The 56156-nt window shown below is 61.1% G+C and carries 54 protein-coding genes, 4 tRNA genes and 1 pseudogene (2 of these 59 cut by a window edge); 18 read left to right on the forward strand and 41 right to left on the reverse strand.

The window, feature by feature from the left end:
* Positions 1-2288, forward strand: the 3' portion of a protein-coding gene (locus TU79_RS04690; protein ID WP_057007063.1) for a PepSY domain-containing protein. Its footprint begins 238 nt before the window's first position; the window shows 2288 of its 2526 coding nt (coding positions 239-2526); its start codon lies off the left edge, out of view; the stop codon is at positions 2286-2288.
* A gap of 165 nt (positions 2289-2453) precedes the next feature.
* Here the strand turns inward: TU79_RS04690 and TU79_RS04695 are convergent, their stop codons facing one another.
* From TU79_RS04695 to ptsP, 4 genes are all read right to left on the reverse strand, one after another.
* A complete protein-coding gene (locus TU79_RS04695; protein ID WP_057006932.1) occupies positions 2454-3995 on the reverse strand; it encodes an alkaline phosphatase D family protein in 1542 nt (513 codons plus the stop codon).
* A 126-nt stretch (positions 3996-4121) separates the two neighbouring features.
* Complete coding sequence (locus TU79_RS04700; protein WP_057006933.1) at positions 4122-5828, reverse strand: PTS fructose-like transporter subunit IIB; 1707 nt, start codon at positions 5826-5828, stop codon at positions 4122-4124.
* A gap of 11 nt (positions 5829-5839) precedes the next feature.
* A complete protein-coding gene (gene pfkB, locus TU79_RS04705; protein ID WP_057006934.1) occupies positions 5840-6760 on the reverse strand; it encodes a 1-phosphofructokinase in 921 nt (306 codons plus the stop codon).
* Positions 6761-9619 (reverse strand): phosphoenolpyruvate--protein phosphotransferase, encoded by a 2859-nt coding sequence (gene ptsP, locus TU79_RS04710; RefSeq protein WP_057006935.1) that lies wholly within the window; start codon positions 9617-9619, stop codon positions 6761-6763.
* Between the two features lie 295 nt (positions 9620-9914).
* Here ptsP and cra point away from each other — a divergent pair, with 295 nt between their 5' ends.
* Both cra and TU79_RS04720 read left to right on the forward strand, forming a co-directional pair.
* Positions 9915-10910, forward strand: a complete 996-nt coding sequence (gene cra / locus TU79_RS04715) for a catabolite repressor/activator (protein WP_057006936.1) — start codon at positions 9915-9917, stop codon at positions 10908-10910.
* 2 nt (positions 10911-10912) lie between these two features.
* Entirely contained in the window at positions 10913-11689 is a 777-nt protein-coding gene (locus TU79_RS04720; protein ID WP_057006937.1) for a TatD family hydrolase, read from the forward strand.
* On the opposite strand, the gene TU79_RS04725 is transcribed toward TU79_RS04720, so the two are convergent.
* From TU79_RS04725 to TU79_RS04740, 4 genes are all read right to left on the reverse strand, one after another.
* Entirely contained in the window at positions 11636-12073 is a 438-nt protein-coding gene (locus tag TU79_RS04725; RefSeq protein ID WP_057006938.1) for a hypothetical protein, read from the reverse strand. The two genes, TU79_RS04720 and TU79_RS04725, sit on opposite strands and share 54 nt — an antisense overlap.
* A 233-nt stretch (positions 12074-12306) precedes the next feature.
* A complete protein-coding gene (ampE, locus tag TU79_RS04730) occupies positions 12307-13143 on the reverse strand; it encodes a regulatory signaling modulator protein AmpE (protein WP_057006939.1) in 837 nt (278 codons plus the stop codon).
* The gene (gene ampD, locus TU79_RS04735) at positions 13140-13703 is read right to left on the reverse strand and encodes a 1,6-anhydro-N-acetylmuramyl-L-alanine amidase AmpD (RefSeq protein ID WP_057006940.1); all 564 of its coding nucleotides are present in this window, start codon (positions 13701-13703) and stop codon (positions 13140-13142) included. The genes ampE and ampD overlap by 4 nt, the downstream gene beginning before the upstream one ends.
* A gap of 75 nt (positions 13704-13778) precedes the next feature.
* Positions 13779-15917: a DUF1631 domain-containing protein gene (locus tag TU79_RS04740; protein WP_057006941.1), complete on the reverse strand. Its 2139-nt coding sequence runs from the start codon at positions 15915-15917 to the stop codon at positions 13779-13781.
* A gap of 224 nt (positions 15918-16141) precedes the next feature.
* Here TU79_RS04740 and nadC point away from each other — a divergent pair, with 224 nt between their 5' ends.
* On the forward strand, positions 16142-16990 hold the full coding sequence (nadC, locus tag TU79_RS04745) for a carboxylating nicotinate-nucleotide diphosphorylase (protein ID WP_057006942.1): 849 nt from the start codon (positions 16142-16144) through the stop codon (positions 16988-16990).
* Between the two features lie 51 nt (positions 16991-17041).
* On the opposite strand, the gene TU79_RS04750 is transcribed toward nadC, so the two are convergent.
* Entirely contained in the window at positions 17042-17347 is a 306-nt protein-coding gene (locus TU79_RS04750) for a DUF6388 family protein (protein WP_057006943.1), read from the reverse strand.
* A gap of 261 nt (positions 17348-17608) precedes the next feature.
* On the opposite strand from TU79_RS04750, the gene TU79_RS04755 reads away from it, so the two are divergent.
* A complete protein-coding gene (locus tag TU79_RS04755; protein WP_169793779.1) occupies positions 17609-18604 on the forward strand; it encodes a hypothetical protein in 996 nt (331 codons plus the stop codon).
* 10 nt (positions 18605-18614) lie between these two features.
* Entirely contained in the window at positions 18615-19166 is a 552-nt protein-coding gene (locus tag TU79_RS04760) for an LbetaH domain-containing protein (RefSeq protein WP_057006944.1), read from the forward strand.
* Here the strand turns inward: TU79_RS04760 and TU79_RS04765 are convergent.
* Entirely contained in the window at positions 19163-20587 is a 1425-nt protein-coding gene (locus TU79_RS04765; protein ID WP_057006945.1) for an O-antigen ligase family protein, read from the reverse strand. The genes TU79_RS04760 and TU79_RS04765 overlap by 4 nt on opposite strands.
* A gap of 2 nt (positions 20588-20589) precedes the next feature.
* The gene (locus tag TU79_RS04770; RefSeq protein WP_057007065.1) at positions 20590-21003 is read right to left on the reverse strand and encodes a pilin; all 414 of its coding nucleotides are present in this window, start codon (positions 21001-21003) and stop codon (positions 20590-20592) included.
* Positions 21004-21202: 199 nt separating this feature from the next.
* Here TU79_RS04770 and TU79_RS04775 point away from each other — a divergent pair, with 199 nt between their 5' ends.
* The 7 genes from TU79_RS04775 to pdxR all read left to right on the forward strand — a co-directional run bounded on the left by TU79_RS04775 (position 21203) and on the right by pdxR (position 27913).
* Positions 21203-22411, forward strand: coding sequence for a type II secretion system F family protein (locus TU79_RS04775; protein WP_057006946.1), 1209 nt, complete (start codon positions 21203-21205; stop codon positions 22409-22411).
* Complete coding sequence (locus TU79_RS04780) at positions 22408-23274, forward strand: prepilin peptidase (RefSeq protein ID WP_057006947.1); 867 nt, start codon at positions 22408-22410, stop codon at positions 23272-23274. The genes TU79_RS04775 and TU79_RS04780 overlap by 4 nt, the downstream gene beginning before the upstream one ends.
* Positions 23271-23894 (forward strand): dephospho-CoA kinase, encoded by a 624-nt coding sequence (gene coaE / locus TU79_RS04785; RefSeq protein ID WP_057006948.1) that lies wholly within the window; start codon positions 23271-23273, stop codon positions 23892-23894. Before TU79_RS04780 ends, coaE begins: the two co-directional genes overlap by 4 nt.
* Positions 23891-24091 (forward strand): DNA gyrase inhibitor YacG, encoded by a 201-nt coding sequence (gene yacG / locus TU79_RS04790; protein WP_057006949.1) that lies wholly within the window; start codon positions 23891-23893, stop codon positions 24089-24091. The genes coaE and yacG overlap by 4 nt, the downstream gene beginning before the upstream one ends.
* A 55-nt stretch (positions 24092-24146) precedes the next feature.
* Positions 24147-24776 (forward strand): DUF1780 domain-containing protein, encoded by a 630-nt coding sequence (locus TU79_RS04795; RefSeq protein ID WP_057006950.1) that lies wholly within the window; start codon positions 24147-24149, stop codon positions 24774-24776.
* Between the two features lie 140 nt (positions 24777-24916).
* On the forward strand, positions 24917-26215 hold the full coding sequence (locus TU79_RS04800) for an NAD(P)/FAD-dependent oxidoreductase (RefSeq protein ID WP_057006951.1): 1299 nt from the start codon (positions 24917-24919) through the stop codon (positions 26213-26215).
* Between the two features lie 282 nt (positions 26216-26497).
* Complete coding sequence (gene pdxR, locus TU79_RS04805) at positions 26498-27913, forward strand: MocR-like pyridoxine biosynthesis transcription factor PdxR (RefSeq protein WP_069665386.1); 1416 nt, start codon at positions 26498-26500, stop codon at positions 27911-27913.
* Between the two features lie 9 nt (positions 27914-27922).
* Here pdxR and TU79_RS04810 read toward each other — a convergent pair whose 3' ends face one another.
* The 14 genes and pseudogenes from TU79_RS04810 to TU79_RS04880 form a co-directional block, all read right to left on the reverse strand.
* A complete protein-coding gene (locus TU79_RS04810) occupies positions 27923-28312 on the reverse strand; it encodes a RidA family protein (protein ID WP_057006952.1) in 390 nt (129 codons plus the stop codon).
* Positions 28309-28743 carry an acyl-CoA thioesterase gene (locus TU79_RS04815; protein WP_057006953.1) on the reverse strand — a complete coding sequence of 145 codons (435 nt, stop codon included), beginning with the start codon at positions 28741-28743 and terminating at the stop codon, positions 28309-28311. The genes TU79_RS04810 and TU79_RS04815 overlap by 4 nt, the downstream gene beginning before the upstream one ends.
* Positions 28744-28764: 21 nt before the next feature.
* Positions 28765-29370: an anthranilate synthase component II gene (locus TU79_RS04820; protein ID WP_057006954.1), complete on the reverse strand. Its 606-nt coding sequence runs from the start codon at positions 29368-29370 to the stop codon at positions 28765-28767.
* Positions 29351-30874 carry an anthranilate synthase component I family protein gene (locus TU79_RS04825; RefSeq protein ID WP_057006955.1) on the reverse strand — a complete coding sequence of 508 codons (1524 nt, stop codon included), beginning with the start codon at positions 30872-30874 and terminating at the stop codon, positions 29351-29353. The genes TU79_RS04820 and TU79_RS04825 overlap by 20 nt, the downstream gene beginning before the upstream one ends.
* The gene (locus TU79_RS04830; RefSeq protein WP_082638353.1) at positions 30868-32493 is read right to left on the reverse strand and encodes an AMP-binding protein; all 1626 of its coding nucleotides are present in this window, start codon (positions 32491-32493) and stop codon (positions 30868-30870) included. Before TU79_RS04830 ends, TU79_RS04825 begins: the two co-directional genes overlap by 7 nt.
* 73 nt (positions 32494-32566) lie before the next feature.
* Complete coding sequence (locus TU79_RS26410; protein WP_197675635.1) at positions 32567-33775, reverse strand: iron-containing redox enzyme family protein; 1209 nt, start codon at positions 33773-33775, stop codon at positions 32567-32569.
* A gap of 79 nt (positions 33776-33854) precedes the next feature.
* Positions 33855-35066, reverse strand: coding sequence for an MFS transporter (locus tag TU79_RS04845; protein WP_057006956.1), 1212 nt, complete (start codon positions 35064-35066; stop codon positions 33855-33857).
* Between the two features lie 33 nt (positions 35067-35099).
* Complete coding sequence (locus tag TU79_RS04850; RefSeq protein ID WP_069665390.1) at positions 35100-36158, reverse strand: 2Fe-2S iron-sulfur cluster-binding protein; 1059 nt, start codon at positions 36156-36158, stop codon at positions 35100-35102.
* A 17-nt stretch (positions 36159-36175) separates the two neighbouring features.
* Entirely contained in the window at positions 36176-36706 is a 531-nt protein-coding gene (gene paaD / locus TU79_RS04855) for a 1,2-phenylacetyl-CoA epoxidase subunit PaaD (protein ID WP_057006958.1), read from the reverse strand.
* Positions 36700-37470: a 1,2-phenylacetyl-CoA epoxidase subunit PaaC gene (paaC, locus tag TU79_RS04860; RefSeq protein ID WP_057006959.1), complete on the reverse strand. Its 771-nt coding sequence runs from the start codon at positions 37468-37470 to the stop codon at positions 36700-36702. Before paaC ends, paaD begins: the two co-directional genes overlap by 7 nt.
* Positions 37467-37751 (reverse strand): 1,2-phenylacetyl-CoA epoxidase subunit PaaB, encoded by a 285-nt coding sequence (gene paaB / locus TU79_RS04865; protein ID WP_139136803.1) that lies wholly within the window; start codon positions 37749-37751, stop codon positions 37467-37469. Before paaB ends, paaC begins: the two co-directional genes overlap by 4 nt.
* A pseudogene (gene paaA / locus TU79_RS04870) lies at positions 37741-38718 on the reverse strand (1,2-phenylacetyl-CoA epoxidase subunit PaaA). The gene paaB and the pseudogene paaA overlap by 11 nt, the downstream one beginning before the upstream one ends.
* A complete protein-coding gene (locus tag TU79_RS04875) occupies positions 38715-40451 on the reverse strand; it encodes a class I adenylate-forming enzyme family protein (protein ID WP_057006961.1) in 1737 nt (578 codons plus the stop codon). Before TU79_RS04875 ends, paaA begins: the two are co-directional and overlap by 4 nt.
* Before the next feature lie 30 nt (positions 40452-40481).
* The gene (locus TU79_RS04880; RefSeq protein WP_057006962.1) at positions 40482-40937 is read right to left on the reverse strand and encodes a hypothetical protein; all 456 of its coding nucleotides are present in this window, start codon (positions 40935-40937) and stop codon (positions 40482-40484) included.
* Positions 40938-41237: 300 nt separating this feature from the next.
* On the opposite strand from TU79_RS04880, the gene TU79_RS04885 reads away from it, so the two are divergent.
* On the forward strand, positions 41238-41966 hold the full coding sequence (locus TU79_RS04885) for an NAD-dependent epimerase/dehydratase family protein (RefSeq protein WP_057006963.1): 729 nt from the start codon (positions 41238-41240) through the stop codon (positions 41964-41966).
* A 92-nt stretch (positions 41967-42058) separates the two neighbouring features.
* Positions 42059-42859, forward strand: coding sequence for an isocitrate lyase/PEP mutase family protein (locus tag TU79_RS04890; protein ID WP_057006964.1), 801 nt, complete (start codon positions 42059-42061; stop codon positions 42857-42859).
* Positions 42860-42941: 82 nt separating this feature from the next.
* On the opposite strand, the gene TU79_RS04895 is transcribed toward TU79_RS04890, so the two are convergent.
* The 7 genes from TU79_RS04895 to rluD all read right to left on the reverse strand — a co-directional run bounded on the left by TU79_RS04895 (position 42942) and on the right by rluD (position 48032).
* Positions 42942-43018 (reverse strand) — tRNA-Pro (locus tag TU79_RS04895).
* Between the two features lie 94 nt (positions 43019-43112).
* Positions 43113-43188, reverse strand: a tRNA-Lys gene (locus tag TU79_RS04900).
* A 5-nt stretch (positions 43189-43193) separates the two neighbouring features.
* Positions 43194-43270: transfer RNA gene (locus TU79_RS04905), tRNA-Pro, on the reverse strand.
* 9 nt (positions 43271-43279) lie between these two features.
* Positions 43280-43355, reverse strand: a tRNA-Asn gene (locus TU79_RS04910).
* 296 nt (positions 43356-43651) lie between these two features.
* Positions 43652-46216, reverse strand: coding sequence for an ATP-dependent chaperone ClpB (clpB, locus tag TU79_RS04915; RefSeq protein ID WP_057006965.1), 2565 nt, complete (start codon positions 46214-46216; stop codon positions 43652-43654).
* A gap of 131 nt (positions 46217-46347) precedes the next feature.
* Positions 46348-47073 carry a peptidoglycan editing factor PgeF gene (gene pgeF, locus TU79_RS04920; protein ID WP_057006966.1) on the reverse strand — a complete coding sequence of 242 codons (726 nt, stop codon included), beginning with the start codon at positions 47071-47073 and terminating at the stop codon, positions 46348-46350.
* Positions 47070-48032 (reverse strand): 23S rRNA pseudouridine(1911/1915/1917) synthase RluD, encoded by a 963-nt coding sequence (gene rluD, locus TU79_RS04925; RefSeq protein ID WP_015371141.1) that lies wholly within the window; start codon positions 48030-48032, stop codon positions 47070-47072. Before rluD ends, pgeF begins: the two co-directional genes overlap by 4 nt.
* A gap of 149 nt (positions 48033-48181) precedes the next feature.
* Here rluD and TU79_RS04930 point away from each other — a divergent pair, with 149 nt between their 5' ends.
* Both TU79_RS04930 and TU79_RS04935 read left to right on the forward strand, forming a co-directional pair.
* Entirely contained in the window at positions 48182-49207 is a 1026-nt protein-coding gene (locus TU79_RS04930; protein ID WP_004372374.1) for an outer membrane protein assembly factor BamD, read from the forward strand.
* 126 nt (positions 49208-49333) lie between these two features.
* Positions 49334-49567 carry a PP0621 family protein gene (locus TU79_RS04935; RefSeq protein ID WP_057006967.1) on the forward strand — a complete coding sequence of 78 codons (234 nt, stop codon included), beginning with the start codon at positions 49334-49336 and terminating at the stop codon, positions 49565-49567.
* On the opposite strand, the gene thiO is transcribed toward TU79_RS04935, so the two are convergent.
* The 5 genes from thiO to pilV form a co-directional block, all read right to left on the reverse strand.
* Positions 49554-50663 carry a glycine oxidase ThiO gene (gene thiO / locus TU79_RS04940; protein WP_057006968.1) on the reverse strand — a complete coding sequence of 370 codons (1110 nt, stop codon included), beginning with the start codon at positions 50661-50663 and terminating at the stop codon, positions 49554-49556. The two genes, TU79_RS04935 and thiO, sit on opposite strands and share 14 nt — an antisense overlap.
* 62 nt (positions 50664-50725) lie before the next feature.
* Positions 50726-51127 carry a type IV pilin protein gene (locus tag TU79_RS04945; RefSeq protein ID WP_057006969.1) on the reverse strand — a complete coding sequence of 134 codons (402 nt, stop codon included), beginning with the start codon at positions 51125-51127 and terminating at the stop codon, positions 50726-50728.
* A 12-nt stretch (positions 51128-51139) separates the two neighbouring features.
* On the reverse strand, positions 51140-51661 hold the full coding sequence (locus tag TU79_RS04950; RefSeq protein ID WP_057006970.1) for a PilX N-terminal domain-containing pilus assembly protein: 522 nt from the start codon (positions 51659-51661) through the stop codon (positions 51140-51142).
* Positions 51662-51668: 7 nt separating this feature from the next.
* The gene (locus tag TU79_RS04955; protein ID WP_057006971.1) at positions 51669-52376 is read right to left on the reverse strand and encodes a PilW family protein; all 708 of its coding nucleotides are present in this window, start codon (positions 52374-52376) and stop codon (positions 51669-51671) included.
* Positions 52373-52846, reverse strand: a complete 474-nt coding sequence (gene pilV / locus TU79_RS04960; protein ID WP_173670265.1) for a type IV pilus modification protein PilV — start codon at positions 52844-52846, stop codon at positions 52373-52375. Before pilV ends, TU79_RS04955 begins: the two co-directional genes overlap by 4 nt.
* 205 nt (positions 52847-53051) lie before the next feature.
* Between pilV and TU79_RS04965 the strand changes: the two genes are divergently transcribed.
* Positions 53052-53633 carry a GspH/FimT family pseudopilin gene (locus TU79_RS04965; protein WP_057006973.1) on the forward strand — a complete coding sequence of 194 codons (582 nt, stop codon included), beginning with the start codon at positions 53052-53054 and terminating at the stop codon, positions 53631-53633.
* On the opposite strand, the gene ispH is transcribed toward TU79_RS04965, so the two are convergent.
* The 4 genes from ispH to ileS form a co-directional block, all read right to left on the reverse strand.
* Positions 53587-54534, reverse strand: a complete 948-nt coding sequence (gene ispH, locus TU79_RS04970; RefSeq protein ID WP_057006974.1) for a 4-hydroxy-3-methylbut-2-enyl diphosphate reductase — start codon at positions 54532-54534, stop codon at positions 53587-53589. The two genes, TU79_RS04965 and ispH, sit on opposite strands and share 47 nt — an antisense overlap.
* Before the next feature lie 165 nt (positions 54535-54699).
* Positions 54700-55137: an FKBP-type peptidyl-prolyl cis-trans isomerase gene (gene fkpB / locus TU79_RS04975; RefSeq protein ID WP_004372392.1), complete on the reverse strand. Its 438-nt coding sequence runs from the start codon at positions 55135-55137 to the stop codon at positions 54700-54702.
* Between the two features lie 7 nt (positions 55138-55144).
* A complete protein-coding gene (gene lspA, locus TU79_RS04980) occupies positions 55145-55657 on the reverse strand; it encodes a signal peptidase II (protein WP_057006976.1) in 513 nt (170 codons plus the stop codon).
* Positions 55650-56156: the 3' portion of an isoleucine--tRNA ligase gene (ileS, locus tag TU79_RS04985; protein ID WP_057006977.1), read on the reverse strand. 2325 nt of this gene lie beyond the right edge of the window; 507 of the gene's 2832 nt are visible here — the last part of the coding sequence; the start codon falls outside the window, past its right edge — the gene reads right to left on this strand; its stop codon occupies positions 55650-55652. The genes lspA and ileS overlap by 8 nt, the downstream gene beginning before the upstream one ends.

A 56156-nucleotide genomic window follows, 5' to 3' on the forward strand; every position in this document is an offset into this window, starting at 1 on the left:
GCGACAGCGGCAACGCGGCACGGGTGTTCTTCAGCGCGCCACCGGGTGAGCGACGTGGCCAGATGCGCTACTTCGACCCTTACACCGGCGACTACATGGGCGACGCGGTGGGCCAGGAGCTGTTCGGCTTTATCCTGCAAGTGCACCGCTTCCTCGCCATGGGTGAGACCGGGCGGCAGATCACCGGCGCCTGCACGCTGATCCTGCTGTTCTTCTGCCTGTCCGGCCTGTACCTGCGCTGGCCGCGCCAGGTGACGAACTGGCGCGCCTGGCTGACCCTGGACTGGCGCAAAAAGGGCCGCAGCTTCAACTGGGACCTGCACTCGGTGTTCGGCACCTGGTGCCTGCTGTTCTATCTGTTGTCGGCGCTCACCGGCCTCTACTGGTCCTACGACTGGTACAACAAGGGCCTGACCCAACTGCTGTCCGACGCGCCACAGAACGAACGGGTACGCACGCGTAACCCGGCGCCTGCCGAAGCCCTGCCTATGGCCGATTACGACGCGATCTGGAGCAGCATCTACAGCAACGCCGGCCCCGGCTTGAGCGCCTACAACATCCGCATGCCGACTGTCGCCGGGCAGCCGGCCATCGTGTATTACCTGCTGCGCAACGCGTCCCATGACCGCGCACTGAACCAGATCAATCTCGACCCGGCCACCGGCGAGGTCAAATCCCATGACCGCTACGCCGGCAAAAGCCTCAAATCGCAGCTGCTGACCAGCATTTATGCGCTGCACACCGGCAGCTACTTCGGCATCGTGGGGCGGGTCATCCTCACTGTCAGCGCGCTGTGCATGCCGCTGTTCTTTATTACCGGCTGGCTGCTGTACCTCGACCGCCGCCGCAAAAAACGCCAGGTGCGCGAGGCCCGCAGCGGCCTGGCAACCCACCAAAGCCAGGCACCGGCCTGGCTGGTCGGCTTCGCCAGTCAGAGCGGCTTTGCCGAACAACTGGCCTGGCAAACCGCGGGGCAACTGCAGGCAGCCGGCCTGCCGGTGAAGGTGCAACCACTGGGCAGTGTCAGCCGGGATGCGTTGAGCCAGGCGCAAAACGCGCTGTTCGTGGTCAGCACCTTCGGCGACGGTGAAGCCCCCGACAATGCTCGTGGTTTCGAGCGCGGCGTGCTGGGCCAGGACGTGTCCCTCACGGGCTTGAACTACGCGGTGCTGGCCCTGGGTGATCGCCAGTACCCACACTTCTGCGGCTTTGCGCGGCGCCTGCAGTTCTGGCTGACTCAACAGGGCGGCAACCCGCTGTTCGCCCCGGTGGAAGTCGACAGCGGCGACACTGCCGCCCTGCTCGACTGGCAACAACAACTGGGCCAACTCACCGGGCAGGCGCCACCAGCGGCCTGGCCGGTGGCGCAGTATGAACAGTGGACGCTGAGCCAGCGCACGCTGCTGAACCGCGACAGTGCGAGCGCGCCGGTGTATCTGCTGGGTTTGACTTCAGCGTCACCCCAAGGCTGGCTGGCCGGTGACCTGGTGGAAATCCTGCCGTGCAATGGCCAGGCCTCCATCGAACAATTCCTCCAGGGCCTGGGCCTGAACGGCAGCGAAGACGTGCTGATCGACGGCCTGCCGCAACCACTCGCCCAAGCGCTGACCACACGCCAGTTGCCAGCCAAACTTGCGCACATGGTCGGCCTGCACGCCCAGGCACTGGTGGATGCACTGGTGCCGCTGGGCATGCGCGAGTATTCCATCGCCTCGATTGCCAGCGACGGCGTGCTGGAACTGATCGTGCGCCAGGAACGCCACCCCGACGGCAGCCTGGGCCTGGGTTCCGGCTGGCTCACCGAACACGCCGCCATCGGCTCGGCAATCCGCCTGCGTCTGCGCCGCAACAGCGGCTTCCACCTGCCCGACGTACCGGTGCCGCTGATCCTGCTGGGCAACGGCACCGGCCTCGCCGGCCTGCGCAGCTTGCTCAAAGCGCGCATCGCCGAGGGCCAACAGCGCAACTGGCTGCTGTTTGGCGAGCGCACGCGCCAGCATGACTTCCTCTGCCAGGATGAGCTGCAAGGCTGGCTGACCAGTGGTGACCTGGCGCTACTGGAGCTGGCGTTTTCCCGCGACCAGGCAGACAAAATCTACGTACAGGACCGCCTGCGCGAATCGGCCGACGTGCTGCGCAAATGGCTGGCCGAAGGCGCGGCGATCTATGTGTGCGGGAGTTTGCGAGGGATGGCGACGGGCGTGGATCAGGCGCTGGCGGACATACTGGGCAGTGAGGCCGTGGAGCGCTTGATTGAGCAAGGACGTTATCGGCGGGATGTGTATTGATGTGCCGAACGCTGTGCAAAGTGTGGGAGGGGGCTTGCTCCCGATGGCAGTGGGTCAGCTACCCATAAGCTGACTGACACTCAGCCATCGGGAGCAAGCCCCCTCCCACATTTGGATCTGCATTGGTCTGATGGATATCACACTGCTTTTGATTCTGCCCCTGCATCAAACAGGCTGCAACCTCTGCTCAAACACAGAAGCCCCATCCAGATCCCGCAAAACCACCGTCAACTCCGCCGTCTGCCCATCAATTTGCACCTCACCAAAAAACTGAAACCCGGCAAACGGTGAGGTGTTCTGCGCTGGCGGCGCCTTCTCGAACACCACCTCGGGGCCAAAGGTCTTGTCCAGTGGATTAGGTCCAAAACTTCCCGCATTCAAGGGCCCGGCGACAAACTCCCAGAACGGTTCAAAATCCTGAAACGCCGCGCGGTCCGGGTGGTAATGATGCGCGGCGCAATAATGCACATCCGCCGTCAGCCACACATGGTTGCGCACCTGCTGCGCCCGCAGAAACCCGAGCAGTTCGGCGATTTCCAGTTCGCGGCCCTGCGCCGGGCCAGGGTCGTTGTTGGCGATGGCTTCCCAGCGTGGCACGCCGGGGCTGACTTCACCATCGGGCACGCCGAGGCCGATGGGCATGTCGGCGGCAATGACTTTCCATTGGGCCGTCGAGGCCTTGAGTTCGCGCTTGAGCCAGTCCAGTTGTTCACGCCCCAGAAACGGTTTGTCGCCACCCAGGTTGTCATCGTTGGGGCCGCGATAGCTGCGCATGTCGAGCACGAATACATCCAGCAACGGCCCGTAACCGAGCTTGCGATAGATCCGCCCGCCGCCGTCGGCGCTTTGCCTGCGCATCGGCGAATATTCCAGCCAAGCCTGACGCGCGCGGCCGACCAGGGTGTTGATGTCCTTGACCTTGTAACGCTCGTCGAGCTGCTTGCCGGGCGACCAGTTGTTCACCACTTCGTGGTCGTCCCACTGCCAGATCTGCGGCACCTCGGCGTTAAAGCGCCGCACGTTTTCGTCCAGCAGGTTGTAGCGATAATTGCCGCGATAGTCGTCGAGGGTTTCAGCGACCTTGCTCTTGGACTCGGTGGTGAGGTTGCGCCAGATGCGGCCGCCTTCGGTGGGTAGTTGCGCCGGCACCGGGCCGTCGGCGTAGATGGTGTCGCCGCTGTGGATAAAGAAGTCCGGCAGGCGCAGGCGCATGGCTTCGTAGATGCGCATGCCGCCGATGTCCGGGTTGATGCCGAAGCCTTGGCCGACGGTGTCGCCGCTCCACACAAAGCGAATGTCGCGGCGTTGCTGCGGCACGCTGCGCAGGTGGCCAAACCACGGTTCGCTGGCGACGCCGCTCTGGGCGTCCTCGAAATGCACGCGGTAGAAAATCGCCTGGTCGACCGGCAGGCCGGTGAGTTCGACGCGGGCGGTGAAGTCGCTGCGGCTGTCGGCCAGCGGCGAGACAAACCGGCGCGGGTTGCTGAACACGCTGCGGGTGTCCCACTCCACCACCATGCGCGCGCGGCGGTCGCTGCGGCTCCAGATCATCGCGCGGTCGCCCAGCAGGTCGCCGGACTGCACACCATCGGTGAGCTGCGGCCGGTCCTTGACCGACGCGATCACCGCGGGCGCCAGGCCGGGCAGCAACAGGCCGGCGCCGACGACTTGCATCACGCGGCGACGGCCGAGATCGAAGTGGCTCATGCGGGTGCCCTCTGGGTATCAAAGAGGCCACTAAACCATGCCGATATGACACCGACCTTACAGCCAATAAAGCGCTGAATGTGGGAGCAAGCCCCCCTCCCACATAAAGCTTCCCTGCCGTATCTTCTAGGCGGGCGCGACTGCCAGCTCGACCGCCTCCGGGCGTTTGATCAGCGCATACACGACACCGGTCACCACACTGCCGGCCACAATCGCCAGCAAATACAGCAGCGCGTGATTCATCGCATTCGGAATGATCAGCACGAACAACCCACCATGGGGCGCGGCCAGTTTGCAGCCGAAGTACATCGACAGCGCGCCGGTCAACGCGCCGCCAGCAATGCTGGCCGGGATCACCCGCAGCGGGTCCTTGGCCGCAAAGGGAATCGCGCCTTCAGAGATGAAGCACATGCCCAGAATCATCGCCGCCTTGCCGGCCTCGCGTTCGGTCTGGGCAAACTTGCGCCGCGCCAGGAAGGTGGCGATGCCCATGCCGATTGGCGGCACCATGCCGGCGGCCATCGTCGCGGCCATCGGTGCGCCGCTGGAAGCCGCCAGCAGACCGACCGAGAACGCATACGCGGCCTTGTTGATCGGACCGCCCAGGTCGACGCACATCATGCCGCCGAGCAGGATGCCGAGCAGCACGGCGTTGGTGGTGCCCATGGTGCTGAGAAAGTCCGTGAGGCCGGTCAGCAGCCGCGCCACGGGCGGGCCCACGAGGTAAATCATCGCCAGACCAGTGAACAGGCTGGCCAGCAGCGGAATGATCAGGATCGGCTTGAGCGCTTCCAGGCTCTGGGGCAACTTCACCGCGCGGGTGATCAGCTTGACGCAGTAACCGGCGAGGAAACCGGCGAAAATCCCGCCGATGAATCCCGCCCCCAGGGTGCCGGCCAACAGGCCGCCGATCATGCCGGGCGCGATGCCGGGACGGTCGGCAATCGAGTAGGCGATATAGCCTGCGAGCAACGGCACCATCAGCATGAAAGCCTGGTCGCCGACGCTCTTGAGCGCCGCCGCCAGGGTGCCCTTTTCTTCGAAGGCATGGATGCCGAATACGAAGGACAAGGCGATCAGCAAGCCGCCCGCCACCACCATCGGCAACATGAACGACACGCCGGTGAGCAGGTGCTTGTAGACCCCGGTTTTTTCCTGTTTGGCCACCGCGCCGCTGGCGGCGCTTTCCACCACGCCTTCGGCCAGCGCCTTGTTGAGGGTCGCTTCCGATTGCTTGAGGGCGATGCCGGTGCCGCAGCGGTAGATCTTCTTGCCGGCGAAGCGCTCGGTGGCGACTTCGATATCGGCCGCCAACAACACTACGTCGGCCTCGGCGATGGCCTGCGGGCTCAAGGGTGTGCGTGCGCCGACCGAGCCCTGAGTCTCGACCTGCAGGTCGTAACCCAGGCGCTTGGCCGTCTGTTGCAAGGCTTCAGCAGCCATGAAGGTGTGCGCCACGCCCGTTGGGCAGGCAGTGATCGCGACGATACGCGGCGCCTGAGTGGCCGCGTCCTGCGTGGCGACGTACACCTGAGCCTCTTCGGCCCCACGGCGCAACACCGCTTCGACATCGGCCAGCGCCTGGGCTGGCGTGCTCTGGAACACGCGCTTGCCGATGAACCGTTGCATGTCCACCGGCGTGCTGCTGACCAGCAACACCCACTCGGCATCGTTGAGGGTCGCTTCGGACAACTGACGTTCAGGGTGTTGCACATCGATCACTTCGACGCTGGTGCTCCACCCCTGGCGCTGCGCGGCGGCGTCCAGCAAGCGAGCGCACAGCACACTGGTGACCATGCCGTTCGGGCAGGCGGTAACAATGGCTAATTTCATGACAAACCCTCTTATTGTTCTGTCAGCGCGCGCACTTGGACGCCGCTCTGCAAAATGTCCAGCTGTGCGTGGTCGCCGATGCCGAAACCGACCTGCGTCACCGCCATCGCGGCAATCGCCGTGGCGCGGCCCAGGGTCTGTTCCGGCGTATCGCCACTGAGCAGGCCGTGGAGCATTCCGGCCAGCAGCGAGTCGCCGGCGCCCACGGTACTGGCCACGGTTACGCTGGGCGGCGTGGCGTGCAGGGTTGCACCGGAGCTGTACCAGCTCACGCCCGCAGCCCCGTCGGAAACCACCACATGTTCTACCCCCATCTGGTGCAAACGGCTGATGGCATCCGGGGCATTGCCCAAGGCTTCGGCCAGCTCTTCGGTATTGGGCTTGACCAGCCATGGGCCCGCCTGGAGGCCTGCACGCAGGGCTTCGCCGCTGGTGTCCAGAGCGACTTTCACACCTTGCGCCCTGAGCATCTCCAGCAACGCCTGAAACCACTGCGGGCTGACGCCGCGCGGCAAGCTGCCGGCAACCACTACCGCGTCGAACCGGGGGCCGATCTCTGCCAGCAGCTTGAGCAGTTGCGTTTGCGCCTGCTCACTCACCAGCGGGCCCGGGGCATTGATGTCAGTCACGCGGCCGTTGTGTTCGGCAATCTTGATATTGCTGCGGGTTTCGCCCGGCACGCGCACGAATGCGTCGCCGAACCCACGGTGGGCGATCAGCGCATCGAAGGCCTGGGGGTTGGCGTCGCCGAGAAAGCCGCTCACGCTCAGTTGATGGCCCAGATCGGCGAGCACCTGGGCGACGTTCACGCCCTTGCCCGCCGCGTGGGTGAGCATGTTTTCGCTGCGGTTGACCTCCCCCGCTTCCAGGCGCGGCAGGCGCACCGTGAGGTCCAACGCCGGGTTCAGCGTCAGGGTCAGAATCTTCGCCATTTACACGGCCTCCACTAAGGCTCGCACTTCGGCGGGTGAACCCACCGCCAATGATTTTTGCGCCAGGCTTTGGGCCTCGCTCAGGCTGAATTCGCGTACCCGCGCTTTCACTTCGGGAATGCTGCGGGCCGACACGCTCAACTCGTCCACCCCCAGGCCCACCAGTACCGGCACGGCCAACGGGTCGGCGGCCAGCTCGCCGCACACCCCCACCCATTTGCCATGGGCATGGGCCGCGCGCACGGTGATGTCGATCAATTGCAAAACGGCGGGGTGCAGGCCATCGGCCTGGGCGGACAACGTCGGGTGGCCACGGTCGATGGCCAGGGTGTACTGGGTGAGGTCGTTGGTGCCGACGCTGAAGAAGTCGACTTCCTTGGCGAGCACCGGCGCCAGCAGCGCGGCCGACGGCACTTCGATCATGATGCCCAACTGCAAGTCGGCCACCGGGATTTCCAGGCGCAGGCGCTCGGTCATGTCGCGGGCCGCGCGCCACTCATCGACGCTGCCGACCATGGGGAACATGATGCGCAGCGGACGGTTATCCGCCGAACGCAACAGCGCGCGCAGCTGCGCTTCCATGATCTGCGGGCGTTGCAGGGTCAGACGGATGCCGCGCACGCCAAGGAAGGGGTTTTCTTCCTCGGCAATCGGCCAATAAGGCAGCGGTTTGTCGCCGCCCACATCCAGGGTGCGTACCACCAGTGGGCGACCGTCGAGTCCATCCAGCACGCGACGGTATTCGGCTTCCTGAGTGGCTTCGTCCGGCGCCTGGGAGTGGGCCATGAAAATCAGCTCGGTGCGTAGCAGGCCGATACCTTCGGCGCCCTGCTCCACCGCGCTGGCCACGCCGGCGCTTTCGCCGATATTGGCGAACACTTCCACCGCATGTCCGTCGCGGGTGCAGGCCGGCTCGTGGCGCTGGGCCGAGGCGGCTTGCAGGCGTTGCTCGCGGGTGTCGCGCTCCACGGTGGCACGCTGCAGCGTGGCGGCATCGGGGTCGACATGCAGGCGACCGCGCTGACCATCAAGCAGCAACGGCGTGCCGGCAGCCAGCAGCAACACGGCCGGCCCGGCGCCGACCAACGCGGGAATCCCGAGGGCACGGGCGACGATGGCGCTGTGGGCCGTAGCGCCACCGCGGGCGGTGAGGATGCCGGCCACGCGGGCCGGGTCCAGGCGCGCGACGTCCGAAGGGCCGACCTCGTCCATCACCAGAATGTAAGGCTCGCTCGGCTCCTGGGCGCTCTCGACGCCGCACAGTTGCGCCAGCACACGGCGGCCGATGTCACGCAGGTCGGCGGCGCGCTCGGCGAGCAAGGCGTCCTGCAGCGACTCCTGCTGTTTGGCGGCGCTCTCGATCACGCTCATCCACGCCGCCTGCGCACTCTCGCCCTGCTTGAGGCGGGTGTCGACGTCATCGGTGAGTTCCGGGTCGTCGAGCATTTCCTGGTGGGTGATGAAAATCTCGCGGATCGCCTTGGCCTGACTGCGCTCGATCAGGCCCTGAATTTCACCGCGCACATCGGCCAGCGCGTCCTGCAGACGCTGGCGCTCAATGGCACAGGATTCGCCGCGCAGCGGGTAATCAAACACCTGCTGCACTTGAATATGCGCAGGCCCGATGGCGATGCCCGGCGCGGCGGCGATCGCCTGGCTCTGGCTGCCGGCAAGCGGCGCACTGATGATGGGTTCGATCTCGACAGGCGCGGGCTGTTCGCTCACGGTCGGCAGCGGTTCGATCTCTTCGCCAAGGCCCTGCTCGACGGCGGCCAACAGGGCGGGCAAGGCGTCGCCAGCAATGGTCGGTTCGGCGACAAACTCCAGCACCTGGCCGCGACGCGCGCCGAGGCTGAGCAGCTTGCTCAGGCTTTTTGCCGACACGGCGCCCACCGGCCCATCGACGATGCGCAGGCGAATATCGCCGTCAAAGCTTTTCGCCAATTGCGCCAGGATCTTCGCCGGGCGCGCGTGCAGGCCGTGGGCGTTGGCCAGGGTGACCCGCGCGCTGGGCCAGTCTGGCGGCAGTTCGCCGCCGAGCACTTCGAGCACCGCGCGGCTGCTGGTGGCGCGCCCCAATTCCTGGCCGCGTCCTTCGATCAACAAGGCGCACAGGCGTTCGAGCAAGGCCTGATGCGCTTCGCCCAGACTCGCCAGGCAGAACAGGCCATTGAGCGGCTGGCCGAGGTAGCGCATGGGTTTGTCCGGGGTGACGAACGCCAGGCCCGGGCGCTTCACCGTTTGCTCGCTGTGCAGCCACCACAGGCCATCGCCCAGGGGGAGCGCGTCGACCTGCTGCAGCACGGCAGCGAAACCATTGCTCACACAGTCAGCTTGACGCAGCAGACGTGCGCCGCGCCATACCAGTTCTTCAAAATCATCGGCGGACACGCCCAGGCTGATCATCTGGGCGTCCAGCGCCAGTTCCTGCGGCGCGCCTTGCAACAGTTTCAACAGCGCTTCGGCGCTCTCGGCACGGCGCAGCGCCTGGCCCAGGTCGGTTTCACCGAGGGCGCGGGTCAAGAGCTGCAGCAGGCGCAGGTGTTCATCGGACTTGGCGGCAATGCCGATCGCCAGGTAGACGATCTGGCCGTCGCCCCAGTCCACCCCTTCGGGGAACTGCAGCAGACGCACGCCGGTGGAAAATACCTGGTCGCGGGTTTCCGGGGTGCCGTGGGGGATGGCGATGCCCTGGCCGAGAAAGGTCGAGCCTTGGGCTTCACGGGCTTGCAGGCCACTGAGGTAGCCCTCGGCGACCAGGCCGTCGGTCACCAGTGTGTCAGCGAGCAGTTGCAAGGCAGCAGATTTATCCACGGCCAATTGGCCCATGGATATCTGCTCTACAGTGAGCTCAAGCATGCCGATCTCCTAGTTAGTGCGCGCAACGCACTAGGTATTGTTTTGAATAAAACAGTGTAAGCGTGTTTCAGGAACTAAACGGCTGATGGTCAATTGGCAGTAGCCAGTCAGTCGCGAACGTCGTAAAAATACGCTGGCTGAAACGTTTAATCTAGAATTTATGGCAGATTACGCGTTAATTGCGCAAGCTTGAAGGACCATTGGGCACTTGAGCTTGGACATTGGTCGCATGCAGGAATCGGTTACGATTGGACAAAATGTCGGGGCAAGCTCCAAAAAACAAGGAAATCCCGCTTTGAAACTCAGCGATATCGCACGTTTGGCCGGTGTGTCCGTGACCACCGCCAGCTATGTCATCAACGGCAAGGCCGAACAACAACGCATCAGCAGTGCAACGGTCGAGCGGGTGCGTGCCGTGGTGCAAGCCCATGGTTTTACCCCCAACCCACAGGCCGCCGGGCTGCGCAGTCGGCATACGCGCACCCTGGGCTTTATCCTGCCGGACCTGGAAAACCCCAGTTACGCACGCATCGCCAAGCTACTGGAACAAGGTGCGCGGGCGCGTGGCTATCAATTGTTGATCGCCAGCTCCGACGATGACGCCGACAGCGAGCGTCAGTTGCTGCAACTGTTTCGTGCGCGGCGCTGCGACGCGCTGTTCGTTGCCAGTTGCCTGCCGGCCAGCGATGACAGTTACCGCGAGCTGCAAGCCAAGGGCCTGCCGGTGATTGCCATCGACCGGGTCATGGAGGCCGGGCAGTTCTGTTCGGTGGTCAGCGACGACCGTCAGGCGTGCCAGCAACTGACCAGCAGCCTGCTGCAACCGCTGCCCGGTCAGATCGCGCTGATTGGCGCGCGGCCCGAACTGAGCATCAGCCAGGAGCGCGCCGCAGGCTTTCACCAGGCGCTGCGGGATTTTACCGGCGACGTGATCATCGAACAGGGCGAAGCCTTCAGCCGTGAATGCGGCCGACAGTTGATGGAGCAATTACTGCAGCGATTGGGGCATTTGCCTGACGCGCTGGTGACAACCTCCTACGTATTGTTGCAAGGCGTGTTCGATGCGCTGCACGATTACCCGCTCAAGTCGCAACCGCTGCGTCTGGGCACCTTTGGTGACACGCAACTGCTGGACTTCCTGCCGCTGCCGGTCAATGCCATGGCCCAGCAACATCAGCTGATTGCCGACGCGGCGCTGCGCCTGGCCCTGGCCGCCATCGAAGAAGAACATTACCAGCCCGGCGTGCACGCCATTGGCCGCACTTTCAAGCAGCGCATTCACGAGGTCTGAGCGTGGAGCTGATCGACACCCACACCCACCTCGACTTCCCGGACTTCGACAGCGACCGCCGTGAGGTCCTCGCCCATAGCCGACAGCTTGGCGTGCAACGCATGGTGGTGCTCGGGGTGTATCGGCAGAACTGGCAGCGCGTGTGGGAGCTGGTGCAGACAGATGAAGGCCTGTTCGCCGCCTTCGGCCTGCACCCTGTGTACCTCGAGCAACATCGCCCTGCCGACCTGACTGAACTCGGCGACTGGCTGACGCGCCTGCACGGCCATCGGCAACTGTGCGCCGTGGGTGAGATTGGCCTGGATTACTTTCTCCAGATGCTGGACCGTGAGCGCCAGCAACCGCTGTTCGAAGGCCAGTTGAAGTTGGCCGAAGACTTCAAGTTGCCGGCGCTGGTGCATGTGCGCCGCAGCCATGCCTGCGTTATCGCCACGCTCAAGCGCATACGCCTGTCACGGGGCGGTATCATCCACGCGTTTGCCGGCAGCCTGGAAGAAGCCCGCGAATACATCAAGCTGGGCTTCAAACTCGGCCTGGGGGGTGCCGCCACCTGGCCCCAGGCCCTGCGCATGCACAGGGTGCTTGCTCAACTGCCACTGGAGGCGGTGGTACTGGAGACAGATTCGCCGGATATGGCGCCGGCCATGTACCCAGGCCAGCGCAACAGCCCACAGCACTTGCCCGCCATCTGCACGGCACTGGCCGAACGCATGGGCATCAGCCCTCTAGTGCTGGCTGAGACGAGCACACGCAATGCGCGCGAGCTGTTCAATTGGTAGCACCTGGGCCGGGCTGACCACTTGCAGCGCCAGAATCATCCGCTGCCGGTGACGGACATAACGCAACACCAGAAAATGCACCAGCACCACGGCCAATGACAGGTTCAGTTGCTCGATGAGGCCGATGAACCCGACCCATTGCGCCACCAGCGCCGCGATCAGCGTGGCGCAGGTCAACACAATCATGCCCGGCCGTACCAGCGCCCAGTGATCCAGAGCCTTGAACCGGCGCAACTGCCTGGGGCAACTCAGATGCAGGATGCGCTGGCAGTAGGGGCAGTCGAAGGGCTCCTGGATGGCGATGGCGTTCATTTGCCAAGGCTTGAGCTCAAAGGTGATGTCGCAATGAGCGCAGTGCCCCTTGATGCCGATTGCAGCGGTCATCGCCGTGCCTCCATTGGAACGTGAGTGAATGATATGAATTCTCACTCATCCACGTCAGCAAAAGCGCCACGCGAGGAAATCAGGATATGCACCACAACCGCGAACGAAACACCTTACAACCTTCTCTCACATACAAAATATGGAAAGCACCGCCAAGCCTTCGACCTGGCGTTGTCACGCAGCAAACAGAGCCCCCGTGGCAAGCGCGCTTGCCACAGCAATGAGGCCATTGATCAAGGCAATACGGTCCAGATGGCAAAGCCGGCATACCACAGCACGGCGGCGCGCAGCAGCAATTCCCACAGTCGGTCCAGGCTGTTGATGCCTTCTGCCCCCACGGCCGGCGGTGGGATTTCGGCGGCAACCAAGCCGACCTTTTCCACCAGCTGTGCAGCGCTGATGTCCCAGCTCAGCAGCTCGTGAAGCATCACCCGGCCAACCGCGACGAAGTTGCCCACCAAGGCAAAACTTGCTGCCAGCAGGCGCACTGGCACCCAGTCAAACGCATGCCGCAGTTGCCCGGCACGCTCGGCCACCTGGGGGTTCTGGCTGTGCTCACTGGCCAGGGCCAGCAGGCGATAGGCCAGGGCTGCGACGGGCCCCAAAAGGAAGTACCAGAAAATTACTGCAAAAAAGCTCTGGTAGGCCTGCCACAGCAGGTGGCCCTGAACCCGTTCCAGCAGTTGCTCGCCATTGTCGGCGCCGACGTTCAGATCGCGCTCGGCCACATGTTCGGCGGCCTGCAAATCGCCGCGCCGCCAGGCGTCACGAAACGGCCCGAGCGCCGCGAGCAGATCGCCACGCCCGAGGCTGTAAATCAGCACCAGCAAGTGCACCGGCAATGCCAGCAAACCATAGGCTACCGGTTCCAGTACCAGCAACAACAACGCCAGCAACGCGACCGGCACCAGCACCAGCACCGCCAGCACCAGCCAGGGCTGCTTGCCCATGCGCGGACTCGCTTCCAGCCTGGCCAGCTCACGCAGCCAACCACCATCGCGCTGCAACCGCTGGCGCAAGGCCGAGAACTTCTCGATCCATACCGCCAGTACCAACACCAGGAAACTCATTGTGTATGCCCTCCTTCCTGCAGAGCGCTGCGAAAGCGCGCCCAATCAAAAGCCGGACCGGGGTCGGTCTTGCGTCCCGGCGCGATATCACTGTGACCACGGATGCGTTGAGGCGTGATACCCGTGTAAGCCGCCAGCAACTGATGTGTCAGCTTGATCAGCGACGCGTACTGGGCATCGGTGTACACCAGGTCGTCTGTGCCTTCCAGCTCGATACCCAGGGAAAAGTCATTGCACGTCTCACGCCCCTCGAATCGGGAAACGCCAGCATGCCAGGCCCGGTCGAGACAAGACACAAACTGCGTGACTGCGCCGTCGCGCTCAATCAGAAAGTGCGCGGACACCCGTAGGTCGGCAATCCCCTCAAAGTAGGGATGTTCCGTGACATCCAGGCAATTCTGAAAAAATTCCTGCACCTTGCCGGTGCCGAACTGCCCCGGCGGCAAACTGATGTTATGCACCACCAACAGTGAGATTTCGCCTGAGGGGCGCTCGTTGAAGTTGGGCGAAGGGCAGTGACGAATGCCCTTGCACCAACCACTGGCGGGGTCCAGTTGCATGCAGGATCCTTGAACGTGACGAAGTGAACGTGACTGAGTGTGACCAGTATGCCGCGTTCCACCCCGGCGTTGCGATCACTTGCCGCGATTGAGTTGGCGCAGCTTGCCGGTCACCGCAGTCAACGCACGCTCAAACAGCGGGCCATCATCCAGCAGGCGCAGCGCGTCATGCTTGAACGCCAACGCCAGTTGGCCGACGCTTTTCTCCATGACCTTGAGCCCCGAGCGGTTGACGAACACGTAGCTGCCGACAGGTGCCATGATCGCCAGCAGCTTGCAGCGCAGGGGGGCTGGCCGCTCATCCTGCAACTCGATCCAGCCACCGATTCGCAACTGCAACGCCTTGAGCAGATCAGGGTCGTCCGCCGGAAGGCCTTCGGTGGCATCGACTGCACCGGGGCCGAGTGCAAAGGGCTCGCGCACCTCAATCAGCGCCTCGGCACCCGCGGCCGGTTGCAGATGCAGCGTCTGCAGGCGCACAAAGAAATCACGCGTGCTGAACGGATCGAACGATGCGCTGGTCAAGCCGTCACGCAATGCCTTGAGCAACCCCGGCAGTTGCTCCAGCAGATGCCGACCGGCCTCGGTGTCGTGCTGCAGGCTGACGCTCCAGATCAACTCGTCCATGGTGCGCAGCCCCGCCTGCCACTGCACCGACTGTTCACCATGCTTGAGGCTGACCAATAACAACACCTGGCTCCAGGCCTGTTGCAGAAACTGCACCACGGCCAGCGGCAACACCTTGCCCAGCAGCCGGCGGTTGAGCACGTCAGCCACACGCTGACGTGCTGCATCGGCACGCATGCGCCCGTCTTCAGCGTCACGGGTGTGTTGCTCAATCAACTCGCTGCGCCGCTGCTCCTCAACGCACGATGCGCTGAACGGCATCAACAACCGGGAGAAAATCGCCGGGTCCTCAACGTATTCATTGAGCAGGCACTGCACGACCTGTTCGATGCGCAGGTACAGGCTGTCGCGCTGGTAATCCTCGCACGGGTTCCAGCCCAGGACCGAGGTGGCGATTTCATTGAGCAACTGCCGCGCGGGATGACTGGCGCAACTGAAAAGGCGCTTGTCCAGCAACGCCACCTTCAGCAATGGAATCTGCAAACGCGCAATCAACGCCTTGAAAGCTTCAGGCACCGCAGGATCATTGAGCATGAATTCGAACAGCAGGGCGATCAGGTTGATCACGTCTTCGTCGACGCCCTCCACCACACGGGACTTGCCGCTCTTGACGCTGAAGCGGGTCAATAATTGTTCGAGCTGGTTACGCAGGTCAACGTCGTCCTCCGCCTGGGGTTGCGGGACGTATTGCTGCAGATGGGAAAGCAGACGCAGCAGGTCGCGGGTGGCAATCGGCTGCGGTTCGGCGCTGGCTTCCAGAGTGGGCGCCACACTGCCACGCACGGCGGCGAGCAGTTGCTGAAGCGCGGCGAAGTCCTGCTGGCTGTTTTCATCCAGGGCCTGGCCAGTGCCTGGCGGTGCAGGCTCGCTCGCCACGCATCCAGCACGACGACGGGAAGGCGCGCTCTTGAGTTCGGGTAAAACGCCGGTCGCCATCAGCAACTGATTGGCCTCGCCGTACAACAGGTCGGTGTCGCTGAGCACGTATTTCTCAAACAGCTTGAGCATGATCAGCTTGACGCGGATTTCCACGCCGAGACTGCGCCCGGCGCGCAGGAAAAACTCGCACAACAGGGCCGGGCCCAAGGGGTTTTCGCGCTCGTCCAGTTGCTTGCCAAGCAGCGCGTTCATACGGGCGGTCAATTGCCCCAGGGCCAAACCATCGCGGTGCCGCACCCGGCCGAGCATCGCATCAAGCGCCACGGCTTTTTCGCGGGCATCGTCGGTAGTGCCTGGCAGCGAATCGTAGGACACCACCGGCACCATGTTCAGCTCACCGCTGCCCGTCTGGCCGAGATGGGCGAAGGCCTGGAACAGCTGTTCCATGAAGACGCGTTCGAAGTTCTTGCGCTTGAGCCGAAGGTCGCGCATGGCCTCGAAAAAGATATGGTGATCGGCGTTACTGCGGGCCTTGTCGGCCATTTCGAACAAAGTGTCGTCGGCGTTATCAAACAGCTCCTGCAAGCCCTGCTGCAACTGTTGGGCAGCCTTGTCGCGAACCTGCAGCAACACCACTGGCAGGCGCGCGAGCGGCGATGGCGTAGCCTGTGCCCTGTTGATGGGCACCACCTTTCCGTCATTGTGCATCCTGGCCTCCTGAAACGGCGGTGGACGATCAGGCGGGCGCCGCCGATATCCGATTATCACCCGGACGTCAAAGCTATGACGCCAATTGCAAGGCGCGGGATTATCTTGCAAACAGGGGGCGCTACGCCAGCAAACTCTGAGATTCACCGGCAAAAGAGCAGGTGGCGGTGGGTTCGGCCACGCAGTGCCCCTATAATCGGCGCACATTGTTTGTGGAGCCTGTTATGCCGAATCTCCGTCTTGCCGACCTCACCGCCGAAATCGAAGCCAACGTGCGCCGCGCACTGCTGGAAGACATCGGCAGTGGCGACATCACCGCGCAGTTGATCCCGGCTGAACGGCTGGCGAAAGCCACGATCATCACGCGCGACGCGGCGGTTATCAGTGGCACGGCTTGGGTGGATGCCGTGTTTCGCCAACTGGACCCGCGGGTCGCCGTGCATTGGCAGGTGGTCGATGGCGAGCGTGTCAGCCCCGATCAGGCGCTGTTCCACCTGGAAGGCCCTGCCCGCTCGCTGCTCAGCGGTGAACGGTGCGCTCTGAATTTTCTGCAACTGCTGTCAGGCGTTGCCACGCGTGCCCAGTACTTGGCGGACTTCGTCGCCAGCACCCAGGTCAAGTTGCTCGACACACGCAAAACCCTGCCGGGCCTGCGCCTGGCGCAGAAATACGCGGTGACCTGCGGCGGCTGTCATAACCACCGCATCGGTTTGTACGACGCCTTCCTGATCAAGGAAAACCACATCGCGGCCTGCGGCGGCATTGCCCAGGCGGTTACTGCCGCGCACAGGATCGCGCCGGGCAAGCCGGTGGAAATCGAAGTGGAAAGCCTGGATGAACTGCGCGAAGCACTCGACGCGGGAGCCGATATCATCATGCTCGATGAATTGAGCCTGGACGACATGCGCGAAGCGGTGCGCCTGAACGGCGGCAGGGCCAGGCTTGAGGCCAGCGGCGGAATCAACGAAAGCACCTTGCTGCCCATCGCCGAAACCGGGGTGGACTACATTTCGATTGGTGCGATGACCAAGGATGTGAAGGCAGTGGATCTGTCGATGCGACTGAGTATCTGACGCCTGTTTTAGTGCGGGAGCGAGCACACTCGCTCCCGCACAGGTTCGCGTTCAGACGACCAGGTTGTTCATCTCGCAGTATTCGTCCCATTCGACACCCAGCACCTCGGCCGCCTCTTTGTGCAGGGCCAGGCGTGCGTTCTCGAACTCTTCCGGTGTCGAGGTGTACTTGAGGGTCAGTTCCCAAGGCTGGAGACTCTGGCTCTCGGCCTCATCCTCGAATGCCCACTGGATCTGGTCGCGCTGATCATCAGCGCTCAGGTCCTTGATCTCTTCTTTGAGCTGCGGCGTGTCCTCAAGGTATTTTTCGAGGGCTTCTTCGTGCCGGGCTTCCTGGGTCACTTCAGTCGTGGTCATGGTGTTCTCTCAGATCTGGGAATGGGGATGCATCTGGGTCATCAAGGTTGCGCAGATACGAAAGAGCGGGCGTAAATACCTGCTCGTCTGGCCTTCAGAACCATTCTTGGATCAGCTGAAAACAATGTTGCCGTTGAGACATTTCGCGCAGCGGACGCTCAGCCCGACACGCTGAACGATAATAGGCACTCTGCCGAAAGATCGCCACCCTCAGAAGGTGACTGCAGAAACCTCATTCGTTCGTTGACTGCCTGCCGTTTCATGAGTAACGATCGAGCCAACATCCCCATGTGGAGAATGCATTTGCCCGCCCCCCCGAAAACCTTCTCGCTTGCGCAGGTTCAGCACCAGCTTCGGCAAATGGGTGTTGCCTTCGTCTCCCACGGCACAGCTGCGCAAAGCGCCTTTGCATTCAAGAGCCTGCGTCAGGTCGAGCCAGGCGGAATTTATTTTTTATCGCCGGGCATTGGTGATCCGCCGCCGATAACTCGCTCAATAGTCCTGCGCGAAGAAACCGATTTGTGCGGGGAAGCCAATGTAATACTGCAGGTCGAGCATCCACAGTTGGTGTTTTATCGCCTGATGGAAGCCATGGTGGCAGACCGAAAAAAACTTCAGGGCATCCACCCTACTGCCGTTATTGGCGAGGATTGCGACGTTGACCCCGCGGCATACATAGGACCTTTCTGCGTACTGGAGGATTGTGTTGTGAAGGCCGGTGCCAACCTTCACTCCCATGTCACCGTAATGCGTGGAAGCACCATCGAAGAAGATGTCACCATTGAATCGCACTCCACTGTCGGCGCAACGGGGGTGGCCTGGATCTGGGACCCGGTTACGCGCCGAAGAGTGATTCAGCCGCAGATTGGCTACACCCGAATCAGGCAGGGCACATTCCTGGGTACCGATGTGACTGTGGTACGTGGCTCGGTCAACGAAACAACCACCATTGGTCAGGGCTGCGTGATCGCACACGGCAGCAAGATTGGTCATGGCTCACTGATCGGCGACGAGTGTCACTTTGCCAATAACGTATCGATTGCCGGCAACGTCACACTGGGCAACCAGTGCTTTCTTGGATCAGGTGCTATCGTAAGACCACAGACGCGCATAGCCGAGCGCACGGTGGTTGGCGCCGGAGCGGTGGTGGTTAAACACATCGAGGAGCCCGGACTTTTAGTGATGGGTATGCCAGCCAAAACGGTGAAGTCGGCAACTGACGATCTGTCAGGTGTCCCAAAATCATTGGAAAACTAAAAGTATCGAAATGAACAATTACTCAATCGTTTCAGACAAGGCTGTAATAGGCGACGATGTTGTGATCGGCCGCTTCTGCATCATTGAAGATGATGTTGAAATCAAGGAAGGCGCGGTGATCGAAGACTACGCCATGGTGCTCAAAGGCGCCAGAATCGGCAGGCGTACAAGAATCGGCACCTATACGAAAATCGGTCGGAATGCAGTGATTGGGGATGACTGTTCATTCACCTCCTACTGTGAAATTCGAGACAACTGTCAGCTAGGTAACCGTGTACTGATGGGCAGTCGCGGCACACTTTCCGCCAACACCATTGTTGAAGATGATGTGGTGATGAAATATGCATTCGTGGTCACTGACACGCCCGACCTGACCAAAAATGACGAAAAATGCGTGGGCACGCTCAAGAAAGGCTCACGCTTCGGCGCCAGCGTCGTGATCATGCCGTCTGTGACCATTGGGGAAAATGCCGAGATTGGTGCGTGCTCTCAGGTGCGCAAGGATGTGCCTGACAACCAGGTATGGTTTGGCATACCGGCCAAGTACTATCGGGACGTTTAAAAGCCGTCGACTCGGGGCTTTGGCAGCGCAATTACGCCCTGAGCCCAGAAGCGCGGCTGCAGATGATCACCACGCCCGTCCAGATAGCTTTGCCTGGCTTGCTCAAGATGCGGAACGTCGCGGATCACCACATATAGCAACAGCCCCACGGCGAGCACACTTGTCATCCTCCACACGCCAGCAGCCAGAGGCAGAGCAACAGGCTCAGGGCTTCTGGGCACATGCAGCGCCATCAGCCAGCCCACCACCAGCGCCAGCCACACCTGCGAGTTGGGCATCACGATCACGCCATCGACCATGGACTGCGTCAACGCGCCGACCAGCGCCGCAAACAGGCATAACCGCAGAAGATCGGCACGCGTGGCAACCAAGGCACGCTCACGGATCAGGCCAACAGTCGCCCAGCCGCCCCAGCCTGCCAGAATCGCCACGCACAGCGCCGACGGCACACCCCATTCACTGGCCCATTGCAGGATGGCCTGGTGAGGGTGGGCAGCGATGGGGTTGGCCACATCGGCAAAATGCATGGGGCCGAAGCCCAACCATGGGCGCTCGGCAATCATCTGCCAGCCCTGCCACCAGATCGGGCCACGACCCGACAGCGATGTGGTGAGACGGTCACCGGCGGCACTGATAATCTCGTTGCCGGAATGGTGCGCCACCAGCATGAACAGACAGCCGTACAACAACAGGCCACCGCACACACCCGCCAATTGCCAGGCCACCCAGCGCCGCCCCCAGGGGCCGAGCCACATCAGCACAGCCGCAGCGGCTGCCATGCCGAGCCATGTACCGCGGGTGCCGCCGCTGATTGCAATCAACCACCAGACGCACAACAACGCCAACACGGCCGCGCGTGCCGGGCGCGTGCCCCTGGCGATCAGCAGGGGCAGCGCCAGCAGTGGCAAGGTGAAGGTCTGGAATTGGCCGTAGAAGCGCTTGTTGGAAAACCCGGACAGCAGCAGGTCAAGGTTGAGCAAGCGCTGACCACTGCCGAACGCGAGTATCACCGCATACATGTACTGGACTGACTTGATCACGCACAACATCAGCACGATCAACATCAGCGCGCTGTCGATCGACTCACCACCATTGCGCCTGAGCGAAATGACCGCCAGCGCAATCGCCCCACTGCAGATGAACAGCGCCATTTCAGTGAGTGCCCACAGAGGCTGATGCGCGAAGGCCGAAGACAGCAAACCCAACACCATAATCAGGGCCAGGCCTACGGCGGCAGGCCGATTCACCGACCACTCGGGTGAAGACACCGACAACCCGTACACCACTGCGCACAGCCCCAGGCCAATCTGCGTGCCCCGTTGCAGATCATGCCCGCTGAATGGCGCACAGATGCCCAGCGCCAGCAGGCACGCTGTGGCAATCAGAAACAGGCTGTCGCGCTGAGTGCGGGTTAATAACACGCTTATGCCCCTGTGACGCCACACCCTTTGGCGACGTATTTCGCCTCGGCGGTGGTCACGCACTTCCAGCCTTCGGTGGCGCTGCGTGTCAGTGTAATGCTCTTGCCCAGCACCGGCGCCGGGGCATCGAGTATTTCGCAACTGATGGAGCCGACGCCGGTGGCAACGTCGCCTGTCACGTCGATCCTGCAGTTGGCGGTGGGGCTGGTGCCGCCGATCAAGGCGACGGTGGGAACGGTCCCCTGGTTGAAGGTATCTTCGTAGCCGGCCTTCAACGCGCTGATTTCAGCCAGCCCGGCCGTGAATTTGGCCTTGGCCTGGTGCGTGGTGTACATGGGCAGGCCAATGGTGGCCAGGATGCCGATAATTGCCACGACGATGAGCAATTCGATCAAGGTAAAGCCTTTTTGACGTATCACATTCACTCTCCAGAATAGAACCATGACAAGGCGCGTCCTGCGCCCCGCAGTCGGCAACGGCGCCAGTGTACTCATGCGCAGGCGCTCAATCGCGCTTGGTCGCACATTCTGACATTTTGCCTCTCGAGACGAGCCTGCACGCGTCATTCCTGTGCCTAAGCTGTAAGTCTCAACGACGTGAGTACGGACCCGTGACATGAACAACGCTTCAACGACGTACGACTGGGAAGGCATCAATCGCAAAGGGCGCAGAGTGTCGGGGCAGACCACAGCGCACAACCCTGCGCTGGTCAAGGCGCAGCTGCGCCAGCAGGGGATCAGCCCTGGCCGTGTGCGTAAAAAGCACCCAGGGCTGCCAGGCCTCGCCCAGCGGATCAAACCGTCGGATATAGCGCTTTTTACCCGCCAGTTGGCCACGCTGCTCAAGGCGGGAATCGCGCTGTTACAAGCCTTCGACATCATCAGCGAAGGCTTTGAGAATCGACAGATGCAGGCGCTGGTCAGGGGTTTGAAACAGCAGGTTGCCGCTGGTAACAGCCTGGCGCAGGCATTGCGTAAACAGCCACGCCACTTCGACGACTTGTACTGCAACCTGATAGCGGCTGGCGAGCAGGCGGGCGCACTGGAAACGCTGCTGGAGCGCGTGGCCGTCCATCAGGAAAAGACTGAGCAACTCAAGGCCAGGATCAGGAAGGCGATGACCTACCCCAGCGCCGTTATCGTGGTTGCCAGCGTCGTGTGCAGCGTGTTGCTGATCCACGTGGTGCCACAATTCGAGCAATTGTTCGCCGGGGTCGACGGCACGTTGCCTGGTTTTACCCTGCAGGTCATCGCGCTGTCGGCGTTCATGCAGCAAGCCTGGTGGCTCATTGCACTGGGGCTGGCGGTGGTTTTTTTCGGGGCGCGCCATGCCTGCCTTACCTCACCTGGATTCCGTCATTGGCTGGATGCCGGTGTATTGAAGCTTCCCCTGGCAGGTACACTGCTGAAAAAATCCGCAGTCGCCCGCTATGCCCGCACGCTTTCAACCACCTTCGCCGCCGGTGTGCCGTTGGTGCAAGCCCTGGAGTCCGTGGCTGGCGCGGTGGGCAATGGGCTGTTCAAACAGGCGATAGAGCATATGCGTCACGATGTATCCACGGGCATGCAACTTCATCAGTCCATGGCGAACAGTGGACTGTTCCCGCGCATGGCCATCCAGATGACCGCCATCGGCGAAGAATCCGGCACCCTCGAGCGCATGCTCGAAAAGGTGGCGAGCCACTACGAATCCGATGTGGATAACCAGGTGGACAATCTCACCAGTCTGATGGAACCGTTGATCATGGTGGTGCTGGGCGGCATCGTCGGGTCGCTGGTGATTGCCATGTACCTGCCGGTGTTCCAGCTGGGTACGGCGTTTTGAACCTGCTGCTGATAGAGCAGCCCTGGGCCTTCGTCACCCTGGCGGTGGTACTCGGTCTTGTCGTCGGCAGTTTCCTCAATGTGCTGGTGTGGCGCCTGCCAACGATGCTCGAACAGGACTGGCGCGAACAGGCCCGCGAGATGCTCGGCTTGCCCGTGGAGCCCGCCGGGCCGACGTACAACCTGATGCACCCGAATTCCTGCTGCCCTCATTGCGCTCGACCGATCAGGCCCTGGGAAAATATTCCGCTGCTCAGCTACCTCATGCTCAAGGGACGCTGCGCCCATTGCCATCAACCGATCAGTGCGCGCTATCCACTGACCGAACTGGCATGCGCCGTGGTCTCGGCCGTGGTCGCGTGGCATTTCGGTTTCGGTTGGCAGGCAGGCGCCGCGCTGGTGTTGAGCTGGGGATTGCTGGCGATGAGCCTGATCGACGTGGATCATCAATTGCTGCCGGACGTGCTGGTGCTGCCCCTGCTATGGCTGGGACTGATCGGCAACAGCTTCGACCTGCTGGTGACACTGCACGAGGCGTTCTGGGGTGCGGTGCTTGGCTATATGAGCCTGTGGACGGTGTTCTGGTTGTTCAAACGGGTGACTGGCAAGGACGGCATGGGCTACGGCGACTTCAAGTTGCTGGCACTGATCGGCGCCTGGGGCGGCTGGCAAATCCTGCCGATAACGCTGTTGCTTTCATCGCTGCTGGGCGTGATCGCGGGGCTGATCCTGATGCGCCTGAACAAGACCCAGGCCTCCACGCCGATACCGTTTGGTCCTTATCTGGCAATTGCTGGCTGGATTGCGCTGCTCTGGGGTGGTCAAATAACCGACTTCTATTTGCAGTTCGTCGGTTTCAGATGACCTCTTCTGTGGCAACACCCTGGATTCTCGGCCTCACCGGCGGCATCGGCAGCGGTAAAAGCGCGGCGGCCCAGCACTTTATCGACCTGGGCATCGACCTGGTCGACGCCGACCACGCCGCCCGCTGGGTGGTCGAGCCCGGTCGCCCGGCGCTGGCACGCATCGCCGAACACTTTGGTGCCGGCGTGTTGATGCCCGACGGCAAGCTGGACCGTGCCGCGTTGCGCAAGCTGATCTTTGAGGTTCCCGAACAACGCCTGTGGCTGGAAGCCCTGCTGCACCCGCTGATCGCCGAGGAAATCCGCAGCCACCTGGCGCGTGCGCGGTCCCCCTACGCCATCCTGGTGTCGCCGCTGCTGATCGAATCCGGGCAGTACAGCATGACCCAGCGCATCCTGGTGATTGACGTGCCGCAATCGCTGCAGATTCAGCGTACCCTGCAGCGCGACGGCATCAGCGAGCAACAGGTGCAGGCGATTCTCAAGGCCCAGTCCAGCCGCGAAGACCGCCTGAACCATGCCGATGACGTGCTGGTCAATGACCAGGACCTCGCCTGGCTGCACGGCGAGGTCGAGCGACTGCACCACTTTTACCTTACTTTGCGTGGAGGCCGATCATGAGCCAACCCTTGACCGTCGACTGCCCAACCTGCGGCGCCCCCGTGGAATGGAAAGCGAGCAACCTCAACCGGCCGTTCTGCTCGGACCGCTGCAAACTCATCGACCTGGGCGCCTGGGCTGCCGAAGAGCACAAGATTCCGGTGGCGCCGGATGCCGAAGACGAGCTGTTCTCCGAGGATCTGCCGCCGCGACACTGAGGTCACATAAAAGCGGGACTTCCTGCGATCATCGTTTGAACGCTAAGCTGCAGGCATGGACGACTCAGATTATTTGCGCCTGCTCACCGTGGCGGCCGAACAAGCCAATGCTTTCCTGTCCAATGCGCGCAAATGGGAGCGTGAGCGTTGGGTCTGCCAGCGCCTGCTGCAAGGCCTGAACGTGCCCTACCGTGCCGAAGAGTTTCACGCCGCCGGGCAGGAACCACCGGATGTGCTGTTTCGCGACGCCAGTTTCGAGGTGTTTTTCGTGCTCGATGAGGGACGCCGTCTTAACGATGAGTGGCGCGATGAATTGCTGCGCAGGCGCAGTGCGTTTTCCCTCAGCCAATTGGTGCGGCGCGAAGCCAAGCCGCGACGCATTCCCGCCCATGAGTTCCTGCTGCGTCTGGCGCCGACATTGCGCAAAAAAGCGCATAACTATAAAGAGCGCGGCATGGACCTGGGCGAGCTGGACATCGTCGCGTTCACCAGCCTCAAGCGCGAAGTGCTGGACCTCAACAGCCATTTCCCTCCGCCAACCGAATACCTGCGCCAGGGCTGGCGCTCACTGTCGCTGGTAGGGCCCACGTTTGCCCGCGTGCTGTTCGCCCAGCCGGACGCCCCGGATTTCTTGCGCAACAATCTGGGGCGCAGCATAGTGTTCGATGTGGGCATCAGCCTCTGAGACCGCGCCTGTAACGTGGCGCCCAGTTGCAACGTCTACCAGAATGCCTATCCGCCCTTTTGAGTTACCTGACGCTATGAGCTGCCTGGCGCTCGCGAGGGTAACGGCTCCGATTTCCTTTAGCCTTGCGAGATACCCCCATGACTCATCGTATTATCATCGTCGGCGGCGGCGCCGGCGGCCTGGAGTTGGCTACCCGCCTGGGCAAGACTCTGGGCAAACGCGGTACCGCCAGCGTCACGCTGGTGGACACCAACCTGACCCATATCTGGAAACCGCTGCTGCATGAAGTGGCTGCCGGCTCCCTGAACTCTTCGGAGGACGAACTCAATTACGTCGCCCAGGCCAAATGGAATCACTTCGAGTTCCAATTGGGCCGCATGAGCGGGCTGGACCGTGAGCAGAAGAAAATCCAGCTGGCTGCCACCCTCGACGAAGAAGGTCGCGAACTGGTACCGGCACGGGTGCTGGGCTATGACAGCCTGGTGATTGCAGTGGGCAGCACCACCAACGATTTCGGCACCGAGGGCGCGGCGCAGCACTGTTTGTTTCTCGACACTCGCAAACAGGCCGAGCGTTTCCACCAGCAGTTGCTCAATCACTACCTGCGCGCCCATGCCGGGCAGACCGATGCCGTTGAGCAGATCAGCGTGGCCATCGTTGGCGCCGGCGCCACGGGAGTGGAGCTGGCCGCCGAGCTGCATAACGCCGCCCATGAACTGGCCGCCTATGGCCTGGACCGCATCAAACCGGAAAACATGCACATCACCCTGATCGAAGCCGGACCTCGGGTCTTGCCGGCGCTGCCGGAACGCATCGGCGCGCCTGTGCATAAAACCCTGGAGAAGCTCGGCGTGACGGTGCTGACCAATGCAGCGGTGAGCGAAGTGACCGCTGACGCATTGATCACCAGCAGCGGCCAGGCGATTCCCGCAAGCCTCAAGGTGTGGGCAGCCGGCATTCGCGCACCGGCCTTCCTCAAGGAGATTGATGGGCTGGAGACCAACCACATCAACCAGTTGCAAGTATTGCCAACCTTGCAGACCACCCGCGATGAAAACATCTTCGCCTTCGGTGACTGCGCCGCCTGCCCTCAACCTGGCACCGACCGCAACGTGCCGCCCCGCGCACAAGCAGCGCACCAGCAGGCGTCGTTGCTGGCCAAATCGTTGAAGCTGCGCATCGAAGGCAAGGACCTGCCCACCTACAAGTACACTGACTACGGGTCACTGATCTCGCTGTCGCGGTTTTCGGCGGTGGGTAATTTGATGGGCAATTTGACCGGCAGCGTGATGCTGGAGGGCTGGCTGGCGCGCATGTTCTATGTGTCGCTGTACCGCATGCACCAGGTGGCGCTGTATGGGTTCTTTCGTACGGCGATGTTGATGCTGGGCAGCAAGATCGGGCGGGGCACGGAGCCGCGCTTGAAGCTGCACTGACGTTATCCGCACAGGAGCGAGCTTGCTCGCTCTCTGCCCGCTAATGCCCTGCTGACGGCATGAATGGTTCAATACAGGCGACGACCGGCGGGAATAATGCGCTTTAAGCGCCATTCTTATTCGATAAAGCTATAAAAAAACAGAAGTTGCGCACTTTAGATCGTAATAATAAGATACAATTCACGGGTTTCGTTATCGCTCGACATCCGTGCCCACGCGGATTTTGTGAGCCCGAAACGGGTCGGACATGGGCGGCAATCGGCAGAGTTAATAAGGCAGATCATGGAAAGACCAAGCCTGTATAGACAAGTTTATTCCAGAATCGCCAGATCCATTTACCAGGAGACTTTAAGACCTGGGCAGCGAGTTCCCTCCATACGTTCGCTGGCAAGCGAGTTGAACGTGTCAAGGAACACCGTTGAAATTGCCTACAACATGCTCATGAGCGATGGATATCTGGAAGCCCGCGGTCAGGCGGGCACCTACGTTTCAACAACGCCCTCCATAAGAAAACCCCAGCAGGGACACCCCCAAACTTCAAAGCCACTCATAAAGAGTACCGGCCCTGGCGCGCGGCATGAAAAGGCAGTGCCAGACAGCCCACTCTTTTATCAGTTGGGTTTACCGGCACTGGACCTGTTCCCGCACAAGTTGTGGTCCAGTTTGAGCGCCAGGCAAATGCGGCTGCAGAACAGGATGCTCAACTATCCAACCCCGACAGGCTATCAACCGCTCAGAGACAGCGTATGCGCCTACCTTCAACTATCGAGGGGAGTGGATTGTTCGCCGGAGCAGGTATTCATCACGGCGGGCTATCAAGGCGCACTCAGACTGGTAGGCCGCACGCTGATAAAACCCGAGGACGAGGTGTGGATAGAAGATCCGTGTTTCCCGCCTAACCGTCACTTGCTGACGCAGATGGGCGCCAAACTTGTACCCGTACGCGTGGACGAAGAGGGCCTCAGAGTGGAGGACGGAAAAGCCCGCGCCCTGCATGCGAAGTTCGCACTGGTCACACCCGCGCATCAAAGTCCGCTCGGCGTCACGTTATCCCTTAAACGGCGATTTGAACTATTGGCATGGGCCACTCACAACGACGCCTACATCATTGAAGACGACTATGACAGTGAATATTGCTATGACGCGCGGCCGCTGCCGGCACTGTCCAGCCTGGACGCGAATGGCAAGGTGCTGTACCTGGGTACATTCAGCAAAGTGCTGAGTCCGTCATTAAGGCTTGGTTATCTCGTCGTTCCCAAAAAGCTGGTTTCAGTATTTGAAAATGCGTGCCATCAACTCAACGATGGCTGTCCATTGTTGAGCCAGGCTGTTGTCGCCGAATTCATGCAAAATGGTTATTTCGCCCGACACTTGCGCAAGATGCGAGCGGCTTACTCACAACGAAGAACCCTGGTAATCGACAGCCTCACGGCAGAGTTTGGCGGGCGAGCAACGTTCAGCGCCCCGGCGACAGGATTGCATCTCCTGGCCAGGCTCGCTCCGGAAGACGACGACCAACTGATGGCGCAGCGTGCCCGTGACAACCAGTTCGGCATAGCGTCATTGTCGGCACGCAGCATCGAACATGATTGTGGAAAAGGGCTGCTATTGGGATTTGCCAATATCGCTACGCCGGAGCAGGCCGCCAGTCTGGCTCGACAACTGCGCTTGAGTGTGGAGCCACACCGGCAACGTTGATGACCCGCGTTAGTCAGGAATAACCGCCATGGCCTCAATCTGCACTTTGGCGCCCTCCACCATCAAACCTTGCACCTGGAAAGCGCTCATGGGTGGGTAATGCCCTATTAACGTCTTGTAAACGAGCCCTACTTCACGACCTTCGGAAAAATAGGCATCCCGATCACTGACATACCAGGTGAGACGAACCAGATGCTCCGGACGAGCGCCCGCCTCTGCCAGCACCGTGACTATGTTACGCAGCGCCTGTATCGCCTGCTCTGCGTACCGATCACTGACCAGACGGCTCTGAGCGTCCCAGCCGAACTGGCCAGACAGGCAAATCAGCGTCCCGCGTGCGACAATACCGTTTGCGTAGCCACGCGGACGATCCCAGCCGGGTGGTTGAAGGATATTCATAAGGCACCCTCGGCCACGGGAATAAAGTGACCCACCGAACGGCGAATATCTGCCGGTATTGGCGTGGACGTTCCGTCCGTCAAGCAGGTTTGGACCATCGTTTGTTGGCTGCGCATGCGCAAAGCGCCGTTGACATGCCCTTCGATAACAACAGTCAACGAGCTTCGACCCAGGCGCTCAACGCGTAAATCAAATGTCAGCTGGTCTCCATGACGCGAGGGCGCTGTAAATTCACAGTTCAGTTTTACCAGCGGAAGTCCCAACTGGCGCTTACCGATAAGGTCAGAGAAATCGATGTTCAAGCCTTCGGTAAACCAGTCCTCCACAAGCCAGTTTGTTAACACCAGATATTGGGGAAAGTAAACGATGCCTGCCGGGTCGCAGTGTTGAAAACGGATCAGATAGGTTTTGGAGAAATGCGGATTTTCCATGATGTGTTCCACGGGGTCTGTTCAGGCAACAGTGCGAAGGGCCTGACCCTGCGCAACCTGTTGGAGGTAATTTGCCAACATCGTCATGCCGGTTGGCGTCATCAATGACTCGGGGTGAAACTGCAGGCCATAAATGGGCAGTTCCCTGTGACGCAGCGCCATAATTTCGCCCCGCTTGCCGTCCTGATCCAGGACGTGTGCCGTCGCCACCAACTCACTCGGCAACTCGCCGGCAACTAACGAGTGATACCTCGCCACTTGCAACTCTGTCGGCAATCCCTCGAACAGATCGCGTCCGTCATGACAGATACGCGACACCTTGCCATGTAACACCTCGCGGGCACGGCGCACTTCGCCGCCAAAAGCTGCGGTAATACTTTGATGCCCCAGGCAGATGCCCAGTATCGGTAAACGCTGTGCGAAGTGTTTGATGGCTGACAGCGATATACCCGCCTCGGCGGGCGAACAGGGACCCGGCGAAATGATCAGCGACTCGGGCTTCATGTCCTCTATCTGTTGCAGTGAAATATCATCGTTACGGCGCACGTCTATATCGGCGCCGAGCATGCGCAGATATTGCACAACGTTATAGGTAAAAGAATCGTAGTTATCGATCATTAAGTGCATACGCTACCTCCTGGTAGGGCGTGGCCGTTTTGCTCCGCGCTGCTGCGACGCGAATGATCTGGCTTTTTTCAATGGTCTCCTGCCATTCCCGTTCGGCCACTGAGTCTTGCACCACGCCCGCGCCCGCCTGCACGTAAAGACGCCCCTCATGCAGAAGTCCCGTTCGAATGGCGATGGCGAGGTTGGCCCGGCCACTCCAGTCCAGGTACCCGATCGCTCCCCCATAAACGCCTCGGGCGTGCGGTTCAAGTTCGGCGATGATTTCCAGTGCGCGCACCTTCGAGGCACCGCTGAGCGTGCCTGCCGGAAAGAGGCTCTTGAGCAGTTCCAGGCCGCTGACACTGTCGGGCACGTCGCCAATAACCGTAGAAACGATGTGCATGACATGGGAGAAATATTCGACGTCCAATAGTTGCGACACTTGCACGCTCCCGACGCTGGCAAGGCGGCCCAGGTCATTGCGTGACAAATCCACAAGCATCATGTGCTCGGCCACTTCCTTGGGGTCGGCCAGTAGTTCTTCCTTGAGCCGAGCGTCTTCGGCCGCCGAATCGCCGCGGCGCCGAGTACCTGCCATTGGCCGGGTCGTGACCCGTTGGCCGGCTTGTCGGAACAGCATCTCCGGAGACGCGCCGACCACCTGGTGATCACCCAGGTTCAGCAGATAGCGATACGGCGTATGCCCCAATTGCGCCAGTGAGCGATACAAACTGATCGCATCCTGCTCGAAGGGCTGGCTCATGCGTTGGGACAGGACAACCTGCATCACATCGCCCGCCGCAATGTAGTCCTTGATGCGCGTCACAGCCTCAATGAAGGCTGGCCGTGGGAAGGACGATTCGGCCTCTGAAAGCGGGGTGGGCGCTGCCCGCGTGCTCGGTGCGCTCGGGACAAGCAGAGGACGAACACGGGCCACCAGTTGATTGAGTCGATCCTGCCCTGCCTGATAGTCGCCAAGCGCCCTGGGCCGTTCATGCACGATGCAATAAATCTGCTGCTCGACATGGTCCAGTACGATCAAGTCGGTGCTGATCAACTGCAGCACGTCGGGAAGACCGAAGCCCGAAGGTTTGCGAGGCGCGTTGCGCAAGCGAGGTTCGATAAGCCGCGTCGTCTCAAAGCCAAAATAGCCGAAGAAGCCGCCGCTGAATGGCGGCAGGCCAGGGCACTGAGGAATGCGGAACTCATCCTGCAGCGCAGAGAACGCTGCCAGTGGGTCTGGCGACTCGGTGACGCTAGCCAGTTGCCCGTCGCTGTAAACACGCATGACACCTTCGTCCAGTTCTACACGCTGCCTGCAAGGCAGGCCGATCACAGAGCAGGTCTGCGCGTACGTACCTTGCTGCCACTGCCCCGTCTCGAACAGGTAATCCTGACCCCGGTTGGCCAGCGCCTCATACAGCGAAAGCGCCTGAACGCCTGCCGGCAAAGTCAACTGTTGCCAAAGTGGAACGTGGCTATAACCTGCGTCGCCGTAAGCAAAAAAATCTTCAGGACTCAACATGCGGGGGTCTCCACTTCTCTACGCAGCAACTGATCGGCCATGTGCGCCATCGCCCTGCGGTCAGGCTTGCCGTTGCGGTTCAAAGGTAGTTCGTCAAGCCATGCAATACGAACCGGGCGCTTGTAGCTCTCCAGCTGCGTTTGCAGGATGTTTTCGATGCGGCCTGTCAGATCGTTTACCGCACCCGAGGCTCGCACCAACAGCACTGGGCGACACTCATCCTCGGTGCAACCCGCCACCAGATAACAATCGCGCAGCTCTGGCAGCCGGCTGATCAGCAGATTTTCGACTTCCACGGGCACCACCCAGCGACCGAAGACCTTGAAACGGTCATCTTCTCGGCCATGAAAGCTCAGTAGCCCCTGCCGGTCCTGGCTGAATAGATCGCCGGTGCGGTACCAGCCGTCGTTGAAGCGCTCTGCCTGATCGTCCGGGCGCTCCCAGTAGCCCACGGCCATGCCGGGCGCCTTGACCAGCAGCACGCCACACTCACCGGGTACGACACTCTGGCCGCCTGCGTCCACAATCCGTGACTCCCAGCCCGGCAACATGCGCCCGACCTTGCCAGGGTGCTGGGCATCCGGGTAACTGGTCGCGAACACATGACCCAGCTCGGTCGCACCAATGCCGTCGTGCAAGCCGATTCCAAAGCGCTGCTGCCAGCGCAGGGCGATATTGGCTGGTAGCGGTGCGCCTGCGCTGAAGGCCAGTCGCAGTGCCAGCTCAGTCGGCTCGATTGCCTCGTCCAGCAACATTGCGTACAGCGTCGGCACGGCAAACAATACGCTGGGTCGGTATTGATTCAGCAGGGCGCGCACGCGCTGTGCGCTTGGCCAGGCACTGTCCAGCACCGCACTGGCGCCTGTGTAAAGCGGAAAAAACAGGCTGTTGCCCATCCCGTAACCAAAAAAGGTTTTGGGCACTGAATACAACACATCGTTTTCGCCCAGCCCCAATTGCCTGACGGCGAAATCCTCGCAGCAGGCCAGGATGGAACGGGCACTGTGCAACACGCCCTTGGGTTGACCCGTACTGCCGGAGGTGTACTGGATCAGGGCCGGCGCTCCGGGGTCCTTGAGCGCAAACGCCTGGCAATGAGTCTTCGGCGAGTACGCGCTCAACCAGCCGCTGTAAGCGTCGCCTTCCAGCACATGCAGGCCTGGCGCGCCGCGCCATTGCTCGGCAGCCGCTGAATGGACAAAACACAGTGTCGGCCGGGCATCCGCTACCAACTGAACAACAGCGGCCGCGTCCAGCCTGGGATTGAGCAAGACAGGCAGCGCCCCCATTGCCAATGCGGCGAAGAAGAGGATGGCCAGTTCAGCACCATCGTCGAGTGCGATGAACATGCGGTCATCGACCCTGGCGCCCTTTTGGCACAGCTCAAACGCCTGGACTCGCACTGCCTGGTCCAACTGACGGTAGCTCAATTGAAAACCCGGCCCATGAAAACAGAGGCGGTCGCTGTCGCTGCGGCTCGCGATGAGCCGCGCGGCCAGGTTCACGGGTGCGGGGGCCTGCGCCCTGAAAGGCAGCGTGCCTTCAGGGCCGCTGCTTCCCGTTGCCGAATATTCGGCCTTGCCATTATCGGGATGCCTGGCGGAGGGAGAAATCAGCATGGTCGATCTCAGTCCTGTGGAGTTTCAGAGGCGGAGACTGCCGCGCGCAGTCAATCACGCGGCAGACGGTTTTTCAGGCGTGGACCGGACCCAGTTCTTCGCGCAGCGCGATACCGCCCAGGTTTTGCAGCATGGGAGCGTTTTCACACGCCAGGTACACGCATTCTCCGCCACCGGTATTGACATGCTGATGCTCGGCCCAGACCGGGACGTAAAACGCATCACCGGCACACCACGGCACATTGCGGTCGCCAATGCGTGAATAACCCTCGCCCTGGATCACGTAAATCAGTGTCTCGTAATTATGTCGGTGCAGCCGCGTGGCTTCGGTCACGTCCAACCGTCCCAAAGTCATGCTGATGCTGTGGCTCGGCAGGTCGACGATATGCACCTTGTGTTTTCGCTGGGAAGAGAAGGTTGCGTCGTGTTGATCGCTGGCCTGCATGACCTGGCTGTGGCTGAGCCGTTCAGGCAGGCGTGCCTGCAAACGGTTGGGAACGCGCCAGAAATCGGCAGAGCTGAAGCGACTTGCCTGTTCACGGTGCCCGGTCTCGGCCACCGCCACGACCAACGACTGCGCCCAGATCGCGTCGAACATTGCGATGCGGCAGTCGATCAGTTCGCGGCCAATGCGCCTGGCGAGCGCATGACGCTTTTCGTCGCCCTGAATCAGGCGCTGCATGATCGCCAGCATGGTCAGCGCGTGATCTTCGTCCTCTTCGATGTGCAGCTTGAAAAACTCCGTGACGTCTTCGCCGTAACCCTTGTGCTCCAGGGCCTGAAGGATGGGGCGATAGATCAGCGGAACAATGGCTTCGGCCCCCAGGCACAGGGCGGCCAAGCCCACCAGTGCGTCGCTGTTCTGGCAATGGTCGAGCATGGTGCGCGCCATCGCAGCCGTCTCGGGCAGCGCCGCTTCATCAGCGGTCGACACGCCCAGGACGCGCAATGCACGTTGGTAAAGCTCGGCATGGGTAATACGGTCCTGACCGTCTACACCCATCTCCTCGCGCATGTTATCCATCAACGCCAGCACATCTTCGGCATGCTCCAGCTGCCCCATCAGGGCACACAGGTAGCGCGTGAAATGGCGCGAGTAGTGGCTATGCTGGATCAGCATCGTCTTGAGGGACGCGAGACTGACCTCATTGCGCGCCAGTGCCACGAGCAGCGGGTGTTGAACCAGTCGAGTCAGGTCCTGCTCGACAAGCCAGTCAGACCAGAGCGGGCTGATGCCTGTCAACGACGTTACTTCCTGAGGTTTGATCGCAATAGCTTGCACAGGGGGATCTCCTTGAAAAATCGGACTACAGGGTTGGGGCTGGAAGCAACTTGTTGGGTGCATGTGCACATCGAAAATCTCAGGGACGAGGCTGCTGGGGCAGCACCGGCGACAGTGTGGGGTCTGACTCGTCATGCCCGCTGAACACCAGAAGCCCAAGACCTGCCAGCGTGCAGAACAGCGGAAACAGGTACATGCCCAGCCAGCCAAGGTGGTGCACAGCCACGCCGCCAAGCCATGAGCCAACGGCCGCCCCGAGAAAAAACACGGTCATGTAAAGGCTGTTGAGACGGGAGGCGGCAGCTGGATTGATCGCCAATACCCGCGATTGGGTCAGGGCCTGCACCGACCGAACGGCAATATCGGCAACCACCAGGAATACGACGATCATCACGACATGCGCGCCCATCAAGGCCCCGGCCAGCGAGACGAGCATGAGACCTGTGCCCAGCAGCATGACCACGGCCTGCCATCGCATCTTGCGTTGCAGGTAGTCGGCCAGCATGGGAGAGCGCAATGCCGCCAGTGATGTGAAGGCGAGCAAGCCTGTCTGCGCGGTGCTCCATTGAAGCGTGGTGTGGGTGAGCGAACCCAGGTTGGCCCAAATACCGTTGGACGCCGCAAAGAAGCAGGCCGCGATCAGTGCGAGTCGGCGCAGCGGGGCATGGGCCATCCACAGTCGATATTGCCGGATCAGTATCACGCCATAGCCGATGGGCTCACATGGCGGCACGATGCGCAGGTGCGCACGGATCAAAAGCCCGAGTGTCATCGTAAGCATGCCCACCACCAGATACATGCCACGCCAGCCAACCACCTCCCCACCCCAACCTGCCAATACCCGAGCCAGCAGCAATCCGGCAAAGAGGGAAGACAGCAGACTGCCGATCACAGCTGCCCGCTCGGTGGGCAGACAGGTCCTGGCGCAATGCGCAATCAACAGCTGACCCCCGACTGAAAGCACGCCCGCCACTGCACACAGAACAATCACCACCGTCAGCGTCGGGGCCACCGACAGCAGCAGCAATGTCACGCCGAGCAACAGGAGTGCGCCAGGAATCAATACGCGCGGTGGATGCACATCACCCAGAGGCAGACACAAAACAAGACCCGCGCCGTAGCCCAACTGAGTCGCCAGCGAAAGGCTCCACAGTGCGTCGACTGGCAGGCCGAAAGACGCCGCAATCAGAAAAGTCATTGACTGGTGATACACCACGGCAGCCACGGAGAAACCTGTCGCCAGGCAATACAAGGCCAATACGCCGCGAGACATCGATGTGTCGGAGTTCATTGAGCGGTCTTCCTGAGTGCGGATAAAAGTCACTTAATCGAATGCCAGCTCAAGTGTCGGGGATTGCACGCTGCTCATGCAGGCCAGCACGTAGCCCTGAGCGACTTCCGAAGGTCCCAGCGCATGCGGCGATTGCATCTGCACCTCGCCTTCCAGCACCTTGCAGCGGCAGGTTCCACAGACGCCGGCCTTGCAGCTGTAAGGCGGCGCCAGTCCGGCAGCGAGCATGCTGTCGAGCAAGGAGCTGGCACCCGACGCCAGCCGCAATCGTCGCGTGGCACCGTCAATGCGAACGGTCAGTTGGACCCCGGACGCCGAGACAGTCACACTCGAAGGCGGCCGCACGGCGGGATCGGTGCCGAAACGCTCCTGGCGGATTCGTCCGGCCGGAAACCCTTTGGCCAGCAAGGCCGAGCTGACGCCTTTCATCATGGCGGCCGGACCACATAGATAGACGTGGTCGATGGTGGACACTTGCACGCAACTGGTGAGCAGTGACCCGCAACGGCGCTCATCCAGGCGACCACTGAACAGTTCGACGTCCTGCGGTTCATTGCTGAAAAAGTGAAAAATGGAAAGCCTGGTCAAGTAAGTGTTCTTGAGCTGGCACAAGCGCTCGCGAAATTGCACGGAGGCCAGATCGCGATTGCCATAGACCAGGGTAAAGCGACTGGTTGGCTCATCGCGCAGCGCCGTTTCCAGAATGGACAGAATCGGCGTAATGCCTGATCCGGCCGCAAAGGCGACGTGATGACGTGGGGCGCCGCACGGACTTTCAAGCCCGAAGCTTCCGGTCGGTGGCATTGCTTCGATCACCGCGCCCGCCTGCAGATGCCGATGCGCCCACTGGGAAAACTGCCCGTCGGCGATGCGCTTGATGGCCAACTGTGGGGACCCATCACCCTGCACATTGCACAGCGAATAGGAGCGGCGCAGCTCCTGCCCATCCACCCAGGCGCGCAGTGTCAGGTGCTGCCCCGCCCGATGGGCGAAACGCGCCCGGTGCTCGTGGGGAACATTGAGCGTGAGCACCATGCTGTCCGGGGTATCACGGCGTACGTGGGCGAGCGTCAGAGCAAAGAACTGCGACATGGTCATTCCCTTGAAAGTCAAAAGCTCTTGAAATACTCGAACGGATTACGGCAGGCATCGCAGTGGTAGAGCGCTTTGCAGCGGCTGCCTGAACACGGGTTTTGCAGCCGTGTCTGCGCCGCGCCGCAGTGGGGGCACTGCGGTCGGGGCGCGTCACTGGACGAGGGCCAGAACGTCAAGGTTTGCCACTCTGCGAGCACTGCCAGGGGCGGCGCGATACCCGCAGCGCGCATCTTTTCTCTGCCCAGCGCGGTGACCCACTCGGTGGTCCATGCCGGGTGCAGGCGAGTCTCGATGCACAGCGTCTGAATACCGTTTCGGTGCAGCGCATCACGCACGCTTTGCTCAATTTCACGGCGCGCCGGACAGCCGCTGTAGGTGGGTGTCAGCACCACGTTCAAGGCATCGGGTTGCCAGCGCACTTCGCGGACAATGCCCAGGTCAACGATGGATATGTAGGGCATTTCCGGGTCTGGAATCTCAGCTAACAGTGCCCAGATTCCCGACGTGCCCTGCTCCTGCGTGGCGTCCTGATGAGGGTTCACCATTGAGCCCCCGGATAACTGCGTGCCAGGTGCTGCATTTCCATCAGCAGCCCCACCAGCAATTCGCTGTGCTGGCCGTGTCTGCCACCTTGAACGCTGAGCGCACTCGCCGGGTAAACCAGATTGCCTGCTGCCAGAACCTGCTCCACGTAGGCCTGCCACTGTGGTCGCAGTGCGGCCAGGTCGGCACCTATGCCAAGACGCACCATCTCGTGATCAACCGCGTCCATTGCAAACAGTTCGCCGACGTAGTCAACGCACTGTTCCAGCGCACGCTGAGCGTATCGATGACTGCGCTCGGTACCATCGCCCAGGCGCACTATCCACTGGCTGCTGTGCTGAAGATGGTAGGTGGCTTCCTTGCGCGCCTTGATTGCTATGGCGCTTATGCGCGGCTCCGTGGAGCGGGACAATTCGGTCAGAAGCAGGCAATGCCAGCTATCGAAAAGAAACTGCCGAACCTGGGTGTCCGCGAAGTTACCGTTGGGTTGCTCCACCAACAGCACATGTGTGAATTGATGGGCGTCGCGGTGGTAGGCCAGGTCATCCTCATCGCGAACGGGAACCATGCTGGCGCCGGCGTACTCCAGCCACAGCCTGGCTTGCCCCAGCAGATCGAGCGCGATGTTGCTCAGTGCGACGTCCTCTTCCAGCGTCGGTGCGTGCCCGCACCAGCCACACAGCTGCTGAGACAGGATCAGGGCGTTGTCGCCCAGGCGCAGCAGGTAGTCCGACAACGAGGTGTCGCAGGAGGCCGACAGGTTCATAGATGCTGCACTCCGTCGGGAACCGGGTAATAAGTCGCCTGGCGATAATCCTTGTCGTGAGCGGTTTCGAACCAGGCAGCCTGGTCTTGATCGGCGCTGCTGATCACGTGTTCGGAGGCCACGACCCACAGGCTGACAAACGCATCCCGCCGGGTGTACACGTCGCGCGCGTACTGCAGGGCCATCTGCGAATCACTGGCCTGGACGCTGCCGATATGACGGTGGGCAATACCGTTCTGGCTACGCACGAAAACTTCCCAGGTGTTCAGTTCATTCGGCATGCTCATCACCCCCGTTCGCAGATTGGGCTGCCTGTTTGGCGGCATGGCAGGCAGCGGCCTCGCGAACCCAGGCGCCCTGATCCCAGGAGCGCCGACGGCTGTTGAGGCGATGCCGGTTGCACTGCCCGTTACCCGCAATCACGCGCCGGAATTCAGACCAGTCGATAGGGCCGCTTTCATAGTGGCCCGTGTGCGGGTTCAGGTGCAGATCAGGGTCGGGCACGCTCAAGCCCAGGTGGTGAATCTGCGGGACCGTCTGGTCGATGAATTTCTGACGCAGGGTGTCGTTGGAGTACAGCTTGATGCCCCATTTCATCGATTGCCGGGAATGGGGTGAATCCGCATCCGGCGGACCGAACACCATCAGCGTCGGCCACCACCAGCGATCCAGTGCCTGCTGCGCCATCAGCCGTTGCTCGGGCGTGCCTTCCACCAGCTTGCGGACCAAATCAAAACCCTGGCGATGGTGAAAACTCTCTTCCTGGCAGATGCGCACCATGGCCCGGGCGTAGGGACCATAAGAGCTGCGAGACAGCGGGACCTGATTGACGATGGCAGCGCCGTCGGTCAACCAGCCGATCATGCCAACGTCTGCCTAGGTGAGCGCGGGATAATTGAATATGTTCAGGTACTTCGCGCGCCCGGCCAGAAGCTCCTGATACGCCTCGTCGCGATCGACACCCAGGCTTTCCAGCGCGCTGTAAAGATATTGGGCGTGACCGGCCTCGTCCTGAACCTTGGCCAACAGCACGCATTTACGGTGCAGGCTGGGCGCACGTGTCAGCCAGAAACCTTCGGGCAACATGCCCACGTATTCCGAGTGGGCATGCTGCGAGATCTGGCGCAGCAACGTGCGCCGGTAGCCTTCGGGCATCCAGTCCTGGGACTCGATTTTGTCGCCTCGGTCGATCCGCTGTGCAAACACTGCCTCTGACACAGCACTGTCCTGACTCGATACGGTGCTCATGGCTGCAGATATTCCAGCAGGCTGACCGGCGTCGTCGCCAACGGCGGCTCACGCAGAAACTGGTTCCAGACCAGGTCGCTCAGCACTGAACGGTCGCCCTCGTCAAAGTCGCGCTGCCAGTTCCAGAAGTGCTCACGTATCTGGCGCTTGAGGATCTTTCCGGTCGAGCCGGCCGGCAGCGCATAAGTGTTTGCCAGAATGCCAGCACAGAGGGTGTAGCCTGGCAGCTCGCCTCGTCCCTGGAAGGGGTAGCAGGTCATGGCATGCTGCAGCACCTCATCGGCATCCACACCCGCGTCCTGCCCACGAACCAGTATCAGCACGGCTTCTTCACGGGTAGGTCCGCGGGACACGCCCACGACACTGACGTCGAACACGCCTGGCAGCGCCAGCAAATGCTCTTCGAGCAACAGGGTGTAGACAGAAACGCCAAGGTTGCTCGGCACGGTGTCAACGATGCGGTCAAGGTGAACGAATTCGCCATTGGCCATGCGCAAGCCCACGTCGCCTGTCAGCCAGTAATCGTTCAGCTCAGTCAGCGCCGTGAGATGCGGTTGACCGTAGTAGCCCGGTGTAACCGTGGGGGAGCGCACGCCGAAATAGCCCGCGGTGCCATCCGGCAACAATTCGCCCTGCGCTGAAAGAATGTCGCAGCGGGCATAGCTGGCGGCATGTCCGACGGTACGCTTGCTCGCGACGCTGCCCTCACGAGACACCTTGAAAAACTGCGACATCCCAAGCTCCGAGGCGCCGAACATGTCAGTGAATCGAGCCTCGGGCGCCAGACGCAACAACGCTCGAATATGCGCCTCGTGTGCGGTATCACCGGTGTTGTAGAAACGTTGAATACTGCCTAGGTAGCCATCAGGCAAATTCAGTTCGGCAAGCGAGGCATAACTCTGCGAAAACGCTGTCACGATCGTGGGCTGAAAGCTCGCCAGCATGTGAGCGAGCACCGAACCCGTTTGAGTATTTAGCGACAGGGTTGGCAACTGCAGCATCACGGCCGTCATCAGGTAACTGATACCGGCGGCATGAGTGGGCGGCATGGCGGTGGCCAGTTTGTCGTCGGGGCCTTCCACGAAGCTGCGCAGGCGCTCGCGCTTGCCATTGAAGAATTGTTCATGGCCGAACAACACGGCTTTGGGAATCCCGGTGGTTCCCGAGCTGTGGCACACCATGATGATGTCTTCAGCTTTTCTCGTGACCGGCCAGCCTTGTTCGGGAACCGGCAGACAGGCGACTGGCGAGCCTTCGCGAAAGTGGGCATCCAGCACCGTCAGACCTTCGAGTTCTGTGGTCAGATTCCAGCGCGAGCGGGTCTCCTGATCGCACACAAATATATCGAACCGATTACGTTGTGCGTACAGCGTGGCGATGTCGGCGCGCAGATGCCCGTTGATCAACACGGGAACGCAACCCAACGTGCCCAACGCCAGAAAGTGCAGAAAAGACGGGATGCCATCTCCCAGATACAGACACACGTGACGCCCTGCACTCACCCCGCAGCCCAGGTACCAGCCTGCCAGTTGCTTCACCTGGTGGTGCAGGCTGTCCAGAGAGAATGCCTCGTGCGACTCACCACTGGGCCCCACGAACGCCTTCTCCAGGAACAGAAAATCAGCTTCAAGCCGACCGTAGGCTGCTACCGACTTGGACAGGAAGTTTCCTGCACCAAGTTCCGGATCTGCGAACAATGTGTCCCATGCCTGCTGCTGGGTAATCGGGTTCATCCTTGGATCTCTCGTGTGAAGTGAAATAGCTCAAACGTCTTTCGGGGGCACAGCCACAGGCTCGACGTCGCGCGGTGCGGCGTAGGCCAGATAGAGGAGGAAGGAGCAGGCACTGCAGGTCAGCACACTGAAGTTCAGGGCCAACTTCAGGCTTTGGAACAGCACCATGCTGATGGCGAACACCAGCAACAGGACACCGCTGACCCATGCGGTGCGACGCAGTTGAATGCCTGCCAACAGAAGAATGCCGAGCACTGCTTCCAGAATGTCGACGAACCAGGCCAGCGCCGGCACGGCCATGTCTGGTGCCCATGGCACCAACTTGGCCACGTGCAGATAAAAGCCTTGCATGCTGCCCCACGACACGCCGGGCTGACCCATCGCGCCCCAAAAGCCGAATCGATCGGCAACCGCAGAAAGGAATGCACTGGCTAATGCGACACGGGCAAGGATCAGCGCGAATTTCCAGGAGGGGTATACGGGCATGTCAGCTTCTCATTCTTGACTGGTCGTCCGATTCAGACGCCAGGGTGTCTTCGATGCGGCGACTGTAGGCCGATCTACCTGGCCGTTTAAGGGACAAGATTCGACAACTGGAACACGACAAGAAATCGAATTTGAAACAAGGCTGGGCGCCCGCAGCCTCGGGACTGACAACTCTTGTCATGGGCTGTTTTACGTTTTTTGCCCCTAGGAGAATCACTCACAGCAGCTAGGATGGTTGTCTCTGAAGTGTTGGCCGCAGGCCTGCTTCGTTCCCGATGAATGCTCAAAGAGGTAATTGCAATGTCGCGTAAAGTTCTGGTCGCAGGCGCATCCGGTGTCATCGGTACCGCCTTGATCAAGTTGTTGGTCGAAGCGCAATTCGAGGTGTACGGCACCACGCGTCACAGCGAGAAAGTGAAGGACATCGAAGCGGCAGGTGCAACGGCGGTGGTCGTTGACGTTTACGACGCGAAACGCCTGGAGGAAGCGTTGATTGGCATACAGCCCTGGGGGGTCGTGCATCAACTTACGGATCTGCCACGCGGGCTGAGTCCCGAGCTGATGGCCAAGGCCGTGGAAAACAACGCACGCATCCGCACCGAAGGGACGCACAATCTGGTGGCTGCGGCAAAGGCCGCGGGTGCCAGTCGCCTGGTCGCCCAAAGCATTGCCTGGGCCTACTGCCCAGGCGAAACGCCCTATCTGGAAACCCATCCCCTGGACGTAGAGGCCGAGGGTGCCCGCCGCATAAGTGTGGGAGGCGTGGCAGCATTGGAACATCAGGTACTGAGCGAACCCACACTGCATGGCACGGTTCTGCGTTATGGCCAACTGTACGGGCCCGGCACCGGCACGGATGAGCCCAGCGGTGCAAGTCCCGTGCATGTAAACGCCGCAGCGCGCGCCGCCTTGCTGGCCTTGCAGACAGAGGAAGGGGGTATTTTCAACATTACCGAGGACAATCCAACCGTCAGCAACGAGAAAGCCAAGCGCGTGCTGGGCTGGTCTGCCGAGGTGATAAAGGCTTGATCCTCACAGGTGCGGCGGACGTAAGGACAGCGCCCGCGTCCACCCGCGCCGCCAACACCAATGACCCGTAAAGCTGCACGGAGGTACATAACATGACGTCACTGGACACTGTTTTTCACGATTTGCACAACCAGGGCCTGCTGATTCTGGCCAACGTAAGCGACGCAGGTGGCGCACGGATTGTGGAGTCACTGGGCGCCGCAGCAATCGCCACCACCAGTGCCGGTATGGCATGGTCGAATGGCTACGCAGACGGCAATCAGCTCCCTCTGGCACTGTTGGCCGCCAACGTTGAGTCCATGACGCGGGTGCTGCGTGTGCCGCTGACCGTGGACATCGAAGGCGGATACTCCGACGACCTGCAACACGTTGCACACGTCATCGATGCCGTTGTGGCGGCAGGTGCGGTGGGGATCAATATTGAAGATGGCGTTGGGCCGCCCGAGCAACTGGTGCGCAAAATAAATGTCGCCAGGGAGGTAGCCGAAAAACGCGGCGTTAACTTGTTTGTGAATGCGCGCAGCGATATTTACCTGAAAAACCTTTTGCCCAATGATCGAAAGCTCGAAGAGATCATCAGGCGTGCTGCGCTTTATGCAGAAGCGGGCGCCAATGGCTTGTTCGCCGTCGGGATGCTCGACCCGGCCGAGATAGGGATCCTGTGCAAAGAATCGAGGCTGCCCGTGAATCTTTTGGCGCGTGACGCCCTGCCCGCGCCGGATGAGCTGGCGCGTCTGGGCGTCAGGCGCTTGAGTGCAGGCTCAAGCATCGCGGAATTTCTATACGGAGCAATGGAAGGACTCGCGCGCTCATTTCAGGAACGCGGCAGGCTGGATACGCAGGCACTGAAGGGTTTCACGTATGGGGAGTTGAACGGCTTGATGCCTGAATAGAAAACCCTGGCAGCATCAATTCCCAACTGCCAGATTCAGAGCAAAAAAAAGGCGCCTCATGGAGGCGCCTTTTTTCTGAATATGGTCGGGGTAAGGGGATTCGAACTCCTGACATCCTGCTCCCAAAGCAGGCGCGCTACCGGACTGCGCTATACCCCGGTAAAAAAAAGGCGACCTTTCAGTCGCCTTCTTCGATCAGCGCTTTTGGCCTCTGATCTTAAGATTCGATTCCAGCGCTAACTGGTCTCAAAAATGGTGGGTCGTGTGGGATTCGAACCTACGACCAATTGGTTAAAAGCCAACTGCTCTACCAACTGAGCTAACGACCCAAATATGGTCGGGGTAGGGGGATTCGAACTCCCGACATCCTGCTCCCAAAGCAGGCGCGCTACCGGACTGCGCTATACCCCGGTTTGAAATTGGCTCCGTGACCAGGACTCGAACCTGGGACCCAATGATTAACAGTCATTTGCTCTACCGACTGAGCTATCACGGAACTGCATATTTCAAATTTTACTGCGGTGTAACTTCCTCTTCAGCCCCGTCCGTATCGCTACGTTAGTGCCTCTGAGGCGCGCTATTCTACAATCTTAAAAAACCCTGTCAACCCTTTAAATTGCTTTCAAGACAAGGATTTGCGCTTCTTTCTGATTTCTTCTTTGGGAGAAGAAACCCTTGGGCTGACATTGCTGCGGGGCGCACTTTACAAGCCTTTGCCTTACAGTTCAACGCCCTATCGAAAAAAAAGGCCCCGCAATGCGGGGCCTCTCTTTATTTGCGTACAGGCCGGGCTTAATGGAAAACGATTTCGTCGTTCTCCACCGTCGCCTCGACGCTGGTGCCCGGCATGAAGCTGCCCGACAGGATCAACTGCGCCAGCGGGTTCTCGATCCAGCGCTGTATGGCGCGCTTGAGCGGCCGCGCGCCATACACCGGGTCGTAACCGACCGCGATCAGCTTGTCCAACGCCTCTCGGCTCAGCTCAAGCGACAGCTCTCGCTCGGCAAGACGCCCGCGCAGGCGACCCAACTGGATCTCGGTAATGCCTGCGATCTGATCCCGCGCCAACGGCTCGAAGATCACCACTTCATCGACCCGGTTGATAAATTCCGGACGGAAGTGTGTGGTCAACGCATCCATGACCGCCGCACGCTGGGCTTCACGATCGCCCACCAATTCCTGGATCTGCGCCGAGCCCAGGTTGGAGGTCATCACGATCACCGTGTTGCGAAAGTCCACGGTACGCCCGTGACTGTCGGTCAGGCGACCGTCTTCGAGCACCTGCAGCAGGATGTTGAACACATCCGGATGCGCCTTCTCGACCTCATCCAGCAGGATCACCGAGTAAGGCTTGCGCCGCACGGCTTCGGTCAGGTAACCGCCCTCTTCATAGCCAACGTAGCCTGGCGGTGCGCCGATCAAGCGCGCCACCGAATGTTTCTCCATGAACTCGGACATGTCGATACGCACCATGGCCTCTTCGGTATCGAACAGGAATTCCGCCAGTGCCTTGCACAGCTCGGTCTTGCCCACCCCGGTCGGGCCCAGGAACATGAACGAGCCGCTCGGACGGTTCGGATCGGACAACCCGGCGCGCGAACGCCGTACCGCGTTGGAGACCGCCACCACCGCCTCGTCCTGACCGATGACACGCTGGTGCAACAGGTGCTCCATTTTCAGCAACTTGTCGCGCTCGCCTTCGAGCATTTTCGACACCGGGATACCGGTCCACTTCGAGACGACTTCGGCGATTTCTTCCTCGGTCACCTTGCTGCGCAGCAACTGATTCTCGGACTTGCCGTGCTGGTCGACCATCTGCAGGCTGCGCTCCAGGTCCGGGATCACCCCGTACTGCAGCTCGGCCATGCGGTTCAGGTCGCCTTTGCGGCGCGCGGCTTCCAGTTCCTGACGGGACTGCTCGATCTTTTGCTGGATCTGCGCAGAGCCCTGCACTTCGGCTTTTTCCGAGGTCCAGATTTCTTCGAGGTCCGAATACTCGCGTTCCAGACGCTGGATTTCTTCTTGGAGTTTTTCCAGACGTTTCTTCGCAGCGTCGTCTTCTTCTTTCTTCAGGGCCTGGGATTCGACTTTCAGTTGAATCAGGCGCCGGTCCAGACGGTCGAGTACTTCCGGCTTGGAGTCGATCTCCATGCGAATGCGGCTGGCCGCTTCGTCGATCAGGTCGATGGCCTTGTCCGGCAACTGCCGATCGGTGATATAGCGATGGCTCAACTTGGCCGCCGCAATGATCGCGCCGTCGGTGATCGCCACCTTGTGGTGCACCTCGTAACGCTCTTTAAGGCCACGCAGGATTGCGATGGTGTCCTCTTCGCTCGGCTCCTCCACCAGCACTTTCTGAAAACGCCGCTCAAGGGCCGCGTCCTTTTCAATGTACTGACGGTATTCGTTGAGCGTGGTCGCCCCGACGCAGTGCAACTCGCCGCGCGCCAACGCCGGCTTGAGCATGTTGCCGGCGTCCATGGAACCCTCGCCTTTGCCGGCACCGACCATGGTGTGCAGTTCGTCGATAAACAGAATGATCTGCCCTTCCTGCTTCGACAGTTCGTTGAGCAGAGATTTCAGGCGCTCTTCGAACTCGCCACGGAACTTGGCGCCGGCAATCAGCGAGCCCATGTCCAGCGACAACAGCCGTTTGCCCTTGAGGCCGTCCGGCACCTCACCATTGATGATGCGCTGGGCCAGGCCTTCGGCAATCGCGGTTTTACCCACGCCAGGTTCGCCGATCAGCACCGGGTTGTTCTTGGTGCGGCGTTGCAAGACCTGAATGGTGCGACGGATCTCGTCATCACGGCCGATCACCGGGTCGAGCTTGCCCTCTTCGGCGCGTTTGGTCAGGTCGACAGTGTATTTGTCCAGAGCCTGACGCGACTCCTCATGATTGGGGTCGTTGACCGCGTCACCGCCACGCAGGTTGTTGATGGCATTTTCAAGGGCCTTCTTGCTCACGCCCTGCCCCAGCAACAACTTGCCGAGCTTGCTGTTCTCGTCCATGGCGGCGAGCAGCACCAGTTCGCTGGAGATGAACTGGTCGCCTTTCTGCTGGGCCAGACGATCAGCCTGATTGAGCAGACGCGCCAAGTCCTGGGACATGTTCACGTCGCCAGTGGGATTCTGGATTTTTGGCAGTTGGTCGAGCTCTTTGCTCAACTCCTTGCGCAGGCTGTTGACGTCAAAGCCCACCTGCATCAACAAGGGCTTGATAGAACCACCTTGTTGTTCCAGGAGTGCCTGCATCAAATGAGCAGGCTCAATCGCCGGATGGTCAAGGCCGACCGCCAGGGATTGGGAGTCCGATAAAGCCAACTGTAATTTGCTGGTTAAACGATCAATACGCATTAGTCACCTTCCTTTTGAGCAGGCCGGAGCTGTAAACACATCCTGAATGAAGAAACCTGCCAGATACCCTTATAGATGGGGTGGATTCTGGAAGATTCAAGCAGGCGACACGTGACGTGGATCAGGAGAGTCTAGCGTTCGAGCCAGATAAGGGAGGCAAATCGGCCGGTGCGAGGACTACGGCGGTAAGAGAAGAAACGCGGGTCGGTCACGGTGCAGAAACCGCCACCGTAAACCGTTGTTACGCCACGCGCAGCGAGGCGCAGGCGGGCCAGTTCGTAGATGTCGGCCATAAACTTGCCGGGATTGCGACTGGGCACGAAGGCTCGTTCGGTGATCGGCAGTTGCTGCATGAAGGCTTCACGCACTTCAGGGCCGACTTCAAAGGCTTGCGGGCCAATCGCCGGGCCGAGCCAGACCAATACGTCGGCCGGCTCGGCAGCCAGACTTTCGAACGCCGCTTCCAACACGCCAGCCGCCAGGCCACGCCAGCCGGCGTGGGCCGCCGCGACCCGAGTGCCGGCGCGATTGCAGAACAACGCCGGCAAGCAGTCGGCGGTCATGGCCGTGCAGGCGATACCCGGCGTGCTGGTCCAACTGCCATCGGCCTCGACAATGCGGCCCGGGTCTGCCTCGACCACGGTAACCCCATGGACCTGGCGTAACCAGGCCGGCTCGATAGCGAAGGCATCGGTAAGGCGGCGGCGATTTTCCAGCACGGCGTCAAGAACATCGTCGACATGATCGCCCAGATTGAGGCTGTCGAACGGCGCCAGACTGACGCCGCCCGCCCGGGTAGTGACGCAGGCTTTAACCTGAGACGGCGCGGGCCAGTCAGGTATCAGCCAGTCACTCATCCGACAAAGGCCTCGCGATCCTGCTTGAGCAGCGACAACAACCAGACCAGATCGTCTGGAAGCGGCGATTCCCAGCTCATTCGCTTACCGCTCGTCGGATGATCCAGTTCCAGGAAACGAGCATGAAGTGCCTGGCGCGGGAAGGTTTTCAGCGATTCGACCATGGTCTGGCTCGCCGCCGGAGGGATGCGGAAGCGGCCACCGTAGGCCGGATCACCGACCAACGGGAAGTTAATATGGGCCATATGCACGCGAATCTGGTGGGTACGCCCGGTTTCCAGCTTCACCCGCACATGGGTGTGGGAGCGGAAACGCTCCAGCACGCGGTAGTGGCTGACGGCCTGCTTGCCGCCTTCCATGACCGCCATGCGCTGGCGCTGCTGGCCGTGGCGACCGATGGGCGCGTTGATCTTGCCGCCCGCTACCACCACACCGATCACGATGCATTCGTAGATCCGGCTGACGCTGCGGCTCTGCAATTGAGTAACAAGCTGCGTCTGCGCCTGGATGGTCTTGGCCACCACCATCAGGCCGGTGGTGTCCTTGTCCAGGCGGTGCACGATGCCGCAGCGCGGGACATTGACGATGTCCGGCACGTGGTGCAGCAGGGCATTGAGCAAGGTGCCATCAGCGTGCCCGGCGGCCGGGTGAACCACCAGGCCTGCGGGTTTGTTGATGACCAGGATGTCGTCATCTTCATAGACGATATCCAGCTCGATGTCCTGGGCGACCCATTCTCCCTGGGCTTCCTGCTCGGCAGTCAGCTCAAGAATCGCACCGCCATGGACTATGTCTCGCGGGCGGATAACCGCTCCATCCACAGTCAGGCGGCCGTCTTTGATCCAGGCGGAAAGGCGCGAGCGCGAGTGCTCAGCGAATAATTGTGCGGCGACTTGATCGAGGCGTTGGCCGCCCAATTCGGACGGCACCTCTGCGCGAAGTTCAATTTTATCGGACATGCTCAGACTAGGCGTGGCACAGCCTTTGGTTTCGGCTGCGCGCTTGTGGTTAAATACGGCGTCTTTTGCCCCGAGGCTTTCAACGGGGCGCTCATCATAACAGGACGGCCCCGCCCAAGACAGCGGCCGTCATAGGGACGCAAGCCGCCATGCAAGTGAAACACCTGCTGCTGATCGCCATCCTCGCCATGACTGCTGCTTGCTCGTCAACAAAGGACGTCGTCGACGAAAACCTGAGCGAAGTCGAGCTGTACCAGCAAGCTCAGAAAGACCTGGACAATAATAGCTACACCAGTGCCACAGCCAAGCTGAAGGCCCTGGAGTCGCGTTATCCGTTCGGGCGCTACGCCGACCAGGCGCAGCTCGAGCTCATCTACGCGAACTACAAGAACGCCGAGCCGGAAGCTGCCAAGTCCGCTGCAGAGCGGTTCATCCGCCTGCATCCACAGCACCCGAACGTGGATTACGCCTACTACCTCAAGGGCCTGACCTCGTTCGACCAGGACGTAGGCCTGCTGGCGCGCTTCCTGCCGCTGGACATGACCAAGCGTGACCCCGGCGCTGCCCGCGACTCCTACAACGAGTTCGCCCAGCTGACCAGCCGCTACCCCAACAGCCGCTACGCGCCGGACGCCAAGCAGCGCATGATCTACCTGCGCAACCTGCTGGCGTCCTACGAGATCCATGTCGCCCACTACTACCTGACCCGTCAGGCCTATGTAGCGGCCGCCAACCGTGGCCGTTATGTAGTGGAAAACTTCCAGGAGACCCCTTCGGTGGGTGACGGCCTGGCGGTAATGACCGAGGCCTACCAGCGTCTGCACCTGGACGAACTGGCCAACACCAGCCTGGAAACCCTGAAGCTCAACTACCCTGATCACCCAAGCCTGAAAGACGGCCAGTTCGTGCCTCAGGTGGCTGAAGCCGATAACCGTTCGTGGCTGAGCAAGTACACCCTGGGCCTGATCGACTCCCGCCCACCGTTGCCGCCAGGTGAAACCCGCGCCAACCAGGACGTGATCAAGCAGTACCAGGACGCCAAGGACGCCATTCCTTCCGAGCTCAAGCCCCATGACGAGAACGGTGACGTGATCGAGGAGCAGGAGCCACAGGCCCTTGGCAATAATCAGGACCGTTCGTGGTTCAGCTACATGACCTTCGGCGTGTTCGACTGACCCGTCCAACGCAACGCAAAAGGGAGCTCTCGGGAGCTCCCTTTTTCATGGGCGCCTATTTATGCACTGTGCGCCCGTCGCGTACTTGGCTAAACTGCCGCATTCCCTGTCGAGAAACTGCCCATCATGGTTCGTCTACTGTTCTGGATTGCCGTCATTGCTGCCGCGGTATGGTTATGGCGCACGTTCAAAAGCCCGGCAGCCCGGCAGCGACGTCCCGGCGAACCCGGCGCGGCGCTGATGGTGCGCTGCGCCCACTGCGGCGTGCATTTGCCGCAGGATCGCGCCATCAGTTCGAGCCAGGACTGGTATTGCACCCAGGCGCATCTGGAGCAGGGGCCGAAATCTATCCAGCGTTGAGCCGACCTGCGGGCGCATAGGGTGCGGGGTCGATGATCGGCGCCCGCTTAAGCAGCAAATCAGCGAACAATTGGCAGGAGGCAGGGGCAAGCACCAGGCCATTGCGGTAATGCCCGCAGTTGAGCCACAGCCCCTTGAAGCCTGGCACCTCGCCGATATACGGAATGCCCTCCGGCGAGCCTGGACGCAAACCAGACCAATGACCCACCACCTCGACATTCGCCAAACCGGGTATCAACTCAACGGCCGACGCCTTGAGACTGTCCAGCGCGCAGCGGGTTGGCGTCTTGTCGAACCCTGCGTGCTCAAGGGTGCTCCCGATCAGAATGTGACCATCGCGCCGGGGAATCGCATAACGCCCCTTGGCCAGCACCATGCTCGATAGAAAATCAGGCGCACATTTGTACAGAATCATCTGACCCTTGACCGGCTCCACGGGCAGCGCCAAGCCCAGTTTGCCCAGTAGCTCCCCGCTCCAGGCGCCTGCCGCGAGTACCACCTGATCACCCAGGATCGGCCCCGCTGGCGTGTTCACACCCACCACGGTGTCACCGTGCAGAATGAACCCGTCGACCTCGCACCGCTCGTGAATGCTCACCTGCGGCAAGGCCAGCAACGCAGCCTTGAGGGATTTGACCAGGCGCGGATTGCGCACATTGGCCACGTTTGCCATGTAGATGGCCTGGGAGTAGCTGCCGCCCAATACGGGAACCGCATCATGCGCCGCCGAAACGTCGACTTTGCTCAACGGTCGCCCTTCGCGGGCAGCCCATGCCAGTGCTGCGTCTTCGTCGTCCAGGTCCAGCCAGTACAAACCGGTGGTGTACACCTCTGGATCGACGCCGGTGGCGGCAAATAATTGCGCTGCCAGCTGTGGATAAAAATCCTGTGACCAATGGGCCAGCGCAGTGACCGCCGGGCTGTAGCGCCAAGGGTACAGTGGCGAAACAATCCCGCCACCTGCCCAGGAGGACTCCTGGCCCAGACCCGAGCGGTCCAGCAGAACCACCGCCCGCCCTTGAGTGGCAAGGTTGAACGCCGTCAGCAATCCGATTACGCCGCCGCCGACAATCACCACTTGCTGTTGCTTAGCCATTATTTGATCCAGCCGATAAAAAGGGAAAGGCGCACTCGGCGCCCATTCTTCCTGCACGCTCATCACTGCCCCCAGCATGTTTTGCGCGATATGCCGGGAGCTGCCCCTGAGTTGGTGCGTTCCCCAGTGCTGGCGAGACCGAACGCCCCACAGGGGTCGGCCGCCATCACCGAGTCGGCGACAGGCGTCGCGAGCAGGCTGAATGCATGGAGATCCAGTGCAGCCGTGATTCTATAGCGATCATTGCCCTCGCTGACGCCGCTCGCATCAATAAAGGTGCCGTTGCGGCTGTAAAAGCGCTCCAGATGCTGCGCCTGCTCCGTCAACAATGCGACGATTTCTGTGCGGTAGGCCTTTTTTACATGACCGGTGTAGCCGGGATAGGCGATACCGGCCAGCAACGCGATGATCGCCACGGCGATCAGTAACTCGATCAGGGTAAACCCCCGGCTCTCCATGCTCATTACCACTCCCCTTTAATGCAACTGTCGCCACAGAACCCGTCGATACCGCGCGTCCTCTCCCTCTCCCACTTGCGCGTACATGGCCTCCAGCACCGTACGGACCTGTCCGCTGACCCCGACGGACGTGATCCGATACAGCGCCGCCGGGGCCTGCAGCGGCAGATGCGGCAGCCCCACTGTCGGCCCGAGTGACTGAATCCCATAAAAACCGTCCGGCATGGCGAGCCACTTCACTGCCGAAACAGGGTGGGCACCAGGCTCCACCACTGAGGCCGACTCCCCCGGTGGCGAGCAGGCTGTGACCGATAAGCACAACGGCCATGCGGCAGCGGCTCGACGCAGGCTCGACTCGCCCAATCTCAGGCCGCTCTCGGCACGTTGCAGCGATTGATTGCGATGCCACGCACTCCCCGCGCTCTTCTGCTGGGACACAGCGCCCTGCATCGACGACAGGCCGGCCAGTGACAACAGCAGCAGGAACACCAGACTGATCAATAACGCCATGCCCGTCTGCCGATGATCAATTGCGCGCATACCCACCCTACCCCAACCGATTACGCAACGCCGCAACGACGCTGTAGGTCTGGTCTTTCACCCGCCCGGTGGGGTCCTGCAGTGTCAGGCGGATGCGCACGCTGCGGATCAATGACTCGTCGGCCGGGTTTTGTTCATAACGCACCACAGGCTGCGATTCGGATCGAGCGGCCACGCCAAAGCTCAAGTCGAACGCCTGCACGTTATCCACCAGCACGGTTTTTGCCGGGGCCGCCGGCGTGCTGACCTTCAACTGGCCCGACTCGAAGGTGTAGGTCAATTGCCGTATCGCAAAACGTATCTGCCCGGAGGCAGCCGAAGGGGGGACACCGGCAAAGGCTTGCGCATGGCCGGAACAGTCGGACAGCACCGTCCAATCCGGCGGGCCGTTGCCCTCTCCCACATCGGCCGTCACCAACGTCAGCGACTTCGAGCCTCCCGTCGCGCTCCAGCTTATCGGTCGATCAAACGCCACCGGCGCGTTGTCGATAAACGCCGTGGCCTGGCAGCCAAACATGCCCACCTGCCGAATATCCTGAATCATTTTGCCGAGCACGAAGCGTGCATCATCCTGCAGCAGCATTGCCGCCTGCTGGCTGGCCTGGGACGCTCGAGCACTGATCGCCACATGGCTGACGCCCAGGGTCAGCAGCAGGCCGACTGCCAACGCCAGCAGCATTTCCACCAGGCTGAAACCTCGAACAGCGCGATTCATCGGATAACGTCCGCATCGCCGGTGATGCGGCTGGTCAGGGTGAAGGTTTGCCGTGCCCCCTGAATGTTCGAGCCCCGCGTGTCATCCCAACTGATACTGACGGTCACTTCGCTACCGCGAACGGCGACCGAGCCCTTGCCGCTTTCACCGGCAAAACCGGTGATGTTGGCGTCGAAATCATGCAAGTCGAGGTCACGCACACTGGCGCTCGAGCTGGCCGGTGGCGCGTACTCGGTGCGCATCCACGCGTAATCAGCCCCGGCATTGGCGCGCATGCGGTCGAGCAGGTCGTAGGCGATAAAGCTGGCCTGGCTGATCATGCGCGCGCTGTCGGTGTACTTGAGCGCGTTGAGCTGGACCACCGCCGCGCCCAACAGGCCGACGGCGAGTATGAGCATCGCCACCAGCACTTCGATCAAGGTCATGCCCGCCTGGCACTTGGGGCAAAAGGAGGTTGGGCAGTCAGGCATTTACCGTCGTTATCCATGTCGAGGGCCGAAAAAAGCAGGAAACTCCTGCGATGCGACCCAAGACTAGCGGCGCTTTTCGAACCCTGCCGCTGCCGGAACAAAGGGAAATACTTTGGACATGAAGGCCATCATTCAGCGCACGGACTGGCGCGCTATACCTGAACAGGCAACCTCAATATCCATCGCGTCCACGGAGGGACGACTTATGACACAGCGAGGCTTTACCCTGATCGAGCTGCTGCTTGGGCTCATCATGAGCGGCATTTTGGCGCATTTGGCCGTGCCGAGTTTCAAGAGTGTGCTGGAGTCCCGGCATCGCCAGGATGCCGCGCAATCCTTGGCCAGCGGCATGCGTTACGCGCGCACCGAGGCCATCGCACGAAATCGGCCGGTGGTCATTCACGCCGTGGACGACGACTGGAGCCGTGGATGGCGCGTGGTAGTGGACATGAGCGGACGCGGCTATCAGGACGAAGATAATCCAGTGCTGCGGGTACGCCAGGACGGCGCGCGCGTGCCGATGGCAGGTAACAGTCCGGTTAGAAGCCAGGTGCGTTTCAGTGGGATGGGCGAGCCGGTCTTTGCCGGCGGGGGATTTCGTGCGGGCACTGTGCATGTGTGCGACGCGGATCAGGCGTTGAGCCTTTATCAGGTGGTGCTGGCACCCAGCGGACGCATCAGCCTGCGCAGCGACAGGGCCGAACAGGCGTTGTGCCGGAGTGGCTCCGGCACCCTGGCAATCAGAGCAGCGAGCGAACCCGCAGCTCCTTGGGCATGGAGAAAGTGATGTTTTCTTCACGGCCGGCCAGCTCGTCGGCACCGGTGGCGCCCCAGGCGTGCAGTTGCTGGATTACACCGCGCACCAGCACTTCCGGAGCCGAGGCGCCAGCGGTGATGCCGATGCGCTCGACACCGTCGAACCAGCTGCGCTGCAGGTCTTCGGCGCCGTCGATCAGATACGCCGGTGTCGCCATGCGCTCAGCCAGCTCACGCAAGCGGTTGGAGTTTGAGCTGTTGGGGCTGCCGACCACCAATACCACGTCGCATTCGCCGGCCAGTTGCTTGACCGCATCCTGGCGGTTCTGCGTGGCGTAGCAGATGTCGTCCTTGCGCGGGCCGCCAATGGCCGGGAAACGGGTGCGCAAGGCATCGATCACACGGCTGGTGTCGTCCATGGACAAGGTAGTCTGGGTCACGAAAGCCAAACGCTCGGGATTGTGCACCTGCAGGGTGGCGACGTCTTTTTCGTCCTCCACCAGATAGATGGCGCCGCCGTTAGTGGCGTCATACTGGCCCATGGTGCCTTCGACTTCCGGGTGACCGGCATGGCCGATCAGGATGCATTCACGGCCGTCGCGGCTGTAGCGCGCCACTTCGATGTGCACCTTGGTGACCAGCGGGCAGGTGGCGTCGAATACTTTAAGGCCTCGGCCCGCAGCTTCCGTGCGCACGGCCTGGGAAACGCCATGGGCGCTGAAGATGACGATTACGTCGTCCGGCACCTGGTCGAGTTCTTCGACAAAGATGGCACCGCGTGCGCGCAGGTCTTCGACCACGAATTTGTTGTGGACGACCTCATGGCGCACGTAAATCGGTGGCCCGAAGACTTCCAGGGCGCGGTTGACGATTTCGATCGCCCGGTCCACGCCGGCACAGAAGCCACGGGGGTTGGCGAGTTTGATTTGCATGCTGTGCCTCGTGTCTTGCAGCCAGTTTGAGTCAGGTGTTGACGCTGGCCGAACTGCCTGTGGAGATCAAAGGTGGGAGGGGGCTTGCTCCCGATGGCGGTGCGTCAGTCAATTTTTTCATACCTGACCCACCACTGTCGGGAGCAAGCCCCCTGCCACATTTAGTTACAGCGCTTTAACGTCGATGATTTCAACGTCGAACGTCAAGGTTTTACCGGCCAACGGGTGGTTGAAGTCGATGGTCACTTGCGCGTCATCGAAGGTTTTGACCACACCGGGCAATTCGGTATTCGCTGCATCATTGAAGATCACCAGCAAACCTTCCGACAGATCCATGTCCTGGAACTGCGAACGCGGGATGATCTGCAGGTTTTGCGGGTTGGGCTGGCCAAAAGCGTTTTCCGGCAGGATCTGCAGGGTGCGCTTGTCGCCGGCCTTGAACCCGAACAGAGCCGCTTCAAAACCCGGCAGCAGGTTGCCGTCGCCGACCTTGAAGGTCGCCGGGGCCTTGTCGAAAGTGCTGTCGACCGTGTCGCCATTTTCCAGGCGCAGTGCGAAGTGCAAGGTGACTTGGGTGTTCTGGCCGATGCGTTGTTCAGCCACTGCATGATCAGTCATTGACGGGCTCCCCGGTCTTCTTGCTCTTGAACATATCCAGCGCGAGCATGATTGCACCGACGGTGATGGCGCTGTCGGCAAAGTTGAACGCCGGGAAATAGTGGCGGTTCTGCCAATGCACCAGGATAAAGTCGATCACATGGCCGAGGGCAATGCGGTCGTACAGATTGCCCAGCGCGCCACCCAGCACCAGCGCCAGGGCGACGGCCAGCCAGGTGTCATCGCGGCCCAGACGCTTGAGCCACACCACCAGCACTGCACTGACCACCACGGCGATCAGGGCGAACAGCCAGCGTTGCCAACCGCCGCTGTCAGCCAGGAAGCTGAAGGCGGCGCCGGTGTTGTAGACCAGGGTCCAGCTGAAGTAATCCGGGATCACCACGATTTGCTGGAACATTTCCAGGGAGCCTTCGAAATGAGCCTTGCTGACCTGGTCGATGACCAGCACCAGCAAGCTCAAGACGAGCCAGCCCAGGCGTCCGAAACGGCTGGTTGCCTCAGGCATAGTGGCGTACCTCGCCACTGCCTGTGATGTTGTCGACACAACGACCGCAGATTTCCGGATGCTCAGGGTTCACGCCGACATCTTCACGGCAGTGCCAGCAACGGGCGCACTTGGGGAAGGCCGACTTGACCACTTTGAGCTTGAGGCCCGGCACTTCGGTGGCGACCGCGTCTGCCGGGGCCTGGGCGAACGGTGCCAGGCTCGCGGTGGAAGTGATCAGCACGAAGCGCAGTTCGTTGCTCAGCTTGCTCAGGTCGGCGGTCAGGCCTTCCTCGGCAAACAGGGTGACTTCGGCTTGCAGGTTGCCACCGACGGCCTTGGCCGCACGCTGGACCTCGAGCTCCTTGTTCACCGCGACCTTGACGGCCATCACGCCTTCCCAGTACTCGCGGCCCAGTTCGAAGTCGGCCGGCAGTTCGGTCAGGCCTTCGTACCAGGTGTTGAGCATCACGGACTCGTTACGCTCGCCCGGCAGGTACTCCCACAGTTCGTCGGCGGT

Origin of the sequence: Pseudomonas trivialis (genome assembly GCF_001439805.1) — a bacterium.
Taxonomy (GTDB): Bacteria; Pseudomonadota; Gammaproteobacteria; order Pseudomonadales; family Pseudomonadaceae; genus Aquipseudomonas; species Aquipseudomonas trivialis.

What these genes read in the sequence shown, in the direction of transcription:
- TU79_RS04695 (WP_057006932.1), bottom strand. Translation starts at nt 3,995, where the DNA reads ATGAGCCACTTCGATCTCGGCCGTCGCCGCGTGATGCAAGTCGTCGGC.
- TU79_RS04700 (WP_057006933.1), bottom strand. Translation starts at nt 5,828, where the DNA reads ATGAAATTAGCCATTGTTACCGCCTGCCCGAACGGCATGGTCACCAGT.
- pfkB (WP_057006934.1), bottom strand. Translation starts at nt 6,760, where the DNA reads ATGGCGAAGATTCTGACCCTGACGCTGAACCCGGCGTTGGACCTCACG.
- ptsP (WP_057006935.1), bottom strand. Translation starts at nt 9,619, where the DNA reads ATGCTTGAGCTCACTGTAGAGCAGATATCCATGGGCCAATTGGCCGTG.
- TU79_RS04725 (WP_057006938.1), bottom strand. Translation starts at nt 12,073, where the DNA reads ATGACCGCTGCAATCGGCATCAAGGGGCACTGCGCTCATTGCGACATC.
- ampE (WP_057006939.1), bottom strand. Translation starts at nt 13,143, where the DNA reads ATGAGTTTCCTGGTGTTGGTACTGGCGGTATGGATCGAGAAGTTCTCG.
- ampD (WP_057006940.1), bottom strand. Translation starts at nt 13,703, where the DNA reads ATGCAACTGGACCCCGCCAGTGGTTGGTGCAAGGGCATTCGTCACTGC.
- TU79_RS04740 (WP_057006941.1), bottom strand. Translation starts at nt 15,917, where the DNA reads ATGCACAATGACGGAAAGGTGGTGCCCATCAACAGGGCACAGGCTACG.
- nadC (WP_057006942.1), top strand. Translation starts at nt 16,142, where the DNA reads ATGCCGAATCTCCGTCTTGCCGACCTCACCGCCGAAATCGAAGCCAAC.
- TU79_RS04750 (WP_057006943.1), bottom strand. Translation starts at nt 17,347, where the DNA reads ATGACCACGACTGAAGTGACCCAGGAAGCCCGGCACGAAGAAGCCCTC.
- TU79_RS04755 (WP_169793779.1), top strand. Translation starts at nt 17,609, where the DNA reads ATGAGTAACGATCGAGCCAACATCCCCATGTGGAGAATGCATTTGCCC.
- TU79_RS04760 (WP_057006944.1), top strand. Translation starts at nt 18,615, where the DNA reads ATGAACAATTACTCAATCGTTTCAGACAAGGCTGTAATAGGCGACGAT.
- TU79_RS04775 (WP_057006946.1), top strand. Translation starts at nt 21,203, where the DNA reads ATGAACAACGCTTCAACGACGTACGACTGGGAAGGCATCAATCGCAAA.
- coaE (WP_057006948.1), top strand. Translation starts at nt 23,271, where the DNA reads ATGACCTCTTCTGTGGCAACACCCTGGATTCTCGGCCTCACCGGCGGC.
- yacG (WP_057006949.1), top strand. Translation starts at nt 23,891, where the DNA reads ATGAGCCAACCCTTGACCGTCGACTGCCCAACCTGCGGCGCCCCCGTG.
- TU79_RS04795 (WP_057006950.1), top strand. Translation starts at nt 24,147, where the DNA reads ATGGACGACTCAGATTATTTGCGCCTGCTCACCGTGGCGGCCGAACAA.
- TU79_RS04800 (WP_057006951.1), top strand. Translation starts at nt 24,917, where the DNA reads ATGACTCATCGTATTATCATCGTCGGCGGCGGCGCCGGCGGCCTGGAG.
- pdxR (WP_069665386.1), top strand. Translation starts at nt 26,498, where the DNA reads ATGGAAAGACCAAGCCTGTATAGACAAGTTTATTCCAGAATCGCCAGA.
- TU79_RS04810 (WP_057006952.1), bottom strand. Translation starts at nt 28,312, where the DNA reads ATGAATATCCTTCAACCACCCGGCTGGGATCGTCCGCGTGGCTACGCA.
- TU79_RS04815 (WP_057006953.1), bottom strand. Translation starts at nt 28,743, where the DNA reads ATGGAAAATCCGCATTTCTCCAAAACCTATCTGATCCGTTTTCAACAC.
- TU79_RS04820 (WP_057006954.1), bottom strand. Translation starts at nt 29,370, where the DNA reads ATGCACTTAATGATCGATAACTACGATTCTTTTACCTATAACGTTGTG.
- TU79_RS04825 (WP_057006955.1), bottom strand. Translation starts at nt 30,874, where the DNA reads ATGTTGAGTCCTGAAGATTTTTTTGCTTACGGCGACGCAGGTTATAGC.
- TU79_RS04830 (WP_082638353.1), bottom strand. Translation starts at nt 32,493, where the DNA reads ATGCTGATTTCTCCCTCCGCCAGGCATCCCGATAATGGCAAGGCCGAA.
- TU79_RS04845 (WP_057006956.1), bottom strand. Translation starts at nt 35,066, where the DNA reads ATGAACTCCGACACATCGATGTCTCGCGGCGTATTGGCCTTGTATTGC.
- TU79_RS04850 (WP_069665390.1), bottom strand. Translation starts at nt 36,158, where the DNA reads ATGTCGCAGTTCTTTGCTCTGACGCTCGCCCACGTACGCCGTGATACC.
- paaD (WP_057006958.1), bottom strand. Translation starts at nt 36,706, where the DNA reads ATGGTGAACCCTCATCAGGACGCCACGCAGGAGCAGGGCACGTCGGGA.
- paaC (WP_057006959.1), bottom strand. Translation starts at nt 37,470, where the DNA reads ATGAACCTGTCGGCCTCCTGCGACACCTCGTTGTCGGACTACCTGCTG.
- paaB (WP_139136803.1), bottom strand. Translation starts at nt 37,751, where the DNA reads ATGCCGAATGAACTGAACACCTGGGAAGTTTTCGTGCGTAGCCAGAAC.
- TU79_RS04875 (WP_057006961.1), bottom strand. Translation starts at nt 40,451, where the DNA reads ATGAACCCGATTACCCAGCAGCAGGCATGGGACACATTGTTCGCAGAT.
- TU79_RS04880 (WP_057006962.1), bottom strand. Translation starts at nt 40,937, where the DNA reads ATGCCCGTATACCCCTCCTGGAAATTCGCGCTGATCCTTGCCCGTGTC.
- TU79_RS04885 (WP_057006963.1), top strand. Translation starts at nt 41,238, where the DNA reads ATGTCGCGTAAAGTTCTGGTCGCAGGCGCATCCGGTGTCATCGGTACC.
- TU79_RS04890 (WP_057006964.1), top strand. Translation starts at nt 42,059, where the DNA reads ATGACGTCACTGGACACTGTTTTTCACGATTTGCACAACCAGGGCCTG.
- clpB (WP_057006965.1), bottom strand. Translation starts at nt 46,216, where the DNA reads ATGCGTATTGATCGTTTAACCAGCAAATTACAGTTGGCTTTATCGGAC.
- pgeF (WP_057006966.1), bottom strand. Translation starts at nt 47,073, where the DNA reads ATGAGTGACTGGCTGATACCTGACTGGCCCGCGCCGTCTCAGGTTAAA.
- rluD (WP_015371141.1), bottom strand. Translation starts at nt 48,032, where the DNA reads ATGTCCGATAAAATTGAACTTCGCGCAGAGGTGCCGTCCGAATTGGGC.
- TU79_RS04930 (WP_004372374.1), top strand. Translation starts at nt 48,182, where the DNA reads ATGCAAGTGAAACACCTGCTGCTGATCGCCATCCTCGCCATGACTGCT.
- TU79_RS04935 (WP_057006967.1), top strand. Translation starts at nt 49,334, where the DNA reads ATGGTTCGTCTACTGTTCTGGATTGCCGTCATTGCTGCCGCGGTATGG.
- thiO (WP_057006968.1), bottom strand. Translation starts at nt 50,663, where the DNA reads ATGGCTAAGCAACAGCAAGTGGTGATTGTCGGCGGCGGCGTAATCGGA.
- TU79_RS04945 (WP_057006969.1), bottom strand. Translation starts at nt 51,127, where the DNA reads ATGAGCATGGAGAGCCGGGGGTTTACCCTGATCGAGTTACTGATCGCC.
- TU79_RS04950 (WP_057006970.1), bottom strand. Translation starts at nt 51,661, where the DNA reads ATGCGCGCAATTGATCATCGGCAGACGGGCATGGCGTTATTGATCAGT.
- TU79_RS04955 (WP_057006971.1), bottom strand. Translation starts at nt 52,376, where the DNA reads ATGAATCGCGCTGTTCGAGGTTTCAGCCTGGTGGAAATGCTGCTGGCG.
- pilV (WP_173670265.1), bottom strand. Translation starts at nt 52,846, where the DNA reads ATGCCTGACTGCCCAACCTCCTTTTGCCCCAAGTGCCAGGCGGGCATG.
- TU79_RS04965 (WP_057006973.1), top strand. Translation starts at nt 53,052, where the DNA reads ATGACACAGCGAGGCTTTACCCTGATCGAGCTGCTGCTTGGGCTCATC.
- ispH (WP_057006974.1), bottom strand. Translation starts at nt 54,534, where the DNA reads ATGCAAATCAAACTCGCCAACCCCCGTGGCTTCTGTGCCGGCGTGGAC.
- lspA (WP_057006976.1), bottom strand. Translation starts at nt 55,657, where the DNA reads ATGCCTGAGGCAACCAGCCGTTTCGGACGCCTGGGCTGGCTCGTCTTG.